Genomic DNA, 57,671 nt, shown 5'->3' with positions numbered 1-57,671 from the left:
GCTTAATAATAAATATATAACGTTGGTATGACGAAGGTATGTTTAAACCTGATGGGTTTTTAAAACCTATCAGGTTTGGCATAAAAAAAGCGCCCCGATACATCGGAGCGCTTATATATTTTAAGAAATTAATCTCTTACTTTTTCTTCTCGGCTGAACTACCCAAATCGATTACGATAGGAGTAGAGATACATAATGATGAATATGTACCGATGATACGGCCGATTAACAATGCGAAGATAAATCCGCGGATGCTATCGCCACCGAAAATAAAGATTACCAATAACACGAAGAATACGGTTAATGAGGTTAAGATGGTACGACTTAATGTACTGTTCAATGCGAAGTTGATTAAGTTGTTACGCTCTTCTCCATGTAAATCTTCTTTACCAGATTCTTTTAGTTTCTCACGGATACGGTCGAATACAACAACTGTCTCTGTCATGGTGTAACCCATTACCGTTAAAATTGCGGCAATGAAATCCTGACCAATTTCTAATGAGAATGGCATAATACCGTCTAAAATAGTGTAGAAAGATAATACCATTAACACATCATGGAACAATGCGATTACTGCACCTAAACCATACTGCCATTTTTTGAATCGTACTACAATATAGATAAACATGAATAAACATGAGATCAATACTGCATAGAAAGCACCATTTACGATATCACTTGCAATGATAGGCGTTACTTTTTGCGAACTTACGATTTCATATTTAGAACCGGCTAAACCTTTGTTTAAAGCATCTTCTACAACTTTATCAGTTTTAATGTCCTGATCTTCGATGTGGAAAGTAGTAGTGATTTTTACCTGACTATCTTCACCTGCAGTTTTAACCTCAGGCGTTTCGTTACCGAAAACCGGGTTTAACTTAGCTTTTAAATCTTCTGTGTTTACTGCTTTATCGAAGTGAACTAAATAAGTTCTACCACCTTTAAAATCTACACCTAGGTTTAAACCGCCATTTTTGAAATACATACCAATACCGGCAATAATAATGATGGTAGAGATTACGTAGTAAATTTTACGACGGCCAACGAAGTTAAAACTGATGTTTTTAAATGCATTACGGGTAATGCTATTATCGAAACTTACATCGATTTTGCGGTTTAATAACGATTCGAAAACTACTCTCGAAATGGCTACTGCTGCAAATAATGAAGAAAGGATACCGATACATAATGTAGTTGCGAAACCTTGAACCGGACCGCTACCGAAAACGTAAAGGATAGCACCTAAGATAAATAAGGTAACGTTTGAGTCGATAATTGAAGGCATTGCATGTTTAAAACCTTCTTTAATTGCAGCAGCTGTGTTTTTGCCATGGGCAAGCTCTTCACGTACACGCTCAAAAATAAGGATGTTTGCATCTACCGATAAACCAATGGTTAATACGATACCAGCAATACCAGGCAAGGTTAATACTGCACCAAGTGATACCAGGATACCAATAATGAAGAACAAGTTGATTAACAATGCGAAGTTAGCAACCCAACCTGCACGGTGATAATACAACGCCATGAAGATTAAGATTACGATAAAGGCAATTACGAATGAGATTAAACCATCGTGAATAGCTTGTGCACCTAAAGTTGGACCAACTACGTAGCTACCTGCAATACGAGCAGGAGCAGGTAATTTACCAGCTTTTAAGATATTAGATAAATCTTTAGTATCGGCTTGTGTAAAGTTACCAGTGATTGATGAAACACCACCAGCAATTTCGTTCTGTACGGTAGGAGCAGAATAAACCTGATTATCTAATACAATGGCAATAGATTTTTTGTTGTTTGGATCAGCAGCAGCTTCAGCAGTAATTTTTTTCCATTTGGCAGAACCTTCACTGGTCATGTACATGGTTACTTCTGGTTTACCTTTTTGATCAAAATCTGCACGCGAATCGCTGATTGCCTCACCACCTAAATCTGGTTTGCCATCAGCACTAACCACTTTAATTGCATATAATTCGAAAATTTTCGAACCTTCTCTAGGTTTAACACTCCACATAAATTTCATCGTAGATGGAATAGATGCAGCAACTTCAGGAAGTTTTAAATAAGCATTAACCTTTGCAGTATCTTTTTGTAACGACATACCAACAACTGCACCTGGCATTAATTGTTGTTGTCCGTTTTCGCCTTGGTAAATAGGAAGGTTAAGAACAGCATACAATGGATTAGATTTAATCAATTCAGCTTTAACTGCGCTCGAATCTTTTTTACCTAAACCAGCAAGTTTGCCACCTTTAGCCGTAGTGTCTTTAGCGGCAGCTTTTTCTAAACCGGCTAATTTACCACCAGCTGCTGGAGCAGCCGTTGTATCTTTAGTTGCAGGCGCGTCAGCTTTTAATGTTGCAGCTAAAATTTTATTAATGTTTTCTAATAACGGCGCAACTTCTTGTACCTGGTATACTTGCCAGAATTGTAATTCGGCAGAACCCTGTAAAAGTTTAGCAATACGCTCTTTATCTTGTACACCTGGCATTTCGATTAAGATACGGTTGCTACCTTCTTGTTTTTGCATGTTCGGACTAACAACGCCGAAACCATCAATACGTGAACGTAAAACTGTAAATGAACGATCGATCGCACTAGTGGCTTCTTTTTCCAAGAAAGATTCAACATCGCTATTGCTTGCGCTAGGTTTTAACTGAGATGCGTTATCCTGGTTAGAAAAATAATCTGCAAGTTTTACTCCTGGGCTTAATTTTTCGAATTCATCAACAAAAATTTTGATGTAATCTTTACCACCGGCATTTAACTGGATCTGTGCGTTCTGAACTGCTTTGTTAAAGTTAGCATCAGTAGGGTTGCCTGCCAATGATTTTACCAACTCTGCTAACGATATCTCCATCGTTACGTTCATTCCGCCTTTTAAGTCTAAACCCAAATTAATCTCTTTCGCTTTTACCTCTTGATAAGTAAATCCAACTACTGGATAAACTTTCACGGTACTCATCGAATCTAAGTAAGCCTTTTCTTTGGCCAAATCACCCTTCGCAGCGTTTTTTGCGTCTTTTTCCACCTTGGATGCTACCAAAGTAAAAGAAAGTGCGTACGCACAAACGATAGCCAATACTATCGCTATAAACTTAATAAAACCTTTTCCTTGCATTGTTTGTTTAAAATAATTTGTCTTTCGCTGTTTTTTAACAAGTCGGCAAATCTAATTAAATTTTTAAATTATAGAACCCCTTAATTGATAATTTATTAACATTAATTTTTATCGGGCAATAATCTCATTTTTTGTCTGCTAATCGTTTTACTAAATACCTGCATTTTGATACGATCATGATTGGGAAAGCAGGTGCAGCACTTTTGGCTCTGGTTCGCTCCCGCTAATGTTTCTGCCCCGATAGAAAAATCGGGGGCATCCACGTATATCGGGTTTAGCTGGCAAGTGAAGAAGTGCTTCTTTGAGATTACGTTATTGCGGGGAGGAACGACAGCCTGCCCCGAATTTTCGGGGAAGCAATCTTACAACGATCGTTGCTTGCCAAAGCATTAAGTGCTTGGTAGCTGAAAAGCTCCTTACAATGACGATATAACGGGTTTATATCCGCTCTAAAACCTCAAAAGTATAATCGTATTTGTTCTTTTCGTCGGCTTTATGGGCTTCACTGCTGATTAATTTCCATTCGTTCCGGTCAATTTCAGGAAAAAAAGTATCTGCATCGAAATGGTGGTGGATGGTGGTTAAATAAAGTGTGGTGGTTTTTGGCAAAGCCTGTCTGTAAATTTCAGCCCCCCCAACAATAAATACCGGTTTTTCTTCTGCTTTGGTAATTGCTAAAGCTTCATCTAAACTATTGACCACTTCAACACCATCGATTTTTAGACTGGGATCTCTGGTAATCACAATATTCCTGCGGTTTGGTAGCGGTCTACCTACAGAATCGAAAGTTTTGCGGCCCATCACTACTGTGTGTCCCGATGTGGTTTGTTTAAAGAATTTTAAATCGGCTGGCATGTGCCATAAAAGCTGATTGTTTTTGCCTATTGCGTAATTTTCGCCTACTGCTACGGCAATGGATAACCCCTGAAGGGGCTTTTCCGTTCCATCGTTCAACCCCTCCGCCCCTAAAGGGGAACTTGAATTTCCATCGTTCATGTGTAGTGCTTAATCTCTATATTATTGTTTTATTGCTATCTTTTCCCCCATGTCTTTAGCTCCCCCTTCAGGGGGCTGGGGGGTTATACCGCCACTATTCCTTTAATATGCGGATGCGCTTCATAATTCTCCAGCGTAAAATCTTCAAATTTGAAATCGAAGATACTTTTTACATCAGGATTGATTTTCATGGTTGGAAGCGCTTTAGGTGCGCGGCTTAATTGTAGGTTAGCCTGTTCGATATGGTTATTGTATAAATGTGCATCGCCAAGGGTGTGGATAAAATCTCCGGCTTCTAAACCGCAGACCTGAGCTACCATCATGGTTAATAAAGCGTAAGATGCAATATTAAAAGGTACGCCCAAGAAAATATCGGCACTACGCTGATATAACTGGCAGCTTAACTTCCCATCAGCCACGTAGAATTGAAAAAATGCATGACAGGGAGGCAAAGCCATATTTTCGATTTCAGCCACATTCCAGGCAGAAACAATAATCCTGCGCGAATCGGGATTGTTTTTAATCGTATTGATGATATTGGTGATCTGATCGATATGCTGCCCATCCGGGGTTGGCCAGCTCCTCCACTGCGAACCATAAACCGGTCCGAGGTTTCCATTTTCATCAGCCCATTCGTCCCAGATGCGAACACCATTATCTTTTAAGTATTTAATATTGGTATCGCCGGTTAAAAACCAGATCAGTTCATGAATAATCGATTTTAAGTGCAGTTTTTTTGTTGTTACCATCGGAAAACCTTCCTGAAGGTTAAAACGCATCTGATATCCAAAAACGCTTATGGTTCCAGTACCGGTACGGTCGTGCTTTTGAGCGCCATGATCAAGCACATGCTGCATTAAATCTAAATATTGTTTCATACTGTTCTGATAATTTACAAATATCTAAAATTTATCAGGTGTTGTGAATCATTTTTATACACACTGTTCACTTACTAACATTGTAATGATAATTGTTTTACGCAGATTGGAATTTTATGTTTTAGGCGTTTAAACATTAATAGGAGTAGCCACTGGCCCTTTAGCCCCGGGTGCAGTGTTACCCTGCAGCAAGGAGGGACGACGAAGCGAAGCGTAAAAGCGGAACACGGGGACAAAGTTAGCGATGAACCACTGCAATTGTGCTCCAAAAAAACCGGCTATAAAATGCAAAGAAACACGACGCCATAAAAAACACTTTTGTATGTTTGCAAATGAGACGTCTGCTGTTTTCGGCACCATGAACTCACAACTCAGGACTAACATGCTATCTTTTCCCAACGCAAAAATAAACCTAGGCTTAAATATCACCGAAAAACGTGCTGACGGTTACCACAACCTTGAAACTGTTTTTTATCCGATCAATATTAAGGATTCTGTCGAAATTACTGATGCAGAGGTAACTTCGTGCAAAATACATGGCATTGATATTCCCGGCGATGCGAATGATAACCTGTGTTTTAAGGCCTATCAATTGGTAAAAAAGGATTATGATATTCCGGCGCAGCAGATCAATTTATTGAAAAACATTCCAGTTGGTGCTGGTTTGGGTGGGGGATCGGCAGATTGTGCTTTTCTGATCAAATTATTAAACGAGAAATTCAATTTGGGGATGCCTGTTGATAAGATGGAAGGTTACGCACGTAAGCTAGGGGCAGACTGTGCTTTTTTTATCGAAAACAAACCAGTTTACGCATTTAATAAAGGTGATGAATTTGGAAAGTGCGAAATAGATTTGTCAGCCTGGTTTAAAGTTTTGGTAAAACCGCCTGTACACGTGAGTACAGCTGATGCTTATGCGCATGTAAAACCTCAAAAACCTTTGCAATCGTTAAAAGAAATTATACATTTGCATCCAACAACATGGAAAAATAAGGTTATCAACGATTTCGAACTATCGGTATTCGCAAAGTATCCCCAAATTCGTCAAATAAAAACCAGTTTATACGATGCAGGCGCAACATTCGCTTTAATGAGTGGTAGCGGTTCGTCGGTTTTTGCAATTTTCGACCATCCGGTTAAATTGCCCGAACTGGAAGAAAATAACTTAGTATTTTACGGTATTTAAGCTAAGCGCAAGGCGCGTGGCGTTTGAATAGCAAAAATGTTAGGGTATTAAATAATAAATTTAAATTAAGGTAGTGGGTTGGAAGGTAGAGGGCTTAAGGTCTTGATACCTGATACTCAATACCCGATACGATTAATATGAACATAAATCTGATCCGCAAGAGCGGTAAATTTAATTTTGAAGCAGAAAACGAGAGTGGTTTTACTGTAGAATTGGACGCAAAAGCCGCCGTTGGGGGCGAGGGAAAAGGTTTCAGGCCGATGGAGATGTTACTGGTTGGATTAGGCGGCTGCAGTGGCATCGATATGGTAAATGTATTAACCAAGCAGAAAGAGCCACTTGATGATATTAAAATCGCTATAAATGCCACAAGAAAAGAGGAAGAAATGCCACCGATTTTCGATGTAATCGATATTCATTTCGATTTATTCGGCGATTTAAGCGTACAGAAAGTGGAGCGTGCATTAGCCATGACTTTTGATAAATATTGTTCCGTATCGAATATTTTAGGCCGCTCTGCAACTATTAATTTTACTTACAAAATAAACAAATAGGAAGGTAGGGAGGATAAAGTAGAGAAGTATAAAGTAACAAGTAGCAAGTATCGAGAAGCAAATCTTAAAATTTATGATGACGACTTTATTCTTACACTACATCTTGATACTTGATACTCAAATCTTGATACCCATCCCTTGATACTCAAATCTTGATACTTAAAAATGAAATCCGAAAATTTTGAAACCATAGCTATACGCACTCAAACCGAACGCAGTTTACACAAAGAGCATTCATCACCAATTTACCTTACTTCGAGTTATAAGTTTGAAGATGCAGAAGAAATGCGTGCTTTGTTTGCTAACGAAAAGGAAGGGAATGTATATAGCCGCTATTCAAATCCAAATACCTCAGAGTTTATAGAGAAAATGTGCCTTTTAGAGGGGGCTGAGGATGGTTTCGCCACAGCTACAGGTATGGCCGCTATTTTCACCACATTTGGTGCGTTTTTAAAAAATGGCGACCACTTGGTTTCGAGCAGATCGGTTTTTGGTTCTACCCATCAATTATTAACCAATGTTTTTTCTAACTGGGGCGTAACTTTCGATTATGCCGACCTGGATAAACCACAGGATTGGGAAGCTTTGATTAAACCCAATACCAAAATGATTTTTGTTGAAACGCCATCTAATCCTGGCATCGATATTATCGACCTGGAATTTTTGGGCGATCTGGCTAAAAAACACAATGTATTACTGGTTGTTGATAATTGTTTTGCCACACCATATCTGCAACAGCCGATTAAGTACGGCGCACATATTTCGATCCACTCGGCAACCAAATATATCGATGGACAAGGAAGAGTATTGGGGGGCGTTATTTTAGGGACCAAAGATTTAATTGCAGATGTAATTGCTTTTGCCCGTCACAGCGGACCAGCTTTATCACCTTTTAATGCGTGGATTTTATCTAAAAGTTTAGAAACTTTGGCCATCCGTATGGACCGCCATTGCGAAAATGCTTTAAAAGTTGCAGAATATTTAGAAAAACACCCTAAAATTAAACTGGTTAAATACCCGTTTTTGCCATCTCACCCTCAGTACGATATTGCCAAAAAGCAGATGAAACAGGGCGGTGGCATTGTAACCATTGTGGTTGAAGGTGGAATTGATGCTGCACGTAAATTTATGGATGGTTTGCAAATGTTTTCGATCTCGGCAAACCTGGCCGATACCCGTTCTATTGCAACACATCCGGCTACCAGTACACACAGCAAACTTACCGAAGAGCAACGCAATGAAGTAGGTATTGAGCAGGGTTCTATCCGTTTATCAATTGGTTTAGAACATATCAACGATATTTTAGCTGATATTGAGCAGGCTTTGGCTTAATACATGCTTAAAAACAGATCAATAAAAAAGGGAGATCTTTTTAAGAAATCTCCCTTTTTTATTGATTAAGACTACTATTCGTATTTTGAAAAATCTACCGCAAATATACAACGGTTAACCTGACTGCCATTTTGAGCGCCCGCATTGGGTTCAAATTCAGTTAAGCTCCATAAATATCCGTATTGCGCTTCCAGATATAACGATTCAGCACCGTACGGCCATCTGTACCGAACGGTATTGGTGTCGCCATCGGTATATCTTGCTAAACGAGCGGTTGATCCGTACGATTCGCTAGGCGACCCAGTGCAGGAAAGCCAGGTTCTGTTTCCTTTTCTAAAAACGCCCTGTATGCCATGTGCGTGATCTGAAGTAAACAAGCTGTTTTTGGGAATGACAGTTTGTATTCCTGAATTCTGCAATTCTCCAGACGTGTTTATTGGGAATCCGAATATTTTAGGTACAATTGATGCATCTGCACTTCCGGCATAATATTGCCCCGTCCATAATTGATTGTTCTCGTAATTTACCTGTACTGTTGAAAAAGGATCTGCCTCGTTAATTTTATAATAACCTATTTGCGGTAGTATGTACCTGTAATTAAAAGCATAAAGATTGCCACTAGCATCTTTGCCGCACTTATTATCTGTACCGGTCCCTGTGCTTACTTCAATAATTTTATCTAAATCGAATACCCTTAATCCCAAACTTGTACTGCTTAAGTAAATTTTGCCGTTAAAATAAGCTACTCCGCCGGCATGTACGTTTAAAGGCGCGTAAGTGCCATATTGGGTATAATCCAGCGTGCCAGTTGGAAGGGTAGGCTGTACAAGTAAAATGTGCCTGTAAGTTAAATAAGTGCTTGAGCTTGGGCTGATATCGATCAGGGTTATTCTCGATCCTTTGCTCTCGGCTGCATCTTTGGCATACCAGCTTACCAATAAGTAACGTACACCGTTCCTCGAGAAACCGGCGATTCCCTGTGGGCGCCATATCGATGTGGTTTCATCATCTTCATTCCACCTTATCCCTCTAACCCTATTCTATTCGGGAACATTAAAGCCGTATACCTCAGTATAAGCACTGCCACCAATGGCCTGGCGGTTTTTATCAATTTGTGTTGGGTTTAAAAATGTAAAGCCTGTGTTAATGTAGGCCGATGTATTGGAGTAGGCATTTACGCTAGTGGCAACGCTGGCTGCAGCAGTGTTGGCCATTCGTATATTTTTGTTTTGGACAGTTGTGCTGGCCGATTCTTCTGGTAATATATTCTTTTTGCAGGAAAATGTGAATAAGCAGGACGCTAATAGCATCCAGATGATGTTTTTTTGCATGGGTTTATGTTATGGTTAAATCGGAACAAGTTTAAAAGATGGATATAAACTTAAAACTGAAACTGTGTTAAGGATTGATTATGTTTAGTATTAAGGCATAACATTCTCAGTTGTTTTGTCTGGGGGCGAGTCTTTGAAACTTCGAAAGTCTTTCAAAAAAACTAAATTCGTATTATGAACGACATCGATTTTATTCTTTCCGAACTAGAATCCATCAGTGAGCCTGATTATCTAAAAAAGATGGCTCATTTTGGGATCGATATTTCTAAGGCTTTTGGCGTCCGAGTGCCGAATATCAGAAAACTGGCCAAGCAAATTGGCAAGAATCAGGAGCTGTCTTTATTGCTCTGGGAAACCGGATTTCATGAAGCCCGCCTCTTAGCAACCATTATTGGCGATTATAAACAGGTGTCAGAAACGCAAATAAACGCCTGGACAAAAGATTTTAGCTCCTGGGATATATGTGATCAGGCCTGCGGAAATCTTATCGTTAAAACGCCTTATTTTAAGTCGAAGGTTTTTGAGTTTGCCCAGGCTGAAGCCGAATTTATAAAACGTACCGGTTTTGTGCTGATGGCCGAGGCAGCTGTGCATCTAAAGAAAGAACCTGACGAAACCTTTCTGGTTTTTCTTCCAATCATTGAAAGAGAAGCCTACGATAACCGGAATTTTGTTAAAAAAGCCATCAACTGGGCACTAAGGCAGATTGGCAAGCGAAATGCTTTCCTGCATCAGTATGCCATCGAAACAGCAAACAATATCCTTGCTCAAAACAATAAAAAAGCAAATTGGGTAGCTTTAGATGCATTGCGGGAGCTTAATAGCGATGCTGTGCTTGCCAGGCACGATAAACGCCCAATACTAAACACTTCGCGCTGAACTTTCTTACCCTACATCAACGCCTGGCAAAAATCGCTGCAGTAAATTTGTATCATAAATAAGAAAGGAAATTATGTCACAGTTTATTTTGCACAAAGAAAACACCCGCGGTCATGCTAATCATGGCTGGTTAGATGCACACCATTCATTCAGTTTTGCTAACTACTACAATCCAGAAAGGATGCACTTCGGAGTTTTAAGGGTTTTAAATGACGACAGTATTGATGGTGGAATGGGCTTTGGCTCGCACCCACACGATAACATGGAAATTATTACCATTCCATTAGCTGGTGCAATTGCGCACAAAGATAGTATGGGTAATTCGGCCGTAATTAAAAATGGAGAAATCCAGGTAATGAGTGCCGGAACAGGTGTTAGCCACAGCGAGTTTAACGCAAATGCAGATGAGCAGTTAAATTTATTGCAGATCTGGTTGTTCCCGAATAAGAAAAACGTTACACCACGTTACGATCAGCAAACATTGGATGTTGCAGCGAGGCACAATAACTTCCAGCAGATTTTATCGCCAAACGCTGATGACGCTGGCGTATGGATTCATCAGGATGCCTGGTTCTCGCTAGGTAAGTTTGATGAAGGTTTTGAAACAGTATATAAAATCAAAAAGGCAGGAAACGGTGTTTATGCTTTCGTAATCAGTGGCGAGGTAACCATAAACGGACAAGTGTTGAGCAAAAGAGATGGATTAGGCGTTTGGGATACCGACAGCATTAGTTTTAAAGCCAATACTGCAGATGCAGAGGTTTTATTGATGGATGTTCCGATGGAACTGAATTAATTTAGAAGATCGTCATTTCGACAGAAGTGTTCCAAAAGAACTCCTTTGGAGGAGAAATCTTGGAGTAGAGACCAGGTATTTCTCCATTTCGGTACCGATTCAATATCGGTACTCCAGTCGAAATGACGATTTTATTTAAGTACAACGATATTTCTTAAACTTAAAATTATGCAAACTACTATACTTTATATCGGCCGGGATACAGAAATTACTGCAGTAATGAACCGTTTGTTAAATGCCAGGCCCGAATGGAGGGGTTTGTGTGTGTGTAAAAATGAAGAAGCCATTTCCATTTGCAAAGAACAGCACATTGACTTGGTTTTACTTGGAAATGGAATCGATCAGGAATCAGAAGCTGAACTGAAAAATAAACTTCTCGCCTTAAGGCCAGACCTGAAGATTATCCAGCATTATGGAGGGGGCAGCGGGTTGTTATATGGTGAGATCATGACCGCCATAAGCCAGGATTTTTAAGATGATAGGATTTCAAGATCAGGCTCATAAAATTCACTTCTTATCGACACTTAAATCTTGCTACCCCTAGATCACATTAGCCCTGACATATATATTCATTATGCATTATTTGGATACTTAAGTCTTGTCATTCTCAGATCATACTAATCATGTCTCTTGTTATCCGGGTGCTTCGTATTATAAACTCTTTTAAAAGTTAAGCTCCTACTTCCAAAATTGATTAACAATCCTACAGGCAGTTTATATGCTTCGAGGTAGTTAATCGCTTGCGCAAGATGTGCATCATTTAATTCTGAAACAGCTTTCAATTCTAACATAATCGTATTTTCAACAAAAAAATCTACTCTTCTATATCCAATTTTTATATCACGATAAAAAATATTCATTGTCATTTCTTCCTTGTAGGATAATTTCTCTATCCTCATTTCGATACCCAAGGCTTTTTGATAAATCTTTTCTTGAAAACCTGAACCTAGAAAAGAGTGGACTTTCATTGCACACCCAATAATTCGGCCTGTTAAATCGCCATATTTCATATTAATAAATTAAAATTTACTGTAAGAAATAGGGATTTTCTTTTGAACTAAATTAAACTAAAAAATCCTGAAATCCAATAATCCTGAAACACCATGATACTGAAGCGCCATGATCCTGAAATCTAATAATACTGGAAACATCATGATCTGGAATCCTGAAGCGCTATGATCCTGAAATCTTATAATCCTATCCAATCCTGGCCCTAGCTAATATAATCCCTGTCCTCGTCGCTTAAGGTATTTTTCTTTTCTATCGAAGGTTGGTTTCTTTCGATCTCATCATCATAACTGCTAATTGTTTTTCTTGGTCGGCCAACAACAAAGCCAATGATAAAACCGATGATGATGCAAATACCGATAACCAAAAGTTTAGATACTGGAACGGTGGTAACCAGGAAATCGAAATCAACAGGTTCGGTATTCACCATTAAAAATATGGTAAGTAATGCAGTCAGGATAATGATGGAGATTGTTTTTGCGCTCATGGTTTTAAAAGCTATAATTAAATGAAAACTCTAATATCGGATTTTGATTGTAAATCTGATTAACAAAAACCAATCTCGCTCCTAAATCTACAACAGGTTGATAGCGCAAAAGGTTTACACTGGTGTTTAATTCTACCCCATAAGTTTTCGGGTCGTTAAAGGTTGTACCCTTACCAATGTTCTCATAATGGCAAAATAAACCTGCCCTAAAATTTCTGACATAAGCGAAAGGCCCCAATTCCCAATCGGGAAAGGCAAAGGGAAAACGGTAATTAAAAAGTAGACTGTTCTGCAGTTTGCTTTTTGCTAAGATGTTGTTATATCCATACACGGTCGCAATCTCAGTGGCGTATTGGTTTACGCCACTTGCTTTCTGGTAATTGAAGCTTGCCAAAAAGGAGTGGTTTTTAGCAAAGCCAGGAAAGTAAAGGAAACTTTCGAGTGCTAAGATTTCTCCTTTTAAATTTTTATCGAAGGGTTGGTGATTATAAGTTGCCCTAAAAACTTGTGCCCACTTGGGTGCAATATCTCTTTCGGTAGTGCGCACACTATGGTTGAAAGTAAAATTGTATTCCATTGGGAATTTAAGCTCGCGGATAAAACCCGTTGGCATGTTTTCTGGCATATATCTTTGCGTAAAACTGGTTGCTGCATTTAGGGTAAAAGCATAGTTCTCATTGCGCATGTTGAACGAAAGCGGAACGGATGCATTAAGCTTGATATAGTTCTCTCTCCAGTCGCCTTGTTGTATCGCGTTTTTAGCTTTGTAGAACGTTCTTTTCGGGCGGTTGCGGTACAACACACTGAATACGGGATAAAGTGCCTTATAGCTAATGTCTGCTGTGTATTCAAAACGTTTTAAATCGCGATGATATTTTGCACCGGTATAAAAGTCCATCGTGTTGAGCAGATTGTTTGATTGCAACTCCAGACCGAAAACATATTCGTTGTCGATAACAGGAATAATGCTATGGAAACTGAAAAGGTTTAAAGCCTGATGATAGCGCTTAGTTTGGTAGGTGCTGTCTGGAATCTTGTCGAAAACATTCCCTGCGTTTTCCTGCTTTTCTGCAGCTGCGGAGAAATCGATAAAGTTGTTTTCTCCAACAGGTTTTTCAGTTAATGCGGCTTCGGCTATTTCATAACCATTGATTTTATAATTGTTAAAAATGATTTTTCCATCAGCGGTTTCAGTAGGGTTAAAGGCTCCATATCTCGAAGCGCTGAGTGCATTTATTTTTTTCGAATCAGGATCGATACTATAGATATTATCGATCCCATTAAAGTGGGCGTTAAAAACAATTTTGTCTTTAATAAAGACCGGTCGGCTTAGCTGTTGTCGGCTGTTCGAAATCAATTGCATTTTTTTTTCTCCGTCAATCAACCATAAACTTTTTCCTTTCTCACTTACGCTGATATAAGCAATCTTATTTCCTGACTGATCAAACGAGGGTGTTTGCAGGATTTCGTTTGCAGGGTTAGGGTAAGTCTTTAAAATTTTTCCAGAGTTTGCATCTAACTCAATCAAATTGAACTGGTTGTTTAGTTCCACTTTGGATGCGATAATTTTCTTTCCGTCGTTAGAAAGGCTGGGAGAGAAGAGTCTGCTTTTGCTGCTTAATTTGTTGAATTTTTTGGTCTTTAAATTGTACGAACAGATTACGCTATAACTCCGTTGTTTATAGCGCGGATCGTAGCGTATTTCATCCCAAACCAAAAGGTCGTTTTTTAGGCTAAACCAAGGCAGTTCCTGATAGCCAATTCCGAATAATTTTTGTTCCGATTTATCTTCGTTGATAATTACAAAACATCGTGCATCTGTCTTGCTTTCTTTGAGCGCTAAAACCTGGGTTTTATTTAGCCTGAAAGGAAGGAAATAATCAGTTGCCAAATGGTTTTTTTTATTTAAACTTTCATAGCTTTCTGTAATAGATTGTTCTTCCTGTATTTTCCATTTTTCAGCAAGCTTGTTTTGGGTAGAAAGAAAGTAGGTCCTTGAGTTTTGCTTTGTGAATTTTTTTAAGCTTTGCGAAAATGGGTACAGTCTTACTGGTCTTTTTCTAATGTCGCTAAGTATGCTGTCGGAAATGAACTGCCCATATTTTTCTTTCATATCCGATACCATCAAATATCCGGTTTGGTAATAGCCGGGAGTAACGTCTTTGTTCGAACCGAAATAGGCTTTACTGTAAGAGATTTTTTTGCCCTCCAAAATTGAAGCCCGGTAAGGCATGATCCAATTAGGCTGCCGGCCTCTGCCCGAATGAGTCAAAGCAGTTTCATTAACCACCGCATCGCCCTCGAAAAACCAGGTTGGGATGCCAGCGCCAAAGTAAGCGAAGTAAACCAGTTCAGGAAAGGGGTGTGCTTGTGTTCCTGTCAATTTGTCAAACTGGGCGATGTGCCTAAGCTCGTGCACAGCCAGGTTGTTTAGCCAATCCTGGCTGTCGAAAAACTGAGGTGGGGTGGCATAGAATTCAGACTTCTTGGGCGCGAGCTGTACGAAGCCATTTGCTACAGTTCCGCGGTTCTGGAGTAGGAGTGGGATAGCAGTTTTTTGCTGCCTTAAACCCAGTCCTATTTTAGGGTAGATGAAGGGTAGGGTATTAGCCATTCTTTGAGCTTCTTTCTCCAGTTCTTGCGGATAGATGATTTTAAAGCCACCTGAATAAATATAGTTCCATTTTACACTAAGTGGGTTTTGTGCGGTGCTGAAAATCTGCCCAAAAACCGATAGTGATGTAAAGCTTAAAGTAATTACGCTTAAATACTTGATAATTAGTTTCTTGTTTGATATATTTAAATTCATCTAAATTCTTTGCTAAAATATTTAGTTTTTTGAAATTTTCAACTGCTGATTTTTGTAAATATTTAATTTATATAAAATTATTTAAGTTATTGATTTTTAAATATTAATGTGTTTTATATGAATTCTTGATTTGTCAGTTTTTACTTTGTTTTTTATTAAATTTTATTGCTGATATAGGCATCGGTCAATATTTTTAATCGCATTAACTTTGTTGATTTAATTTACACTTATTAATCGATTTTCTTCGAAAATTTTATTGCCTTTTTAAATTTTTGTATAGTTTTTCAGAATTCGGCCAGGATCATAAAACGGCTTAAAATGCAACAGGATTTTGTATTATTCACCGATACTTTTTGGCTATTAATGCAGGAAGAATTGCTAGGGTTTGGATCAGGGTTATCTGCTTTAAAATTGACTTTCAGTGTGCGAAAATTTCCTTGGGAATTGCGTTCTGTGTACACTGTTTTGAAGTAAAAATGTATGAGGTGGATTGGTTATTCAAAATCCCAATTAATATTTGAGATTAGATTTTGGTGACAAAATGTCTTTGTTTTTTAGCAATTAGCCAGGCTGTATATTTGGGATCCTTAAACTCATTTTTAACATTTACTACCTGGTTTTGATAAATAATGTGAAAGCGAAATGCCTGCTCGATCGTCAAAATTTATAGCTTTAGTTGGGCTTGAAACATGATTTTTACCCTCATTTTTTTACTTAAAATTTGATGATGAAGACGAAAATTGTATGTTTTTTGGCCATTTAGCCTCCTTAAATCGATAATAATTTGGCCTTATAATGCGATTTCCTGACGATATTCGTGAATAATGGTGTTTTCGGAATGTTTTAAAGTGATTTTTGTTTTTGCATTAAAAAGTATGTTTATTGGTGTCTAAATGATGTTTTTTACACTTTTGGTCTTTGTTTTTATGAAATTTAAAATTGATGGTTTTTCCTCCATTGCGTGATGAAAAGTACACCGAAAATTAGGTTTACATCTGTGATTTTTGCTTATATTTTTATGTTGACTAACTGTAAAATGCCTTACCTTTTTGTACTCCTTTGCCGGATTTTTATTCTGGTGAAAACTCTCCTAAACTGAAGGTTGGGATAGTTTAGGCAAGCCATCCTGTTTTACTTGTAGTTTGGTAACTCGGTATTGCATGAAATCTGAACATGAAATATCTTGCATCTGATGTCGATTTTGAATATAAATTTTAGTCTTTTTCTTTGATGTTTTAGTCTTGTTTTCGGCTGATTTAATGAGCTTTTTATTGGGGTTTTAAATCGCTTTAACTATCTGTTTTTTTCTGACTTTGTATAGTTGATTTTGTTTATATTTTGTGAACGGTTACCCCCTATTTTTGCTGTTTTAAATAAGTTTTTTTTTAGCTAAAGCGGGTTAATAATAATCTTATAATTAGAGTGCTTTTTTGGTTTCGAAATAGCTAATGTTTTGGTTGATTTTTATATTATAATTTTCGTTTTATCAACTCCAATTCTGGTCTTCATTTAAGGAGTTTAGTTGATAACTGCCTGAACATTTTTTAGCACGAAATTCTTTAAGGATTGAGTCTTGAACTTGAGTATTGCAATATCCGATTTCAAGCTGTTTATATAAGCTTTGTTCGTGTCTGCCCGGTCTTATTATGAGGTTATTTATCTTCTTCTTTCGCTGAAATGCGTAAGGGGTGGTAATGGAATTCCGCCTGTTAATCCGTAGATTTTGACTCAAAAATATTAGTTCAGTTCAGTGGCTTTGAACGGTGATTCATCTCGCTTTTGGTATGCTTTTTTATGGGTGTTTTCTGTCTCCGAAGTAATTCATGTGGTTGTGGATAATGTCCATTTTCGATCTTTCACTTCCCGATGGATTGTATTTTTTAAGCAGTAATTCTCCTCATTTAAAGCTGTCGTTTTTGTTCTGATGGTTTGGATGATGTTTAATCAATAGGTATACCTCAGTCATTAGATTCTTCGTGTTCTGAATGTTCGTTCGCTGCTTTTGACTATAAGATTTTGCATCTCTATATCAGGCGAGCCAAAAGCTTTAATGATACTAAAATAAAGGGTGGTGATGATTAGTTTTAATAAGCTTCTCCTCTGCATTTTTATCTAATCTTTATCAGGAAATTTACTAGAGACAATCTGAGTATTGAACTGCCCGGAAAAAAATGTGCACGGCTAATAGTTACGACTGAAATCATCCATAGGGCTGGTATGATTGCCAGAGGAAATTTAAATTCCTATCGTTTGTGTTTACAGTTGATTCTTTCTCTTTTTGTAGATGGGATAGAGAAAAATAGAGGCCAGGATAATGGTTGCGCCAATATAAAATCCACCTGTCATCTGCTCTTTGCTTTGAAAGAAAACGAAGGCTAAAACTATTCCGTATACAGGTTCCAGATTGGTAATTAATGCAACTCTAAAAGCCGATAAAGTTCTCATTACTGCAACACCTGCAACGTAAGCAACAGATGTACAAAGTGTGCCGAGGAGCGTGAGAAAGAACCAGTTTTTGGTACTTAAGTTGAATGCTGTATGCAGGAGTTTTCCGTCATATAAACGGTATAAAGTGATCCAGAAAAGCGCACCGACAAGCTCGTAAAAACTGATGATGGAAGGTTCACTTTTTTGTACCAAAGTAGAATTTATCGTTGAAAAAAGACTTGACGCGACTGCCGCGAGCAAACCAAAAATAATTCCTAAAGTATACTGGCCTTCGAATTTAAAGATCATATATATTCCTAGAATGATCAATAAACCGATCAGAATATCGCCCATTTGTATCGGCTGTTTTTTGATCAGTGGTTCTAAAATTGCGGTAAATAAAGTAAAGGAAGAGAGGCAAACCAAGGTTACAGAAACGGTAGAAACTTTAATGGCATGAAAGAAAAATATCCAGTGAATGGCTACAATTCCTCCTGTTAAAAAGAATTGGATGAACTGTTTTTTAGTGATCTTAATGTTCTTTTTGGTGATTAAAAACCACGCAAAAAGTGTAGCTGCAGCGATCAATACCCGATACCAAACCATGGGGACTGCATCGATAGAAATTAATTTGCCGAGCACGCCTGTAAAGCCCCAAACAAATACAGTAAGATGAAGGATGAGTAAATTCTTTTTGGTAACGTCCATCGCTATTTTGGTGCTTTTCTTAATAGGTAAAAACCTAATAAGCCAAAGAATAATGTAGGCATAATAACAGCTGCAAAAGGAGGTAATCCACCTTTGGTAGAAAACATCTGTGTGAACTGGTTAAATACGATATAAGCGAAGCTAATGAAGATTCCGATCCCTAATGATACACCAACGCCTCCGCGTACTTTACGCGACGATAGCGCCACGCCGATCAGTGTTAATACGAAAGCAGAAAGTGGGTGGAGGTAACGTTTGTATTTTTCAAACTGAAGATCGTTCATTACTCCGGTTCCGCGTATTTTTTCTTTTCTAATCTTATCAGAAAGTTCCTTTGTGGTTAAATTCTGCACCACATTATCATATGCTGAGAAATCATCAGGACGCATATCCAGGATGGTATCTTTTTGCTTTCCGTTACCGTAAATCATGGTTTCTTTCAGGCCATCGATCTTGCGGATGGAGTAGTTGTTCAATTGCCATTTGCGTTTCAGCGAATCCCATTTTATATTTTCTGCAACGATCTTTTTGGTAAGTACATCCCCACTGAAATTATCCAAAGAAAACCGGTATCCTGAATTCGTTTTGTTGTCGAAATTATCAATGTAGATATAGGTTTTATCATCCAGTTTCATGTGGATGTTTGATTTTGTGGAAGGATCGTTACGTTTTACATAGGTATTCTCGAAACTGTTTTTTAAAGTATTGGTATAAGGGAGGATGTATAGATTTGAAAGTAAATTGGCTGAGAAAATAATCGTAGCCGACACCAGGTAAGGAAATAAAAAGCGGTTAAAACTCACGCCACCACTTAAAATTGGTACAATTTCAGTCTGATCGGCCATTTTTGCGGTAAAGAAAATTACCGCAATAAAATTGATCAGCGGTGAAAGCATATTCACATAAAAAGGAATAGAGCCTGCGTAATATTTAGAGAGAATCCCCCAAAAACTCAGGCCGCTTTTCATAAAATCATCCATCTTTTCCGATAGATCGAATACTACAATAATAATCACAAAAATGGCCAGGGTATAAATAAATGTACCCAGGTATTTCCCGATAATATACTGATCGATGATTTTTATCCTTCCTTTTAACAGATTCATTTTATAGCTTATTGCCTAATACTTTAACCATTTTGTTTTTCCATTCGTAAAATTCACCAGCAATTATCTTTTCTCTGGCCTGTTTTACCAACCAAAGATAAAAATGTAGATTATGCAAGGTAGCAATTTGAGCGCCAAGCATCTCCTTACTATGTACTAAATGTCTTAAATATGCTTTACTGGTTACTAAATCTGCATGTAGATCGCTCTCCGCATCCAATGGAGAGAAATCGTTCTCCCATTTTTTGTTCCTGATGTTTATAATGCCATTTCTTGTAAAAAGCATGCCATTTCTGGCATTTCTGGTTGGCATTACACAATCGAACATATCGATACCCAGTGCAATATTCTCCAAAATATTGATCGGTGTGCCCACGCCCATTAAATAACGTGGTTTTTCTTCTGGTAATATATTGCATACAACTTCTGTCATGGCATACATTTCTTCAGCCGGCTCACCAACAGATAAACCGCCAATGGCATTGCCTTCACGGTTCATGCTGGCAATAAATTCTGCCGATTTTATACGCAAATCTTTATACACCGAACCCTGAACAATAGGGAAAAGGGTCTGATCGAAACCGTATTTAGGTTCGGTGCTATCAAAACGGGTACAACAGCGTTTTAACCAACGGTGTGTCATTTTAATGGATTGCGCTGCATAAGTATAATCGCATGGGTATGGCGTGCACTCGTCAAAAGCCATAATAATATCGGCACCTATGGTACGCTGAATATCCATTGCATATTCTGGTGTGAATAGGTGTTTTGATCCATCAATATGAGAGTGGAAAGTAACGCCTTCTTCTTTAATTTTACGAACTTTACTTAAAGAATACACCTGGTAGCCGCCACTATCTGTTAAAATCGGACGGTCCCAGCCGATAAACTGATGTAATCCACCAGCTTTTTCGAGGATATCTAGACCTGGTCTTAAATATAAGTGATAAGTATTGCCTAAAATGATTTTTGCATCAATATCGTCTTTCAGTTCGCGCTGATGTACGGCTTTTACCGTTCCAGCAGTGCCCACAGGCATAAAAATAGGGGTTTGTATTTCGCCATGAGCAGTTGTTACCGTTCCGGCTCTGGCTTTAGATAGTGGATCGTTAGCCTGTAAACTAAATTTCATCTGTTTCTATTTATTTTTCTCCAATTGTTAGGTGGAGCTTACCACCATCAAATTACGTTTTATTAAAACTAATTGTTATTTTGACAGTAGGCGGTTCATATGTGTTTTTTCTCGTCGAAAATCTGCCAAAAATAGCAAAAATTGAGGGCATATTTTTGTTTAATTTTTTATCCACATAAAAGTGATTTACAGATTAAAAATGAGAAATTTGCGCCTATTTATTTTACCATCGTGATATTAACCCTGCCTGAAATTATTCTGCTCTCGATATTGGCTTTTTGCCTTTTGGTTCAGCTTTACTATGTCCTTTTTGTTCATTTAAAATTGGCCAATGTAGGTATCGAGGAGATTCCACTATCTGCTCAAAAACCAGTAAGCATAATTGTATGTGCCCGAAACGAAATTGTAAATTTAGAACAGTATCTGCCCACATTATTAAGCCAGGATTATCCGGAGTTTGAAGTTGTGGTGGTTAACGATCGCTCTTGGGACGGTACTGAGGAGTTTTTAGAACAATTAGAGAAGAAACACCGTAACCTGAAAGTAGTTAAGATTTTAGATAACGATAAATTTATAGCAGGTAAGAAATTCGCGGTAACGATGGGCATAAAGGCTGCCAAGTACGATTGGTTGGTTTTTACTGATGCAGATTGTACACCGGCTTCTGAGCATTGGTTAAAGAATATGCAGCAGCCTGCTGATGAAAATACTGAAATTGTTTTGGGCTACTCGCCTTATATGAAGAAAAGAGGTCTGCTAAATGCGTTAATCCGTTTCGAAACCTTTTTTACTGCTGTAAATTACCTGGCTTTTGCGTTAAAAGGTATGCCGTATATGGGCGTTGGACGTAATATGGCCTATAAAAAATCGCTTTTTTTCAAAAATAAAGGCTTTGCAGCGCACATGCATATCCCATCAGGAGATGATGATTTATTTGTAAACGCACACGCCAATAAATACAATACAGAGATCCGTCTACATCGCGATAGCCATGTTTGGAGTGAACCTAATAATACCTGGGGAGGTTACCTGAGGCAGAAAAAACGTCATTTTGGAGCCGGAAAGTTCTATAAATCGAAGCATAAGTTTATTTTAAGTCTTCAGATTGTTTTTCAGTTTTTGTTTTATGCGTTCTTTGCCGCATGTATGTTTTTTAGCCGTGAGACGCAATATGTTGCCTTAGGAATCCTCGGATTAAGCATCATCATCAGGTGTTTTATCTATCCAAAATTGTTGAAACGCTTAAACTATAGCGATTTGCGTTGGTGGTTCCCGATTTTAGACATACTTTTGTTTCTGTTTTTGACCCTGAACGGATTTTTAGCCCTGTTTGGTAAGAAAAAAGTAAACTGGAAATAATTCAATAATCCTTTAGCAATTACAATATGCTTGATGTAAAGCCCGATATCGTTTTAAAATATTTTCCTAACCTAAGTGAAAAACAAATTGCTCAATTTTCGCAATTATTTGAGTTATATAGCTTTTGGAATGCACAGATTAATGTAATTTCGAGAAAGGATATCGAAGAGTTATATGAGCGCCATGTATTGCACTCGTTGGGGATAGCTAAAGTGTGTACTTTTAAAGCGGGTGAATCAGTTTTAGATGTAGGTACAGGTGGTGGTTTTCCTGGCATCCCATTGGCCATCTTGTTTCCCGAAACGGAATTTTATCTGGTCGATTCTATCGGGAAAAAGATTAAAGTGGTAAAAGAAGTGGCTTCGGCATTAGGTTTGGAGAATTTAAGGGCCGACCATTTAAGGGCCGAGCAGATTAAAGAGAAATTTAACTTCGTGGTATCGAGAGCGGTTACGCGTTTAGGCGAATTTTACCCTTGGATACAGGGCAAATTTAAAAAAGACTCCTTAAATGCCATTCCAAATGGAATTTTGTATCTAAAGGGCGGCGATTTGGCAGAAGAGATTAAGGAATCAAAACTGAAAGCAGAATTATATCCGCTTTCAGCTTATTTTGAGGAAGATTTTTTTGAAACTAAATATGTGGTTTACGTACCGCAGTAGTTATTTAATCTGTACAAAACCACTTTTTCCGCCTACTACCTTTCCGTTTTTTCTAAATACGAAGTTATATGGATATTTTCCATCTGGAAGTTCTCTAGCATACCAATCGTTTTTATAATTAGCACTTTGATAAAAGGCTTTGTCATAAGTAGCGTTATAAATCGTCAGTTCGGCTGTAGCACCTTCAGGAATATTGGCAATTAGCTTCTCATTTTTAGCCTTATCTAAATTATCCTGGTGTACTACCATCGCATATGTGATTTTGCCTTCTTCTTTGGTGGCACTATTATCCTGTACCTTGATTTCCTTTACTTCACTATCTGACTTCTCGCTCATTGCTTTTTCATAGGCTTTAATGGTTACCTCTTTTAGTTTTGTATCTGATTGAGGTGCAGGCTTAATTTCTATTGTTTGTTTTTTGGCACCGATTGGGTAGTCTTGTACTGTTTTAGCCTCCATTGCAGCTTTATGTGCTTTGATGGTTACTTCTTTTAGTTTTTTCTTTTTGGTTGTATCGTCTCCAATAGGAGGAGGTGGAGTTAAAATTATCATTTTTTCTGACGAGTTAGCCGGTAGTTTTACTTTCGGTGGAGTACCTATAATTTCAGGATTTGAACTGAAAATCTCTATAGCCCCAAAATCGCCTTTTTTACCGTATTTTGCTTTGGCAGTTGTTGCATCTAGTTTAATCATATGCTTTATATTTTTCACCCCTCCGCTGGTTCCAGCTTTTAATTCTTTACCATTTAGTAATATTAATTTTTTTGTATAAGTGGTTAATTTTTTTGTTTTAGGGTCGGTATGCAAGGCTAAATACAATGCGTTAGGGTTTGGTACATGTATACCATCATTTGTGTCGAATGGTTTTTTAACAGTGTCTTGTTGTATAGATGGCTTATTGGGGGAAGAGCCAAGTTCCACAAAACCATAATCTTTTGTAAAAGCCATGGTAGAAATGCATAATATTCCTGCAGTAATGGGCAATGCCGCTAGCAGTTTGAGCCTCGCCCAACGTGCTGATTTCTTTTGATTTAGCATGCTAATTCGATTTTTTAATATTGATGAACTGAATATTTGGTTAGTTAGTGTTAGGCTTGGTATACCTGTTGAATTTTGGATCAAAAACATAGCATAATGATATTTCTCTACATCGCATCTCGTTGTTTCTTCATCAGCCAAATATTCATGAATTAACTTAATGTCTTTTTTAACTAAATAAGTTATTGGGTTAAACCAGCTAGTGATCTGAATGATTTCGAATAAAAGTACATCCAGACTATGTTTTTGTTTAATATGTACCAGCTCGTGTTTGAGTATGGTGTTTTTTTCTGCCAACTGTGGATCCAAAAAGAGGAGGTTGAAGAATGAAAAAGCTTTTTTAGAATCTTTTAAATCAATTAATTTCACTCCATTATCTAATTTAACAGACGGTAGGTTGCGCATGCAGATAATTTTCGATAAGTTAAATAGCATTTTAAGCAGAAATGCAATGGTTACTAAAGTGTAAATTGCGATAACTACATTACCAATTATGAAAATACTCGGTTGATAATTTTCCTGTGGCAGGTTTTCCGGAACCATCACTTGGCTAACAACAGCTTCTGTTGTAGGTGTTATCGTAACCTGTTCGATTACAGTTACATTTAAGAAACCCAGTTGAAAAAATGGAAGTATAAAAGCCAGTATTGAGGTAATAATCAAGTAACTTCTATTTAAGCCATAAAAGGTTTCCTTATAGAGGAATAATCTATAAAATCCATAAAAAAGGATAAGGTATAGATTGGCTTCGAGTAAATAATATAACCAGCTCATCATTTATCTTTTTTAAGTTTCTCTGCCAATTGGATGATTTCATTGAGCTCTTCAGTACTCATACTTTTTTCTTTCACCAGGAAAGAAACCAGGCTCTCGTAGGAGTTTTCGAAGTAATTGTTCATTACCTTGTCGAATGCAAAACGCTTGTAATCAGTTTCTTTTATAATAGGGAAGTAGATGTGTGTATTGCCGATGGCTTTATGGTCAACAAAACCTTTACTTTCTAAAACCCTAATTACGGTCGAAACCGTGTTGTAAGCGGGTTTGGGTTCGTTCATCTTTTCGATAACATCTTTTACTAAGGCTTCACCCATTTCCCAAAGGATGAGCATAATCTGTTCTTCTGCTTTTGTGAGTTCTTTTATCATAGCAACTACTTTTATAGTTTGATTAATTGAAGTTACTACTATAAAAGTAGTTTGCAAACTGTTTTTATAGTTTATATTGTAATTAATTGATATACAGATATATAATTTTTTTATCTAAAATTTATAGCGCATAAAAAAACCTGCCTGGTAGGGCAGGTTTAGATTCTTTCGAATTGCTTGTTAAAACTTTTCCAACTTTCTTGGATTATCCATCATAATCATTTTATCCTTTAACAGCTGTTGTAAACCTGTTTGTTTGTCGATACTTTTTACAACATCTAATACCGCACTTGCTGCATTGCTGAAAAATGGTTTTGTGATGGTAACATATTCGTCGCTGGCTTTGTGGTAATCTTTATGATCTTCAACACCGAAATATAAAAAGGGGATATTTTTAGCATTAAATGCGCCTTGATCGCTCTGATTGGTCCAATCATCATGACCTAGTTTTGGATCGTCGTGACCGAATAGTAATTTGATATTGGTTTTAGTCGTATCTACATACTTCTTTAAGTCCGGATATTTGAAAGTTCCGCATACATAGAGTTCACCTTTATCACTATGGCTGATCATATCCATGTTCAGGTCGATTGCAATGGTATTAATCGATACCGGTGGATTGCCCACAAATGCCTTGGCACCTTGTAAACCCATTTCTTCCGCATCGAAAGCCGCGAAAATGATCGTATTATTCGGCTTATACTTAGCAAAATAGGCGGCAATTTTTAACAAACCTGCAGTTCCTGATGCATTATCATCAGCACCGTTAAAAACTTCGTCTTTTACTATGCCTAAATGGTCGTAATGGGCAGATATCACAATAACATTGGTTCCTTTGCCCGGAATATAGCCGATGATGTTGGTGCCATTTATTTTTGTATTGCCTCTTCCGTTAAAAGTGAACTCCTGCGCGTAGTTTACATGTTGAGGATAAGATTTTAATCCTAATTTTTGAAATCTTTCTATAATGTAAGCCCTGGCCATTTCAGCCCCCTTAGTTCCGGTTTTTCTACCTTGATAAGCATCGGAAGATAAGACCTCAACATCTTTTAACAATTGGGCATCTAACTTGCCAGAGCCAGTATTGTTTTGATTTTTTACTGATGAACAGCAGCTTAGCATCATGGCTAAGGGAAGGATATATAGGATTTTCATGGTTATTTTGTAATACGTTAGGTTCGTCATCCCGACTGGAGCATAGTCCCGACGCTAAGTGGAGAGAGATCTATTGATGTAGATTTCTCGACTACGTTGCACTCCGCTCGAAAGGACGATTAGTCGTTTAAATTTTCCTAAAGATATTAATTATTGGAATAATAGAGGCATCACCCTGAACCGAGCCTTAGCGAGCTCACCGAAGGTAATTCATTTCAGGGTCAATCATTTCAGGGTAGATGCTGACCACGAAGTAGCTATTAGACTTTTAAAAACAATAAAAAACACTAATAAAATAAATTCAGCATGACGATCGAAATAAAATGTGGAATTAAAAAGTAATCACATCTTTCATTTTCGAATTAGAAAAATTGCTAATCAGATTGTTCATTGTGAGACCTATCAGATTTCTAAAACCTGATAAGTCTGTAAGCTTATGCCGCTACTTCTCTTAAATCGACCGCTACAACTCTCGAAACACCTTGCTCCACCATGGTTACCCCATAAATGATATCAGTACTGGCAATGGTACGTTTATTATGTGAAACAATGATAAACTGCGATTGATCGGAGAATTTACGGATAATATTATTGAATTTATCAATGTTGGTATCATCCAAAGGGGCATCAACCTCATCGAAAATACAGAAAGGGGCAGGCTTTAACAGGTAAAGTGAAAACAATAGTGCTGTAGCCGTTAACGTTTTTTCTCCACCGGATAACTGATTAATGGATAAAGGTCTTTTCCCTTTCGGACGGGCAATAATATCGATATCAGCCTCTAAAGGATTATTGATATCTGATAAAATCAGGTCGCAGCTATCTTCTTCGTTAAATAAAGAGCGGAAAACCACGATAAAGTGTTCACGGGCCTGCGTAAAAGCCTGCATAAATTTATCTTTAGCGGTATCATCTATCTCTTTAATCGTTTGTAAAAGATCGGTTTTTGCTGCATTTAGGTCCTTTTTTTGATTCTGGATAAAAGTGTAACGCTCTTCCATTTCTTTAAAGGCCTCCATCGCCATGGAGTTGATGGCACCAAATTCGTCAAGTTGACGTTTCATCCGCTCTACCTTTTGGCGGAGATCGAACTCACTTTCTAAAGCTTCAATTTCTGTATCTGTTTCTAAAAGATCATTGATGTCGATGTTGAATTCGACAGCTAAACGTTCTTTTAATGCATTTAGATCGATTTTTAAAGCATTTTTTTTATCCTTTATCTCAGTTAATAAGAAGTCAGTTTCTTCGCGGTTTTTACGGATATTAGTCAGGTCGTTTTCAACCTCATTAATACTTCCTTTACTTGCAAAATATGCTTGCTCGGCCTCTGCAAGTGCTTTTTCCATTTCCTCTCGCTGTTGATACATCTCTAAAAGGGTATCGTCGTTCAGGTCAGTATGCTGTAACGTTGCCGTAATTTGGGTCAGCGCTTCCTGTAATTCTTTATCGTTTTGTGCTATGCGTTTATTTAAAGCTTCTTCCTGTACAAAACGATAATCCAGATCTTTTTCTAAGCCTGATAGCTTATTCTGTTGTTGGTGGAAACGGATGTTATCCTGATTGTATTTACCCGCGCTTTCGTTTACCTGATCGGCAATTTCCTGATAATTAAGTTGTTGTTCCTGCAAATTTATATGCGCTTCTTGCTGGTCTTTTTGCAATTGAACCAATGCTGGCAATTTTTCCGATAATGCTTTTTCTATAGATACGATCTTTTGGGCAATATCTGTTTTGCGGTTTTCGCTGGTGGTAATAAACTCCTGGTACTGGTCGCGGCGGGTTTGCACAGAAATATGTTCGTTGTTTAAACGGTTCATTTCTTGTTGCAATGCATTGATCTGATTGATTTTTGAAGCTTCTTTTAACTCAAATATATGATCAGTTTCGGCTTTTATTGCTGCATTATATTGATTAATCAACGATTCTGACGCCTTGATTTCCTTTGCCAGATTTTCTAAATTCTTGGCGCGACCAATTCTTTTACCCTCAAATAAACCTACCGAGCCACCTGCCAAAGTGAATTTGGTTTGCGCATACTTCCCGTTTTTGGCCAAAATGGTTAAACTTTCGGTTGGTGCTGCTTTGAAAAGGTTTTCTTGTTCGGCTATTGCAATGTATACATTTTGCAAGAGCAGATTGCAGAGGTGTTGGTATTTTTTATCAACTTCAATGACTGATAAAGCAGAAACAAGCCCTTCGTGAGCACCAATAACCGGGTTTTTATCGGGTACATTTTCTAAAATGAAAAAATTTGCCCGTCCACGGCTGGCATCGGTTAAAAGGTTAATGGCCTGTACTGCATCTGCATACTGATCGACCACATAGTGGTTCATTACCGGTTCGAGGTAATTTTCTATCGCTATGCGGTAATCTTCATTACAGAATAAAATATCAGAAAGGAGCAGGGCGCTTTTAGCAAAAGCGTTGTTTTTCTTCAAAAAACGGATCGATTCAGGAAAGCCCTCTAAACTATCAACCAGCGACTTGGTCAGGTTATATTCGTTCTGCTTGGCATCTTTTTTACGGTTTTCGGCCGTCAGTTTTTCCTTATTCGAACTCAGGTTGATTTCGGAAGCGGCTAGTTTTTCTTTTAAAAGTTCTTCAGCTTCTGTTAAGTTTTTAATATTGGCCTGCTTTTCCCTAACCTGGATATCAAGTTCGGCCAAAGCATGATCGAAAGCCTTTAGCTCTAAAGTTTTGGTTTCGGTATCATCTACATTTCGGTTGGTTTCCTGTACTAAGGCATCTTTCTGAATATTCAGGATATCAATTTCTTTTTGCGATTGATATACCTGATTTTGCAGGTCGTTAACAGATTTAATCAGGTTGTCGATCCTGTTTTTCTCGGTCTGCTGTTGCTCGCGTAAAGTGTCGAGCGTAGATTTTAAGCTTTTCAAATCAGATTCCAATCGGTTAAAAACCTCAGTTTCTGTTAAAACTTCCTCATTTAAACGTTTGATATTGTATTTAATGTGGTTAACCTGATTTTTATCTTTTTCGAGTTCGCCAGATAAACGTGTTTCTTTTTCCTGTAAAAAACGCATCTGTTCGTTCTTTACTTTTTTCTCACTCTCGTAAGCGCGAATTTTGGAAACAAACTCATTTGTGGCCTTTTGTTGAACAGAAAGGTTCTTTTCCTGACTGATACTGCCTAATTTAAGCTTTTGCAGTTCGGCTTCACCGGTATCTATTTTGGTACTGAGTTCGGTGCGGTTTACCTGCAGATTTTGCTCCTGTGTTTCTAAAGCATTTAAGTCGGTACGGAAGAAGGCAATACGGTGTGTAGCCAACTGAACACTCAGTTCGCGGTATTGCTCTTTTAACTTATAATAACGTTCAGCTTTACGTGCCTGATTTTCTAAGGTTTTAAGGTTTTTTTCGATCTCGAAAAGTAAATCCTCAACCCGCTCTAAATCGGCTTCTGTATCTTTTAACTTACTGAAAGTCTGTTTTTTGCGTAATTTGTATTTCGAAATTCCAGATGCTTCTTCAAATAAAGAACGACGGCTATGTTCTTTGTTGGTAATAATTTCATCAACCATTTTCAGCTCAATGATCGAATAACTATCAGAGCCGATTCCGGTATCCAGAAAAAGGTCGGTAATATCTTTTAACCTACATTGAACATCGTTTAAACGGTACTCACTATCGCCATTTCTATAGAGTTTGCGTGTAACAGTAACCTGCGAATAGGCTGTTGGCAGGATGTTCTTGGTATTATCAAAGCTTAATGAAACCTCGGCAAGCTGTGCCTGTTTACGGTTTTTTGTTCCGTTGAAAATGATGTTCTCCATCTTTTCTGAACGAAGTGCTTTGGTGCTCTGCTCGCCCAACACCCAGCGCATGGCATCGATTACGTTAGATTTTCCACAACCATTAGGACCAACAATAGCGGTAACACCCTCATTAAAATTGATGGTCACTTTATCGCCAAAGCTCTTAAAACCTTTAATTTCTAACCTAGTAAGTTGCATGGTTTGTAATCGGGAGAACCGAGTTCAATAATAAGGATAATTTTGTGGTTTTTCAAGTTTTAAACTTGGTGTTTTTACCGCAAAGGACGCAGAGAGAAAAGCGCAGAGTGCACAGAGCTGGATGGATAATTATATTCCCATCTTACGTATTAAACCACGAAGACACAAAGAACACAAAGATTAACATGATATTTCCTAGTGTACCTGGTGTCTTTGTGGCAAAAAACTATTTCACAATCATCAGTTTCGCAAACTTAAGCAATAGTTGTTTATTACCTAAGCCCTGGAAGAATACAGTAGCCTTAACATCAGGCAAAGTTCCCTCTAAGCTGATAATTTTTCCGAAACCGAATTTTTCGTGCTCAACTTCCATACCACCCTGAAATTCATGCGGTTGTGATGGGGTAAAGCCAGGCGTTGGCACGTGAGCTTTTGCCAGTAACGATGTTGTTTTCGGACGGGCTGGTGGGGCAGAAGTAGTTGCACCGGCCGCTGGTTTTGGCTTGCTAAAGAAATCGCGCGGCTGCGAAGTCCATGTTTTGCGGTCATCATCAAAATTACCTTCAAAACTGTTCGATTTGGCCGGTTTAACATCCAATTCTAAAAACTTCGGATTAATTTCGTTAATAAAACGGCTTGGTTCACAGTTGGTTAACGTTCCCCAGCGGTAACGGGAAGTGGCATAGGTAAGTGTTAATTTTACTTCGGCACGGGTAATGGCCACATAAAACAAACGGCGCTCTTCCTCTAAATCAGTTCGGTTGGTTAACGACATTTGCGATGGAAACAGATTTTCTTCCAATCCCACTATAAACACGTTTTTAAACTCCAAACCTTTGGCCGAGTGGATCGTCATTAAAGAAACCGTATCCTTATTTTTGTCTCCATCCTTATCATCGTTGGTTAAAAGCGCAACATCCTGCATAAAGATATCCAGACCTTTTTCTTCAATATCCTCGCGTTCTGCAAATTCCTTAATACCATTTAATAATTCCTGGATATTTTCGTATCTCGCACGTCCTTCAACGCTATCGTCAGTGTATAATTCTTTTAAAATACCTGCATGTTGGGCAATAAACAAAGCCGTATCATAAGCATCAAGCTTTTTTGCCTCTGCCTGAAAGCTTTGCACCATCATGGCAAAATCGTTCAATTGATTGGCTAAACGCCCGTCTACATATTCGTGTGCATTCGAAATTACATCCCACATGGTTTTTCCATGCTGATCTGCTGCAACAATAATTTTGTCAATAGAGGTATCGCCGATACCACGTTTAGGATAATTAATTACACGTTTTATAGCCTCTTCATCCTTCGGATTAAAGGTTAAACGGAAATATGCAATTAAATCTTTAATCTCTTTGCGCTGGTAAAAAGACTGACCGCCATATATCCGGTAAGGAATATTTAGTTTACGTAAACCCTCCTCCATGGCCCTGCTTTGCGCATTGGTACGATATAAAATGGCAAAATCGTTGTGCTGGTATCCCTTGGTGCTACGCTCCTGAATAATGGCTTCGGCAACCAGTTTACCTTCTTCGTTATCGGTAAAAGCCCGCGAAACTTTAATACGGTCACCAGGTTCATTATCAGAGAAAACATTCTTTTCTAGCTGGTTTTTGTTGTTGGCAATAATACTGCTCGCTGCATCAACAATATTTTGGGTAGAACGGTAATTCTGTTCTAATTTATAAACCTTTAAATCAGGGTAATCGCGTTCAAAATTTAAAATATTCTGGATGTTTGCACCACGGAACGCGTAAATACTCTGGGCATCATCACCTACCACGCAGATGTTCTGATAAGCCGCTGCCAGTTTTTTCACAATGGTATACTGCGAAAAGTTGGTATCCTGGTACTCATCCACCATCAGGTATCTGAATTTCTGCTGGTATTTATTTAAAACATCAGGATGTTCTTTCAATAAAATATTGGTTTTGAACAACAAATCGTCGAAATCCATTGCCCCAGCTCTAAAACAGCGCTTGGCATAGGTTTCGTAAATCTGACCAATTAATGGGCGTTTATTCTGGATATCTTCTGCCTGTATCTGGTCGTTAGCCTGATATTCACCCCAGGAAATTAAATTATTTTTGGCTGATGAAATTCTATTAAAAACAAAGTTAGCTGCATATAATTTATCATCCAGCTGCATTTCTTTCAAAATAGCACGGATTACACTTTTACTGTCATCGGTATCGTAAATGGTAAAATTGCTTGGATAACCGATTTTCTCGGCCTCTACACGTAAAATTTTGGCAAAAACAGAGTGAAAAGTACCCATCCAAATGTTTTTTGCCTCTGCACCAACCACTTTACTGATACGCTCACGCATATCTTTACTCGCCTTGTTGGTAAAGGTTAAAACCAGGATGTTAAATGGATCGGTACCGGTTTGAATAAGGTGGGCTACACGGAATGTAATTACCCTGGTTTTGCCCGAACCTGCACCTGCAACAATCATTACTGGTCCTTTAGTGTTCTCTACTGCTGCTCTTTGTTGTGGGTTTAATCCTGCTAAATAATCCAAATCGGCTCCTGTTTTTTTGAGGTTCAAAAATAACAATTCCTAGCGCTTTTTGCCAAAGTTGTTAGTAATTAGTTAAAAACCTGATCGATCGTTGTAGCGGCTCGTCATTCTGAACTTGTTTTATTAGCTGTTCTTATTGTTTTTTAGGTCTAATAGCTACTTCGTGGTCAGAATCTTTCTTGCAGTCTGAGCCGACATCCGCTTCACCCTGGTTTATTTAAATGCTGTCAGAATTGCACCCTATTTATTTGGGTATAGAATTTGATATGTTTTCGGAATGGACGAGAAAAAAATAAATAAGGATATCGAGTTTACTGATATCCCCGATGGAACAAATACAGATATTTATGCCAATTTAAAAGAGAAACTGGAAAGTGTTGAGCAGTTTCCGGGTGTTTACAATTTTAAATTTATTATTACTGGCGGATTAGACAAAATACAAGATTTACGCGCCGTTTTACCTGATGATGAGTTTATTGAGCATGCTTCAAAAACTGGGAAATATGTTTCAATTACGGTAAAAAAGATCATGCAAACTGCTGATGAGGTGATTGCAGTTTATAAGCAAGTAGGAAATATCAAGGGGATAATGATACTATAGGCGCTCCCGCCAATTTAAAATGATTTTCTTTTGGTTTTGGAAAAGTTAATCCGTATTTCATTTTTAGGGTTGCAGGGTGCACACACGCTGTTCGTAAACCTGATGGCGGCGACAGCTCCCGACTTCACGTCGGGACTACAGCGAACAGCAGGACTGCAACCTCCAATGAAAAACCATCCTTTCATTTCCAGTCAATAAAAAATATATATCGACTATTTATCAAGTAATTTTCTTTTCGGAGCGCAGTGCCTGTACAAGAAATCAAGTTGGTTCCCGTGTTCCGCTTGTACGCTTTGGCCTCGTTCCTCAGCCTGCAGGGTACCGCTTCACCCGGGGCTAAATGGCCAAAACAGCATTTCATTTTAGGGTTGCAGGGTGCACACACGCTGTTCGTAAACCTGATGGCAGCGGCAGCTCCCGACTTCACGTCGGGACTACAGCGAACAGCAGGACTGCAATCTTCAATGAAAAACCGCCCTTTTGTTTCCAACCAATAAAAAATTATATCGCCTATTTATCAACTAATTTTCTTTTCGGAGCGCAGTGCCTGTACAAGAAATCAAGTTGGTTCCCGTGTTCCGCTTGTACGCTTTGGCCTCGTTCTTCAGCCTGCAGGGGACCGCTTCACCCGGGGCTAAATGGCCAAAACAGCATTTCATTTTAGGGTTGCAGGGTGCACACACGCTGTTCGTAAACCTGATGGCAGCGGCAGCTCCCGACTTCACGTCGGGACTACAGCGAACAGCAGGACTGCAATCTCCGATGAAAAACATCCTTTCATTTCCAGTCAATAAAAAATATATATCGCCTAATTTCTTTTCTGATCGCAATGCCTGTGCGGGTGATCAAGCTGGTCCCTGCGTTACGTTTGTAAGCTTCGACTTCGTTCTTCAGCCTGCAGGGTGCCGCTCAATGTCATTAAGTTAAGCACCGCGATCGTCAGTCTGTCCAAAGGACTCCTGTGGAGAGCGTAGTCGAAGACTTCTTGAGATTGATAAAACGCAAATAAATGCCCTTCGACTTCGCTCTGGGTGACATCTTTTTGCGATTTATCCATTAACTTAATGATATTAGGTATCCGCTTCGCTAAGGTTTATATCATTTAGTCTGTGCTACTATTGAAGGTTTAAAACCTTCAATATATTTATTTATCATTCTGATTGCCCAGGTGAGTACCTATAGTAGTTAAACAGAACCATTTTTAACGGCCCAATCTACCATCGAATCTAATACCTGAAAAAGATCCTGTCCCGATTTTGTGAGGCTATAGGTAACTACCGGAGGAACAACTGCTTGTGCATCTCTATGAATAAGTTCATCATTTTGCAGTTGCTTTAAGTGTTGTATAAGCATTTTTTCAGTTATTTGTGGTATTGCACGTTTTAACTCGCTATAACGTTTTGATCCGCTCATTAAATGAAAAATAATAATGGGTTTCCAATAACCACCAATTTTTTCCATTACAAAGGTAACCGGGCAGCTGGTTAGTGCTACGCCTTTATTAAAATTACGGGTCGAACTTTCTTTAACAGCTGTCATGGTTACATACTTTGGGGTAAGTACTTGTGTAAAAGTAAGTACAAATATAGCTTTGTATTCAATATTTAAAAACAAAAAATCATGAAAATCACATTAACAGGATCAATTGGTAATATTACCAAACCTCTTGCCGAAATATTGGTAGCTAAAGGTCACGAAGTAAAAATTATTAGCAGCAACGCTGACAGAGCCGAAGGAATTAAATCGCTGGGTGCAATACCTTTAATTGGTAGTGTAAGCGATACCGGATTTTTAAAGGATGCTTTTACAGGGGCTGATGCCATTTACACCATGGTTCCGCCAAATTTTGCAGCACCAAAATTTAGGGAATATATTAAAAGTATTGGCGAAAATTATGCGGCTGCCATTAAAGAATCAGGTGTTAAAAAAGTGGTGAATTTAAGTAGTGTAGGTGCAGATCTGCCAGATGGAACAGGGCCAATCGCAGGATTGCACGATGTAGAAAATACGTTTGCTACATTAAATGGGGTAGATGTAAAACATTTGCGTGCTGGTTATTTCTACATTAACTTTTTAGCCAACATTGATATGGTTAAACATGCAAATATATTAGGGTCTAATTTTGGTGGCGATGCAAAACTAGTTTTGGTGCATCCACATAATATTGCTGAAGTAGCCGCTGAAGTATTGGAGAGCAATTTTACAGGTAAAACCATACGATATGTAGCCAGTGATGATGAAAGTACGCCAGCCGATGTTGCAAAGGCATTAGGTACGGCAATTGGTAAACCAGCATTACCATGGATAGAATTTAGCGATGAAGATGCATTTAACGGAATGGTAGGCGCAGGTTTACCTGAGGAAATAGCTAAAAACTACGTAGAAATGGGCGATGCAATCAGGAGCAATAAACTTTTTGTAGATTATTATAAAAACAGGCCCGTTTTAGGTAACATTAAGCTTAAAGATTTTGCTGCTGATTTTGCTGCGGCATATCAGAATTAATTGAATTATAGCAGCTGCCTGGATTTAAACCTGGCAGCTGTTATTTTTATATGGACACACAACTTCCGGCAATTACTTTCCACTCCTGACTAAACAACTTCCAAACTCTTAAATATCTGAAAATACCTTCGATGGATTGTGAAGTATATACTGCCTTTAGTTCAATTTTCACACTAACAACTGCAATATCGTTAATCAGATTAATTTGTTGTTCAGCTGGTAAAATAGAATTTACAACCAAATTTCCCGAGGTATAAGTTTCCATATCCATTGCCTTTGTTATGGTTACTCCATTGGGTAGGTTAAAAAGTAAATCTTCATGCAAAAGCAGATCCAGATCCTCAATATTACCATGCTGTATGGCTGTTAATAATCTATCTTCATTTAAAATGATCTGTTCCCTGGTATTCATATGAATCGTTTTTTTCTTTAAAATTACATCCAATTCTCATTTTTACGCTCTACCTGATATAACCAGTAATTTACCAGCTGTTTGATTTCGGTATAATTGCCATATTTAAAATGGATCTGGCCTGCAGCGGTATGTAACGTGAGATGGCCAACATCTACTCCTTTATGCCATGGGTATTGAAAAGTGGTAATGGCCTGAATCTTATTCGGTACCACAATTTCATTTGAGATATCCCAGATTCCACTGGTTTTGATGATGAAATCCTGACTTACTGAAACCCGATGCCGGCGATAACTGATGTAAATCATCAGGATGCCAATTATTAAATAAGCAATTGATACACCGATATAAGGCTTCAGCTCAGCAACATTAAATGCAATGATTAAAAATGTCACCACAGGCAAAATCAGTTTAAAGAAAATGGGTAAATTTAAAAAACGCCAATCGGGGATAAAGGTTTTTCCTTTTAATAGTGCTTCACCCAGTATCATTTTTAGCAGTTCATCACGCTCAGTAGGGTTACAGCCCGGAATCTCCAAAGTGTTTCCCTGCATTTCATGTCCTTTTTTACTTTGACCAAAATGAGCCTGCCTTAAACTCATATTCAGCATATTCATCTTTTTCTGAAAGTAGTTCTGGCTGTATTTGGTAATCTGCACTTTATTCGGACTAATCAAGGTGTTTTTCTTGGCAATAAGTCCTGACGAGAGCAAAAGTGTGTTTTTATGTTCGCTAATTTCAAGCTCGAAATACTTGTAAAAGGTTCTAACCAGGTTAATAATTAACAATACGATTAAAAGGCATGCAATTAAAATAAAAACGGTAACAATGGTTAACATACCCGTTACCGTGTTCTGAATCTCATCTTTATTAATTTTAAAAGCATCAAGCAGTTGCCTGCCTTCATAAATAACGGTGTAAAAAAAAGCGGCAAGTAAAGCTAAACTTTGTCCATAATTAGAGGTAAGTCCTACTTTGAACAAAGTCCAGGCACTTATTCTTAAAAATGGTGTTTCTGCTATTTTGTGGTTTTCATGTTCAATTTCCGATTGTGCTTCAGTTACGGATCTGCTATTTAATAAATGTTCTTTAAGGTTATAGGCCGAAGTTTCGTCAATTGCTTTTATGCTTACTTCTTCTCCATGAGCACCGGCAGTATCGATTTTTAACCCATAAACGCCGATAATTTTCTGCAGAATATTCTGATTAATGTTAACCTGCTGTATTTTGTCAAGCTGAATAATGACCTGATCGCGATTGAATATCCCCTTATTCACCACAAATTCCTGCTTTTCTTTATCTAAAAAGAAGGTGAATTTTAAATACCATAAATAAGCAAATATAAAACTGAATATGATTATTGCAGAAATGCCTAACATCAGGTAGGTAAAAGAAGTGCTCGACATCTTTACAAAGGCAATAATAAATAAGAAAAAACTCGCCTTGCCAATTTTTAGCATGGTATGGGCACCCATTACAATGATACCAAAGGCCGATTCGCGCTGCGGTTTACTAAAATCGTTATTCATTGGCATTCAATTCTGTTGTTGGATTTTCAAGTAGGTCTAGTTTTTTCAAAAGCAGATCCCTGATACGCTTGGCATCATCAATTGCAATCCCCGAAATATGGATATGCCCCGTTTGGCCGCCTGCGGTAAATAGCTGTAACGATCCCAGTTTGTATATTCTGGAAAAAATCCCTTCATTTAATTCGATATGCTGAATCCTGTTTAAAGGAACAATTGTTGTCGATTCGGCAATAATTCCGCTTTTGTATATGACATCATGTGTGCGGATAGCATAACCCCGTTTCTTAAAACTGGCGCGAAAGAGTAGAAAGAAGATGGCTAATAAAGCTAAATAAAGGGGGATAATCCATTTGGCATTTGGTTTTACTTCATCAACAAAGAATAGGAGTATACCAATAGTTATTCCCAGTAAGCCAAAAAAGATCAGCAGATTAATGCAGATAATTTTCCAATAATTGGGGTGTGGCCGGCTTAACTGAATGTCTTCGTATTTTGGAAGAAGATCGAGATCAATAACTTCATTGGTGAAAAATGTCTCAGTAGTCATGGTTAAAGGTATAAAACATATTAATCTATAAATAGACTAATGTTTAAATCTTTTGTTACCTCGCTACAATAAACTTTTTTGCAGAATTGTATTGACCAGAATCGGAAGAGATTTTGAAGAAATAAATACCGGGAACAAAAGTAGAGGTGTTAATTTCTAAGGTGTGTTTTCCCGTATTAAGGTATTCATTTACCACTGTTTTAACCAGGCGCCCCATTAAATCGTAAATCTGGATGTTAATTTTGTCTGTTTCAGGCAAAACAACATCAATAAAGGTTTGCATAGCTGCAGGGTTAGGGTAATTCTGAGAAACGGTGAATTTTAAGAATTTATCAAAAATTGCTTTATTAATGGCGTCGAAAATTACATAGCTCACCAACCTGTAACCACGTGCATTTGGGTGAAAAGGATCCTGATAAAGCGAAAAATCACGTCTCATGGCCGCGTTTACATCGGCTAAATATATTTTATATTCTGCAGCTAATTTTTTGTAGGCTGTATTAAGGTTCCTGATGTTAGTATTTACAGCAACATAACTTTTAATCGTCCTATCATCAACAAACTGGAGTGTACATAAAATCGGGACTAAGTTCTGTTTAAGGCTTGCCGTAATCAATACCCGCATATTAGCAACGGTTTCGGCTATACTTCCTTTACCTGTAGCAATCGCTAAAGCATCGTTAATACCCATATCAATAACAATAAAGCCTGTTCTATTGGCTATTGCGTTATCAATCCTGAGCAATCCCTGGAAGGTTGTTTGTCCGCCGATACCGTGGTTGGTAATATCTACTATCTTATTGGTATAACAGTTCAAAAAGTTGTTTTGCAGCATGGTTTGGAACCCCAGTCCTTTAACACCTTCTACGGTGCTGGCTCCAAAGGTTACAATATTTATACTGTCTTTCGAATAATATTGGGCTGCATCCGGGCAACTTACGCGAGTAGCAGGGGGGACCTGAGCTAACGAAGAAATGCGGACAACAAGAAGCAGCAGCAGAGATAAAAATACTTTGGCGCTAAACTTCATTGTTAAAATTCTTTCGTACAGGATTTAAGGATATCTGTTATTGGCGCAATTTACAAAAAACTAAATATAATTAATGCTGTACTATATTTTTTTACAAACATTAAATCATTTTTTGTATTTACTAAAAGACGCGTTTTAAGTTTAAAAAATAGAATCGTGATTTTGAACTAAAAAAAATAATTAAATCCATTAACCGTCTGGCTATAAGCAAAATTTTACCCTGTTATGGGGATAATTTATTAACCGCTTAAGTGCCTTTTTATTTGGTAAAGCCTATATTTGTCCAAATTCATTTTGTTATGCAAGAGATTAAAAATTATGTAGAAACGCACAAACAACGTTTTTTAGATGAGTTGTTTGAGTTATTGCGTTTTCCATCGGTAAGTGCTGATCCGAAATACAAAGGCGATGTTTTAAAAACAGCTGATTATGTGGCGCAGAAATTAAAAGATGCAGGAGCTGATCAGGTAGAAATTTGCCCAACCGCAGGATACCCTATTGTTTATGGGGAAAAAATTATAGATGCTTCTTTACCTACTGTTTTAATATATGGTCATTACGATGTTCAACCGGCAGATCCATTAGAACTTTGGCATACACCACCTTTTGAGCCAACAGTACGCGATGGTAAAATTTATGCCCGCGGTGCTTGCGATGATAAAGGACAGTTTTATATGCATGTAAAAGCATTCGAACTGATGATGCAGACCAATACTTTGGCCTGTAACGTTAAATTTATGATCGAAGGCGAAGAAGAGGTAGGTTCTGCAAATCTGGGTATTTTTGTAAACGCGAATGCCGAGCGTTTAAAGGCCGATGTAGTTTTAATTTCTGATACTTCGATGATCAGCATGGAACATCCATCAATCGAAACCGGTTTACGCGGTTTAGCTTATATGGAAGTTGAAGTAGTTGGTCCGAACCGCGATTTACACTCAGGAGTTTACGGTGGAGCAGTCGCGAATCCAGCTACTATTCTTTGTAAAATGATCGCTTCATTACACGATGAAAATAACCACATCACTATCCCTGGCTTTTATGATAAAGTGCTTGAGTTAACAGATGAGGAGAAAAAAGCATTAAATTCTGCACCCTATGACGAAGCAGAATATAAAAAGGATTTAGATATAGAAGAAGTTTGGGGGGAGAAAGGTTACTCAACGCTGGAGCGCACTGGTACCCGTCCAACTTTAGAAGTAAACGGAATTTGGAGCGGTTACATTGGCGAAGGTGCAAAAACCGTATTACCGAGTAAAGCCAATGCAAAAATTTCTATGCGTTTGGTTCCACACCAAAGCTCAGAAGAAATTGCCGAGATTTTTACCAAACATTTCGAAAGCATTGCGCCTAAAAATGTAAAGGTAAAAGTTACGCCTCACCATGGCGGCGAACCAGTGGTAACCCCAACTGATAGTATTGCTTACCAGGCGGCAGAAAAAGCAATTGAAGATAGTTTTGGTAAAAAGGCCATTCCAACCCGTGGTGGCGGTAGTATTCCTATCGTGGCCTTATTTGAAGATGTACTGGGCATTAAATCGGTGCTTTTTGGCTTCGGTTTAGATAGCGATGCTTTACACTCTCCGAATGAGAAATATGATATTTACAATTATTATAAAGGAATAGAGACTTTGCCGTTATTCCATAAATATTTCGCAGAGCTGAGTAAATAAGCTTGATTTAATTTATTCATTCTGACGCAACGGATCGTCATTTCGAGCGGAGTGCAACGCAGTCGAGAAATCTATTTTCAGCAGATATCTCTCCCGAAAGTTCGGGACTGTGCTTCAGTCGAGATGACGATTTCTTTTTTGTAAATGAACGGTTAGTTTTTCATAGCTACTGCAGTCCCGCCATCGCTTATAGTCCTCATTTCGTTGCACTTCATTCCGGGCTATTTAGCTTTGTCGGGTTTATTTAACTGCGGCTCGTTCTTCGAAGCAAAGGCTGTCCCTGCATCCGCTATAAAAACTTTAATAGTATCACAGCCCCTGCAACCTAAACCTGACCGCAGTGTAAAACCCGCAGGCCGAAGCATGAGGGCGAGGATTTGAAACGAAGGGCAGGGCAGGTTTAGCCGAAATGCTTGGGGTTTTGCTTTCCAAAGCAATTAAATAAATTAACTTTTATTGTCAGTCTGAGCGGAGTCGAAGACCATCCCTGTTTAATTTTATTAGACAGGTTTTTTTTGAAACGAATGGTTAGCGTTTCATTGGTACTGCAGTCCCGCCATCGCTTATAGTCCTCATTTCGCTGTGCTCCATTCCGGGCTATTTGGCTTTGTCGGGTTTATTTAACAGCGGGCTGTTCTTTGAAGCAAAGCCTGTTCCTTGCATTCGCCATAAAAACTTTAAATAGTATCATCGGCCCTGCCACCTAAACCCGATCCTAGTGGATGCTCCCGATTCTTTATCGGAGCAGGAACGGGAGCGGAGTTGGCGAAACCAAAAGGTACTGCGACTGCTTTCCAAAAAGCATTCTTCATCTGGAAACTCAGCGTACTTTGCGCCTTTTTCTTCGAGTGATTTGCGGTTAAAAAGAACCTCAAATTTTTAAACCACAGATTTTTTTCTAAATTGCTGCCATGAAATATCTATTCTCATTACTTTTATCCGGGCTGACTTCTTTAGCTCAAGATACTAAAACGATTAAGCAATCTGGAAATCCAATATTTCAAGGCTGGTATGCAGACCCTGATGCGGCTATTTTTAATAATAAGTACTGGGTTTATCCAACCTATTCTGCTAAATATAGAGAACAGGTTTTTTTAGATGCCTTTTCATCTGATGATTTGGTGAAATGGAAAAAACACCCACATATTTTAGATACTGCTGCTGTTAAATGGGCTAACAAAGCCATGTGGGCCCCTGCGATTGTTCAAAAAGATAAAAAATATTACCTGTTTTTTGGTGCTAATGATATTCAGAGTGATAAAGAAATTGGTGGAATTGGCGTAGCCGTTGCCGATAAACCGGAGGGGCCTTATAAAGACCATTTAGGGAAACCTTTGGTAGATAAGTTCCATAATGGCGCTCAACCTATTGATCAGTTTGTGTTTAAAGATAAAGACGGCCAGTATTATTTAATTTATGGTGGCTGGAAACACTGCAATATTGCAAAGTTGAATAAAGATTTTACTGGCTTTTTGCCTTTTGAAGATGGTACAACTTTTAAAGAAATCACACCTGATAATTATGTAGAAGGGCCATATATGTTCATCAGAAATGGTAAATATTATTTTATGTGGAGCGAAGGGGGCTGGACCGGCCCCGATTATTCAGTTGCTTACGCCGTTGGTGATTCGCCATTTGGTCCGTTTAAAAGAGTAGATAAAATATTAAAGCAGGATGCGGCTATTGCTACCGGCGCGGGTCATCATTCTGTAATTATCAACGAGAAAAAGGGGCAATACTATATTGTTTACCACCGTCGCCCTTTAACCGAAACTGATGGCAACCATCGCGTTACCTGTATTGATGAAATGAAATTTGATGCTGATGGTACTATTCTTCCCGTAAAAATTACAAACGAAGGGGTAAAAGCCCAGAAAGTTAAATAAATGCTGTTCGGCTGGAGGTTTTATTCAATTTCCAGCTGAACTTCACTTTTTTGTAAAACAGTTTTTGCCTGCTTTTTATTAAGTGTGTTAAACCCCCAGGTGCATAATAAAAGCATTGCCGCAAGCCCCAGCCAAAGCCAGTTATAACCTAAATTTTTGGCAATAAAGAAACCAAACAACGGACCAACAACCTGCGCGCACGACCAGCTCAAGGTATAGCCTGCTGCATATAAACCCCTGTTATGTTCGTTGCTTCTGCTAATTACGATGGTGTTTATAAAAGGTAAGGTGAGCATCTCTCCGCAGGTAAAAACTACAATGGTAAGTACTGCTGCAACAATATGGAAACTAACCGGGGCGCTTAAAATGATGTACGAAATTGAAAATAGAACCGCACCAACAATAATAAAAAACATTGGTGATCTTTTGGTTTCAATCTTGTTGATCATGATCATTTCAAACAAAGCAATTACAGCCCCATTAAGGCCTATAATAATTCCAATTTGAAACTCATCAATATGCCATTGTTCCTTAAAAAATACCGGAACAACCCTAAACATTAAAAAGGCGCAGGTAATAAAAATAGTAGTAAGCAGAATGAACTTTACATAAAAAACATCTTCCCATGGTTTCTTAATAACCATGTTGCTGGCATTTTCTTTAGCCTTTTTAATAAAATCTTTCACTTGTGGCAAAAACGACAGGATTAATAAACCAACAATAATGCTTACCCCGCCTTCAACAATAAACAAAAGCTTATAATTAATTGAAGCAATAATTCCTGCCAAACTAATACCTACTGACCAACCGATGTTTACTGCGAGTCTGTTTAAAGAATATGACCTTGTTATTGTCCCTTCAGCAGCATAGTGTGCAACAGCTGTGAAATTTGCAGGACGGAATGCCTCAGAAAAAAAGCTGATAACAACAGTTAAAATGCATAGACTGTAAAAATGGATAATGGTAGAAAAGAGGATGAAAAGTAAACCGCCAACTATCGACGAAAGGATCTGTACCGGGCGGAAACCAATCATATCGGTCAATTTCCCTCCTGTTGCCGAACCCAGAATTGAACCTATGCCAAATAAGGTGATAATCAAACCAGCGTCCATTTCCGAGCGATGTAAACTTTGGGTAACGTATAAGCCCATAAACGGAACAGCCATGCTTCCACATCTGTTAAACATCATTACAATGCTTAAAAGCCAGGTTTCTCTGCTTAATCCGCTGAATGATGTTTTATAAGTGTTGAAAATAAGTTTGAACATGCTGTATTTAGATGTGGTAAAAATAGCAAAAGCCAGATATTAATTAATCATCTGAATTCAATATCCGCTTGTTGAATTAAAAAGATGAGCAAAGAATATCCCATATTTTTTTACAAATTTGCATCCGGAAACCGATCAAATGCCGCCAGAGAAAAGAACCCCAATAAACAAAAGCCCTGTTGCCAGAAAACCTGCCGTTAGGAAACCTGCAGCCAGGAAACCCACAACAGGCAGAAAAAAGAAGGGTGGTATTTCGGTTCAGCTTAAACTGGTTATTGCAGGTTTATTGTTGATTTTGCTCTCCCCATTTTATTACGGTTATGTTTTAAGAAGTTTTGTGGCTACGTGGCGCTGGGTTAAAGATTGGGGACAAGACCCCAATTACAGAACCTACGAAAGTTTTAACATCAAAATCCCTAAAAAATATACCGTTCACGGTATCGACGTTTCCTACTATCAGGGCAAAATAAACTGGCAAAAAGTAAAGGAAATGAAAGAGGATGAAGTAAGTATCCGTTTTGCCTTTATCAAAGCCACGGAGGGATTAATGTTGGTTGACCCTTATTTTCAACGCAATTGGCGTGAAGCCCCAAAAGCAGGCATTATTTGCGGTGCCTATCACTTCTTCAGACCAAAAAAGGACGGCAAAACACAGGCTAAGTTTTTCCTGCAAGTGGTAAATATCGAGAAAGGTGATTTACCACCTGTTGTAGATATTGAATCTTTAGATGGGGTTTCACCGCTAAAAATGAGGGCAGAACTTTCTGATTTTCTCAATTATGTAGAAATGAAAACCAAAGTAAGACCAATTGTTTATACCGGTCTTAAATTCTATGAAGATTATTTAGCCGATTTTTTTGATGATTATCCTTTGTGGATCGCCCATTATTATCAACCAAAACTAAGGATGGATAAAAGCCGCTGGAAATTTTGGCAGCACTCTGATAAAGCCAAAATTAACGGTATCGGTCATGTAGTCGATTTTAATGCTTTTAATGGCGATAGTTTGGCGTTGGATAGGTTGTTGGTTCATTAGTCATTGGTTCACTGGTCATTAGTTCATTAGTCATTTGTTGATTGACCATTAGTACATTAGCCATACCCGCTTACCGTCATCCTGAACTTGTTTCAGGATCTGTTATCTGTGATTTTTACAATCTTGTAACTACTTAAATAGGTTGTTACAGAGCATTTGACATCATATAGCAAAACCAATGAACTATTTTAGTACACTTGCTAGAAAACCAATAAACTATTGACTAATGAACAACTGAACTAAACCGTCCAGCTTTCACATTTCTCTAAGAAAAATTCATCTGCTTCTGCACCGATGCCGATTTCTTCAGGAACATCAAGAAAATAGCCGTTATAAGTTAAGCCACCTACAACTGGGTCGACCAGGTGCCCCAGTAGCGCTGTATCCAGATCAAAAAACTCAATATTAGGACTGGCCAATGCAAAATGCAGGTTGGCGCTTAAAGCAATCCGGGTTTCGAGCATGCTCCCAATCATACATTTTACACCTCGTTGCAGGGCTTCTTCATGGATTTTTTGCGCTTCTAAAATACCTCCGGATTTAGAAAATTTAATGTTTAAATAGCTTGTAGACTGGCTATTGATCAGTTTGCGGGCATCATGATGGTTGTAACAGCTTTCATCGGCCATTAACTTAATAGGCGAGTTTACATTCAGTTCTGGTAATTTATCATCGTACCAGGTGCGCATGGGTTGTTCGCAAAATTCAATATTGTATTTTTCCAATTCGCCCAATGCAAATAAAGCGTCATCAAAACTCCAGCCCTGATTAGCATCTAAACGTAAAACCAAATCTTCGCCCACTGCTTCGCGGATATGTTTTACCCTTTCTATATCATCGTGCACTTTTTTGCCCAGCTTAATTTTTAGAATGCGGCAACCCTGGCTTTTATATTTCAAAGCTGTCGTAGCCATTCCCTCGGGCGTATCGATACCAATTGTCATATCGGTTTCTATGGTACGTTTGGTTCCGCCAAGAAATTTATACAATGGTAGTTTGGCGTTTTTGGCCGCAATATCAAATAATGCCATATCGAAAGCACTTTTAATGGTATTGTTATGGTCTGCATAGCCCAATAAATCGTTCATCCGCTCAGGAATTTCCAATGGATCTTTACCTTTTAAAATGGCGGCGAAGTCTTTAGCCATGGCAATACAGGTTTCCTGTGTTTCACCCACAATCATCGGGAAAGCAGAACATTCTCCAATGCCGTGAATGCCTGTATCGGTAAAAATCCTCACTAATACATTCTGGGCAAAATGCATGGTTCCGGTTGCAATAACAAAAGGTTCCATCGGTATGCTAAAGCGGTATATTTCGGTATGGGTGATTTTCATTTTTTTTAGGTCGAAGGTATAAGGTTGAAGGTGTAAGGTTTGCAAATTTGGATAAAAGCCGATAATCTGTCCAACTCAATTCGTAACGCACCGCGTCAGATTTCGATTAAATAACTCATTTTTGCTTAATTCCATTCATCATTTAGATTTCCAACTAAAGTATAAAAACAAAAACTAAATAGAAACAGGTTTGTAGATTATTAATAGATTTACGTCTCAAATTAAATTCCTTTTTCCCGCTTACATTTTACATTAGCAGCCATGTCAGATACCAATAACCTAATTCATGCTTCTTCACCCTATTTGTTGCAACATGCCCATAATCCTGTTCATTGGTACGAATGGGGTGCAGAAGCGTTAGAAAAGGCAAAAAGAGAAAATAAACTCATATTGGTGAGTATTGGCTATTCGGCCTGCCATTGGTGCCATGTAATGGAACGCGAAAGCTTCGAGAATCATGAAGTTGCCGAAGTGATGAACCGTCATTTTATCTGTATTAAAGTAGACCGCGAAGAGCGGCCGGATATTGATCAGATTTATATGTACGCCATTCAGCTCATGACAGGAAGCGGGGGCTGGCCTTTAAACTGTATCTGTTTGCCAGATCAACGCCCGATTTATGGTGGAACCTATTTCAGGAAAAGCGATTGGATCAATATTCTGGAAAATGTTGCCGCACTTTGGGCAAATGAACCCGATAAAGCTATCCAGTATGCCGAACGCCTAACTTCTGGCATTAAAGACAGTGAAAAGATAATCCCTGCAGTAACAGCAGAAGCGTATACCCATGAACATTTAACAGAAATTATCGATCCATGGAAACGTCATTTCGATATTGGTTACGGAGGTTATAACCGTGCACCAAAATTTCCTTTACCCAATAATTGGGTCTTTTTATTGCGTTATGGCTTTTTAAAAGACGATGAATCTGTTTTTACAGCAGTTTGCCATACGCTCGAAGAAATGAGTAGAGGCGGTATTTACGATCAGATTGGAGGCGGATTTGCCCGTTATTCGGTTGATGATAAATGGCATGTGCCGCACTTCGAAAAGATGCTTTACGATAATGCTCAACTCATTAGTTTATACACCGAAGCTTATCAGTGTACCAAATTCGATTCTTTTAAACAAACTGTTGTTGAAACGATAAATTGGGTTTTTCAGGAGATGACTTCAACAGATGGCTTATTTTACTCGGCACTGGATGCAGATAGCGAAGGGGTAGAGGGGAAGTTTTACATTTGGGATAAAGCAGAATTCGATCAGGTTTTGGCAGGAGATGCCGGGTTAATCGGCGCTTATTACAACATCACCGAAGAAGGTAATTGGGAAGAAGAACAAACTAATATCCTACGTAAAACGATCAGCGATGATGATTTACTTGCAAAATTTAATATCTCGGCAGAGGTGCTTTACGATAAGGTAAACTCAGCTAAAGAAAAATTATTGGCCGTTCGTGGTAAAAGAGTCCGACCAGGTTTGGATGATAAATGTTTGACTGCCTGGAATGGTATGATGATTAAAGCTTTGGCTGATGCGGCAGAGGTATTGAATCATCAACCATATTATGAAAAAGCTTCAACAGCGACCAATTTTATTTTAAGTCATTTAAAATCAGAAAACGGTGGCTTATACCGCAATTATAAAAACGGAAAGGCTTCTATTACGGGTTTCTTAGATGATTATGCCTTTTTTATTGAAGCGCTAATTGCCCTTTACGAAGCTGATTTTGATGAAAAATGGCTAGATGAGGCAAAATTATTGACCGATTATGTGATCGCTAATTTTACGGATAGAGATTCGCCAATGTTTTTCTATACTTCAGCTGAAAGCGAAGATTTAATTGCCCGTAAACATGAAGTAATGGATAATGTAATCCCCGCTTCAAACTCTACCATGGCGCAGAATTTGAAGAAATTGGGCCTGCTTTTCGATATTGAACAATATACCGAAAAAGCCTCAGAAATGCTTGCTGCGGTTCAGCCGAAGATTAAAAGTTACGGTTCTGCTTATTCGAACTGGGCGATTCAACTGTTAAACGAAATTTACGGCATAAATGAAATTGCCATTACCGGTTTAGAAAGCGATAATATTAAATTAGCATTAAGCGGACATTATATTCCGAACAAAATTACATTAGGCGGAACAAAAAGTAGCTTACCGCTGTTAAAAGGTAAGCAAAGCAACGAAACAAAAGTTTATATTTGCCGAAATAAAGTATGCCAATTGCCTGTTAAAACAGTTGAGGAAGCGTTAGAACATTTCCGATAATTTAAAATTATTGATAAAATCCGTTCCATCTTAGCCATTCTCTTTCAAGGTGATTTTTATAGAAATGGAATTCAATATAGTTAAAATAGTATAGGCTATTTTCTAGGATAAATTTTTCCATAAAATTATAATTGCTTTCATAAAACCTTGATAAGTCGATGAAATCCTTTTCCTCATCTTCTATTGTAAATTCCATAGATGAAATTCCTTTATATTGAATGAATTTTTTTCTGGTTTTCTCGTTAAAAAATGAAGTTTCAATAACTAAGGCATATTTGGCTTTGGTTTCCGAAATCTTATTTATTGAGGCATTAAGACTTACGGTCGGCTTTATTTTTGTTTGCGCATTGAAAAATGTGGAGATGTAAACTTCACTCTTGTGATTATTTAAAGGATGCCAAAAAGAATCATCTAATTTGTATTTCACAATGCTACGTGTTTCGTTTGAAATAATCATAAACTTTCAATTTAAAAGTTAATATGTTGAGTGGCGATTTATAGAGTTATCTATAAATTTGTTCACGCTCAATTAAAACACCAGCATCGTTAAATTTTTCTTTTATAGATTGTGGTTTATTACGTAGAGCGTATTTGCCAATCCAATCTGTAAGATTTTTACCGAATGAAAACTTTAATGCTATCCAAGCACCCATACTTGCTAAAATTGACATATTTAAATGGATTAAGGTCAGTAATTCTTAAAATGAAAAGAAAAAGCTAACTGTAATCCAGTCCCGTAGGATACAGCAAAGAGGAATGTGTTTTTAAAAGTAGCAATTTTCCAAATAAAAAAATGCAATTGTCGATAAAATCCTGGCATAATATTTATATTTATCTGATAATTAGTTATTTGTGTTTCTAGCACTTTATTAACCAAAACTTGGTCAAGTCTTGTTGACGTTGACTTATTCGATTATTGTTTTCAATTGATTTAAATAGATTACCCATTGTTTATCTCTTTTTCTTTTTGCCACCATTAGTAACTAATTTATAATTGGTTGCCACAACAATAACAGCGATTACGCTGATGATAATAACCAGAAAAGTTTCCATATATATCTATTTAATAACGTTTTATATTCATTTTTCAGCGCAAGATGTTACTTGCTTTTCTTAACTCAAATTTACCTATACTATTTGGTGATATTCGACAGGGGTTCAATTCCAAAGATGCTTAATAAGTTATCTCCAAATTAGACTAAGTATCACCGAAAGTTCGCCCTATACGCTAAAGATAAATTTCCTTGTTTTCAACTTAAAGTGCCAGCGCACTACAGCGCACGCAGTTTTGGCATATAATCTATATATTATGTTTTCCTCCAACATTTCCATTTATACATAAGATAAATTTTCCTGTTTTCATCATACGCATCAAAGTTCGCCCCATACCTTATAGATAAATTCTTTAATTCTCGACTTAATGTGCTAGCGCACTACAGCGCAGCGTGTTTATACCCTCTACTATTAATATTATGTTATTCTTTATTAATGGTGTCATATGTATAAGATTAATTTTCTTTTTCTTATCGTACAATTACGTTTCCTATACAAAAAACATTTGGTTTACACAAGTTTTAGTCCTTACTAGGATTTTCATTGACTTTACACCTAAACCATTGAACAAAGCTATCTAAAGTAACTATTCCTTCATAGTTGATTGATTTATTAGGGTTGCCAAATAAGAGCGTTTAAGATTATCTATAATCTAAATATTATGTACAGCCGACTATTTATAGCTATGCGGCACACAAAGGCAATAAAAAAAAGCAGAAAAATGGGATAAAGGCACTGCATCGAAATCCTTGCTAAGGATAAGTAACAAACAGAAGCTAGAGGATATAATAACGATTGATATATTCTTTTTTTAGTACTAATCTTTGTACTAGTACTAAAATTTATATTCTTTTCTGAACAATCAGCTCATCTTTTTTGTTAGGTAAATAATTAACTTATCTTTGCCCAGCAATATTTAAAAGCACTATAATAAGTTTAATAAATATTTGCCGAAATAAAGTATGCCAGTTGCCGGTTAACACTGTTGAGGACGCATTAGAGTATTTACAATAAATTAATTTAAATGAATATTTCACCAAACTCTGTAGTAGCGTTAACTTACGAATTGCATACTACTAACGAAGAAGGACAACAAGTTTTTGTAGAAAAAGCTGACGAACAAAATCCTTTAGTATTTTTATATGGCGTTGGCATGATGTTGCCTAAATTTGAAGAGCATTTAACCGGTTTAAAAACTGGTGATGAATATAGCTTCGAGCTATCTGCAGCAGATGGTTATGGTGATATCGATCCAGGTGCTTTTGCTGATCTTCCAAAAACGATGTTTACTGAAGCTGGTGGCGAATTGCCAAATGTAGGTGATGTGATTCCTTTACAAGATAACAATGGTAACCAGTTTAGAGCAGGTGTTACTGCTGTTCACGACGATACCATTTCAGTAGATTTAAACCACCCGATGGCTGGTAAAAACTTAGTGTTTAGCGGTGTGATTTTAAATGTGCGTGAAGCTACTCAAGATGAATTGGCTCATGGTCATGCTCACGGAGCTGACGGTCATTCAGGTCACTAATTATAGATAAGCGATTTCAAGGAAGTCAGGTTTTAAATAGCAAATTGCTGTTTAAACCTGACTTCTTTCGTTGATATCTATGTTTTAATCTTGAAAAACCTCGTCTAAAACAAGCTTAAAGCCCGGTATAATCGTTGTGGTTACCTCTTCGCCCTCAGTAAGTAGTTTAGTAGGCTGAAATTTGCCATTATCATCGAGAATATACCTGAAAAATGTTTTTTCCGAAGGACTTACAATCCAGTATTCTTTAACACCTGCTTCTTCATAAACCTCATATTTATTAATGAGTTCTTTTTTATTGTTGCCCGGTGATAAAATTTCGACAACGATATCTGGTGCACCTATGCATCCACGTTTATCTAGCTTAGTCTGATCGCAAACTACAACGATATCGGGTTGTACTACGGTAAAAACTTCTTTATCATCCTGAGTTTTCTTTGCTAAACGGACATCAAAAGGAGCGGAATATGCACGACACGGTTTCCCTTTGAGTATATTGTATATAGGGACAAAAATGTTGGCTGAAATTCCCTGGTGAATTCGAGAAGGGGCAGGACTCATTTTGAATAAGTGTCCTTTAATAATTTCTAAGCGTTCCTCAAATTCGAAGCGCATATAATCTGCATAACTGTATAAAGCAGAAAAATCGACCTCGTTGAGGGTTTTAATTGGAGGTTGCTCCTCTTCGGTAGGATATGGCTTGATATTTTTCATATGAGGTATTTAACCAAATATACTAAATATCTTAGTTTTTTTCTAAAAATCGATCTTCAAACGCAGTCCGCCATTGGTGAGGTTAAGATTTTCTTTGGAAAAAGTTTTCATTGGCAGCCTTAAAAAAGGCTCAATGGCAATATTGTTCTTTTTGGATATTTTTTGTTTATAACCTAAAGAAAAATTATAAAATCCAATATATTTATCGGGATCTATAGTGGCTTCGGGCTGTGGTTCGGTCGTTTTTTCTTTCACAATCAATGTCTTCGAATCTGCATAGCCATTTACTGTCGGAGAAGAAAAACTTTGTACCTGATTTACAATGTAGTTGTTCTGCTGCGAGTTGTTTAAAACGGCTAGTGCAGAAACCCCTATATTGGTGTAGAGCTTATCACTTATGTTGTATTTTAATTCTAAAGGAACATTAATTCCACGCACTTTAGCATCAACCGACTCGAGGTTTTTGCCAGATAAGGTTTGTGGCGCAGAAGCGTTTAAGGATTCCGTGGTGCTAATAGAGGCATAAGAAACGCCAGAACTTATTGATAATTTATTGGCAATGGCATACGACAAAGAAAAGCCATAGTTCATGGTTACTTTATTATCATTACCCATTGCTGGCGCAATATACACATCGGGCTGCCATTTAGAGTTCACGTTTGTTTTCGACGGCAATTTTTGTTGATTCGCATAACTATCCTGGGCAAGCAGTTTTTCAAAACTTGTTTGCGCAATGGGTTGGGGGTTCTTCTTTTCCGTTAAAATATCAAACTGTTTTGTTTGCAGGTTTGAAAGATTAGCACCAGCAAGCTTATTATCTAAAAGGTTATTGTTTACAGGAGCCAACTGTTCTAATGTATTAATAAACGAATAACTGGTCTGCTCTGCTGTTAATAATGGTTTTGTGCTTTCCGTAATTTTGGCTGGACGATTAGCTGCTAGGTTATTTACAGGGGCCTTATCGTTATTTAATGAAGTAGAATCGATTTTAGTTTCAATGTTGGTATTTGAATTCGCATCGGCCGTAGCATTTTGCTGAACTTTAGGTTTAGTTATTGCAATATCTTTTTTCTGATCGCTATTGTTTTGCGCAAAAAATACACCTCCAAAGATCAAAATTAAGGCAGCAGCAGCCCATAAAGGCCAAAAAGCGATACCTCGTCTCTTATTTTTTTTCTCTGAAAAGCGCTCCCAAGCACCATTAGGGTATGTTTCCTCATGGTTTTGGAGTTGCGCGGTGATATGCTCAATTAATTCCTTATCCATTTTTTTCGTATGAATTAACCATAGTATTTAGGTAAAGGGTACGTAACTTATTTTTAGAACGTGTAAGGTAAACACGACTGGAACTTTCAGGAATGTTTAACATCTTCGAAATTTCATCGTGGGCAAAGCCCTCAATTTCATATAAGTTAAATACCAGTCTCTGTGTATCTGGTAAGTGATTTAGTAAATTCAAAATATCGTTAACGTGTAGTTCCGAAGCAACCGAAATCTGGGTAACCGGATGTTCGCTTTCTGCTAAATCATCAACATAAAACTGAACTTTCGAACTCCGTATTTTGTCTATTGCCGTCCGCGAAGCAATCTGGGCAATCCAACCTTTAAACGATCGCTGTAATTCTTCTGGATTTTTTGGTGCCTTGAAGCCGCCAACATGTTTGAAAATCTTGATAAAACTATCATTTACAAGCTCTTCACTATCCGAAGGATTCTTGGTATACCTTAAAATTATGCCCATTAAATAGCCATAAAATGATTTATACATCATTTCTTTACAGCTATTGTCGTTTTTTACACAGCCTTTTAAAATTTCCTCAAAACTGAGTATTTTTTTTATCACCCCTGTAAAGGACTATTTATTAAAGGTTTATCATGATTAATTATTGCAAATTTAAGAAAATAACACCACCCAATTTTTTGAGTGGTGTCAATTTTCGTTTTCACAGGTAGAGTGAAAATATTCTTATTTATTTGTCATCACTGATAAGCCAACTCCAGTACTATCGGTTTTGCTAGATAAGCCTTTAGCCCAGATGGTATAAATTTTACCTTTTTCGATTTTAACGGCCGGTAAACTCACTTTAACTGTTCCGCTCTGCTTTAATTGGAAAGTATAGCTGTCATTCGGTGCAATATTGCTAAAAGTGGTGAACTCTTTAAACGCTTTTGCGGTAAATAAAGGTGCATCAGTGCCTGCAATTGCTAAATCAAATGGGGCAGAACCCGGACTTAAATTTACGAAACGAACTTTAGCCTTATCAGTTTCAGGTGCTTTTAAATCATCTTCAAGAACTAAAAGTTTTGTAGATTTTAAAGTATCTACTACGAAAACCGAATAAAATGATCCTTCTTTTAATGTAGCTGTAGCTTTTGTTAAATATACTAACGAGTCTTTTTTAGCAACACCCACCAACCTTGTTCCTGGATAAGCGGCATAGTATCCTAAGTCTTTAGTGTAGGTAAAGCTGTTTATTTTTTGGTTATCCAAGATAAAATCCAAGGCGCCTGTTCCAGGTGATGCATGAACAAAGCCAATACCCGCCGCTTCTATCGGATCGTTGTTGAAATCCTTTTTGCAGGCTGTAATGGTTAAAGCTATCGCTAAGAGAGAGAGAATAATTTTTGTAGTGCTAAAATTTTTCAAATTCGTTTTCATTTTAATGTTTTAAATCAATTTTTTGAACAAAATTGGTTAATGGCCATTAACGCTTTTTTCTTGTAAAACGATTAACGAAATGAAAACGCTACAGCAGATGCGATTTTTTATAAAGAAAAAGCCACATGTGTGCATGTGGCTTTTGAATCAATATTTTAAATGAAGAATTAAGAATACATTTCTGCTCTTAGTTTCGCAACATCACTGCTGTTAATATATTCATCGTAAGTCATCAGCTTATCAATAGTACCTTTCGGTGTGATTTCTATAATACGGTTGGCCACAGTTTCGGTTAACTGGTGATCTCGTGAGGTAAACAATATTGTACCTTTAAAATCTTTCATACCGTTGTTCAGTGCCTCGATAGATTCCAGATCCAGGTGATTGGTTGGCTCATCAAACATTAATAAGTTGGCTTGTTGTAACATCATTCTAGAGAACATACAACGCATTTTTTCGCCCCCTGAAAGCACTTTTACATTTTTAAGTACCTCTTCGCCCGAGAATAACATACGGCCTAAAAAGCTACGTACAAATTGCTCATCGGCATCAGTACCAGAGTACTCACGTAACCAATCTACCAGGTTTTCATCTTTACCGGCAAAATATTCAGAGTTATCGTTCGGAATATCTGCGGTGCTGATGGTAACACCCCATTTAAATTCACCTTTATGGTCTGTATCTCTGCCCGTTAAAACATCGTAAAATGCTGCGGTAGCCAAACTGTTCTGAGATAATACGGCAATTTTATCACCTTTGTTTACCATGAAGGTAATTTTGTCAAACAAAACACCATCGTTTCCATTTTTGCCCAGGTTTTCTACCTGTAAAATCTGGTCACCAGCCTCGCGACCGGTATTGTTGAAGATAATGGCTGGATATTTTCTGCTTGATGCTTTAATTTCGGTGATATCAATTTTATCTAAAGCTTTCTTACGTGAAGTTGCCTGCTTTGATTTAGATGCATTGGCACTGAACCTGCGGATAAATTCCTGTAGCTCCTTCACCTTATCTTCCATTTTTTTGTTCTGGTCGCTACGCTGTTTTAATGCCAGCTGACTAGATTCGTACCAGAATGTATAGTTACCGGTATAAATGCTCATTTTAGCGAAATCGATATCTACGATATGCGTACAAACAGCATCTAAAAAGTGCCTGTCGTGCGATACAACCAATACAATATTCTGATAGTCGGCTAAAAAGTTTTCTAACCAGGCAATGGTTTCGATATCCAAATCGTTGGTAGGCTCATCCAGTAATAAAATATCCGGATTACCAAATAACGCCTGTGCCAATAACACCCGTACTTTCTGGGTATTATCCAGCTCTTTTAGTAATTTATAGTGGTTATCTTCGGTAATACCTAAATTGCTTAACATGGTTGCAGCATTGCTTTCCATGTTCCAACCATCCATTTCGGCAAAAAGATTTTCAAGCTCCCCGGCACGTTCGCCATCTTTCTCCGAAAAATCTTCTTTCATATAAATAGCGTCTTTCTCTTTCATGATGGCATAAAGTTCTTTATGGCCAATCATTACGGTTTCTAATACCGAAAACTCATCAAATTCGTAGTGGTTTTGTTTTAAAACCGCCATTCTTTCTCCTGGAGTAAAAGCAACACTACCAGAAGTTTGGTTTACCTCTCCCGATAAAATTTTTAGAAAAGTAGATTTACCTGCGCCGTTAGCCCCAATTACGCCATAGCAGTTGCCCTGGGTGAATTTTAGGTTAACATCTTCAAATAATGTGCGTTTGCCGTATCGTAACGATAAATTAGAAACTGAAATCATGCTATAATTGAAATAAGCCGCAAAGATAGGGAAAAAGGTTGAGGGTAGGAAAGTGTTTGATGGTTTGGTTGTTTTATTGTTGAAAGGTTTGAGGTTGGAAGGTTGAAAAGTTCGATTGCTATATTGTTGAAAGCTGAATGATCAGTTAACCGATTTAAACAGTTAACCGGTTAACCAATTTTTTCGAAAACGGAGGGTTTCGTTCTTTTTTGGGTAAACAGTCCCGTTATCCGCTTTACTAACCATAGGTAAACAGAAGAAAGACTTTTTTGGCAATACCGTCATTGTAGATAAAGATGGTAAAACCATAGCCAGGCAAAAGCAGGATTTTTTCGGTAATACGATTTTAGAAAATGAAGCCGGAAAAGCTGTAGGTACACAAAAAAAAGATTTTTTTGGCAATACGGTGTTAGAAAGTGAACGCGAACAAAACCTCGTGCCAAAGCCATTAGGAGGTTTGGTTCCCGGTGATGGGAAAACAGAAGTGGCCATCAAACAAAAAACGGATATCTTCGGTAATATCGTTTTTGAAAATGACCGTGGTCAGCTCTTAAATGTTTATAAAACAGATATTTCGGGCAATATCATCATAGAGGATGGCAATGGTAAGGTAATAGGCAAACAGAAAAATAATATTTTTGGCGATACCGTTGTTGAAGATGAACATGGAATGTATTGGCTAAATATAAAAAAGATGTATTTGGTAATACAGTTATAGAAGACGTTAATGGTAAGAAGATGGGGATTTTCAAAACAGATATTTTTGGAAATAAATCTTTTGTTCCGGAACATTAAATAAATATACCTCGTAGGTTTAATTCGTACTTAAATTGCTTTGTGGTCACATTAAGGGCAGCGCCGTTTAAAAACCTGCGAGGTTTATTTATTAGGCAGTGGGTTTTGCGTTAGAGATTGTAAGGGTTCAGTGCCGATCCTTCATCGGTACCGCAGCGAAGCGGAGCCCTGAAAAAGCCCGACCCTTGCGCAGCTTGGGTAACGCCCAAATTAGTTTGCTTACCTCTCAGGTTTCAAAAAATGTGAGATTTTGTTTAATAAAAAATATATTTTCGTTTTATGCAAAAAGATCTCTTGCTAGATACCATAAAAACAACCCTTCAGAAAAGCAAAGTAGAAAAATTAGCCGCAATTGCTTCAGAAGAAACCTTTTCAGTAAAAGAGCTGATCGATTTAAGTTTCTATCATGATGAACAGATTGGTT

General features: G+C 37.8%; 49 protein-coding genes (1 of these 49 only partly in view). 17 read left to right on the top strand and 32 right to left on the bottom strand.

The window, feature by feature from the left end:
- Nucleotides 1-136 precede the first annotated feature (136 nt).
- From secDF to ACN9MR_RS15410, 3 genes are all read right to left on the bottom strand, one after another.
- The gene (gene secDF, locus ACN9MR_RS15420) at nucleotides 137-3,121 is read right to left on the bottom strand and encodes a protein translocase subunit SecDF (RefSeq protein WP_426324916.1); all 2,985 of its coding nucleotides are present in this window, start codon (nucleotides 3,119-3,121) and stop codon (nucleotides 137-139) included.
- A 438-nt stretch (nucleotides 3,122-3,559) separates the two neighbouring features.
- A complete protein-coding gene (locus tag ACN9MR_RS15415; protein WP_426324914.1) occupies nucleotides 3,560-4,117 on the bottom strand; it encodes a dihydrofolate reductase in 558 nt (185 codons plus the stop codon).
- Nucleotides 4,118-4,200: 83 nt separating this feature from the next.
- On the bottom strand, nucleotides 4,201-4,995 hold the full coding sequence (locus ACN9MR_RS15410; RefSeq protein ID WP_426324912.1) for a thymidylate synthase: 795 nt from the start codon (nucleotides 4,993-4,995) through the stop codon (nucleotides 4,201-4,203).
- A gap of 382 nt (nucleotides 4,996-5,377) precedes the next feature.
- Between ACN9MR_RS15410 and ispE the strand changes: the two genes are divergently transcribed.
- From ispE to ACN9MR_RS15395, 3 genes are all read left to right on the top strand, one after another.
- Nucleotides 5,378-6,181: a 4-(cytidine 5'-diphospho)-2-C-methyl-D-erythritol kinase gene (ispE, locus tag ACN9MR_RS15405; RefSeq protein WP_426330231.1), complete on the top strand. Its 804-nt coding sequence runs from the start codon at nucleotides 5,378-5,380 to the stop codon at nucleotides 6,179-6,181.
- 137 nt (nucleotides 6,182-6,318) lie between these two features.
- The gene (locus tag ACN9MR_RS15400) at nucleotides 6,319-6,735 is read left to right on the top strand and encodes an OsmC family protein (protein WP_426324910.1); all 417 of its coding nucleotides are present in this window, start codon (nucleotides 6,319-6,321) and stop codon (nucleotides 6,733-6,735) included.
- Between the two features lie 165 nt (nucleotides 6,736-6,900).
- Nucleotides 6,901-8,067, top strand: coding sequence for a trans-sulfuration enzyme family protein (locus ACN9MR_RS15395; protein WP_426324908.1), 1,167 nt, complete (start codon nucleotides 6,901-6,903; stop codon nucleotides 8,065-8,067).
- A gap of 74 nt (nucleotides 8,068-8,141) precedes the next feature.
- Here the strand turns inward: ACN9MR_RS15395 and ACN9MR_RS15390 are convergent, their stop codons facing one another.
- Both ACN9MR_RS15390 and ACN9MR_RS15385 read right to left on the bottom strand, forming a co-directional pair.
- On the bottom strand, nucleotides 8,142-9,005 hold the full coding sequence (locus ACN9MR_RS15390) for a hypothetical protein (RefSeq protein ID WP_426324906.1): 864 nt from the start codon (nucleotides 9,003-9,005) through the stop codon (nucleotides 8,142-8,144).
- Nucleotides 9,006-9,107: 102 nt separating this feature from the next.
- Entirely contained in the window at nucleotides 9,108-9,398 is a 291-nt protein-coding gene (locus tag ACN9MR_RS15385; RefSeq protein WP_426324904.1) for a hypothetical protein, read from the bottom strand.
- 174 nt (nucleotides 9,399-9,572) lie between these two features.
- Between ACN9MR_RS15385 and ACN9MR_RS15380 the strand changes: the two genes are divergently transcribed.
- The 3 genes from ACN9MR_RS15380 (at nucleotide 9,573) to ACN9MR_RS15370 (ending at nucleotide 11,547) form a co-directional block, all read left to right on the top strand.
- Nucleotides 9,573-10,277: a DNA alkylation repair protein gene (locus ACN9MR_RS15380; RefSeq protein ID WP_426324902.1), complete on the top strand. Its 705-nt coding sequence runs from the start codon at nucleotides 9,573-9,575 to the stop codon at nucleotides 10,275-10,277.
- 73 nt (nucleotides 10,278-10,350) lie between these two features.
- Complete coding sequence (locus tag ACN9MR_RS15375) at nucleotides 10,351-11,073, top strand: pirin family protein (protein WP_426324900.1); 723 nt, start codon at nucleotides 10,351-10,353, stop codon at nucleotides 11,071-11,073.
- A gap of 168 nt (nucleotides 11,074-11,241) precedes the next feature.
- On the top strand, nucleotides 11,242-11,547 hold the full coding sequence (locus tag ACN9MR_RS15370; protein WP_426324898.1) for a hypothetical protein: 306 nt from the start codon (nucleotides 11,242-11,244) through the stop codon (nucleotides 11,545-11,547).
- 143 nt (nucleotides 11,548-11,690) lie between these two features.
- Here the strand turns inward: ACN9MR_RS15370 and ACN9MR_RS15365 are convergent, their stop codons facing one another.
- From ACN9MR_RS15365 to tgt, 6 genes are all read right to left on the bottom strand, one after another.
- Nucleotides 11,691-12,083 (bottom strand): GxxExxY protein, encoded by a 393-nt coding sequence (locus ACN9MR_RS15365; RefSeq protein WP_426324896.1) that lies wholly within the window; start codon nucleotides 12,081-12,083, stop codon nucleotides 11,691-11,693.
- A gap of 203 nt (nucleotides 12,084-12,286) precedes the next feature.
- Nucleotides 12,287-12,568 carry a lipopolysaccharide assembly protein LapA domain-containing protein gene (locus ACN9MR_RS15360; RefSeq protein ID WP_426324894.1) on the bottom strand — a complete coding sequence of 94 codons (282 nt, stop codon included), beginning with the start codon at nucleotides 12,566-12,568 and terminating at the stop codon, nucleotides 12,287-12,289.
- Nucleotides 12,569-12,572: 4 nt separating this feature from the next.
- The gene (locus ACN9MR_RS15355) at nucleotides 12,573-15,377 is read right to left on the bottom strand and encodes a TolB family protein (RefSeq protein WP_426324892.1); all 2,805 of its coding nucleotides are present in this window, start codon (nucleotides 15,375-15,377) and stop codon (nucleotides 12,573-12,575) included.
- Nucleotides 15,378-17,633: 2,256 nt separating this feature from the next.
- Nucleotides 17,634-18,512 (bottom strand): DMT family transporter, encoded by an 879-nt coding sequence (locus tag ACN9MR_RS15350; RefSeq protein WP_426324889.1) that lies wholly within the window; start codon nucleotides 18,510-18,512, stop codon nucleotides 17,634-17,636.
- Nucleotides 18,513-18,514: 2 nt separating this feature from the next.
- The gene (locus ACN9MR_RS15345; RefSeq protein WP_426324887.1) at nucleotides 18,515-19,618 is read right to left on the bottom strand and encodes an LptF/LptG family permease; all 1,104 of its coding nucleotides are present in this window, start codon (nucleotides 19,616-19,618) and stop codon (nucleotides 18,515-18,517) included.
- Nucleotide 19,619: 1 nt separating this feature from the next.
- Nucleotides 19,620-20,750 (bottom strand): tRNA guanosine(34) transglycosylase Tgt, encoded by a 1,131-nt coding sequence (gene tgt, locus ACN9MR_RS15340; protein WP_426324885.1) that lies wholly within the window; start codon nucleotides 20,748-20,750, stop codon nucleotides 19,620-19,622.
- 141 nt (nucleotides 20,751-20,891) lie between these two features.
- Here tgt and ACN9MR_RS15335 point away from each other — a divergent pair, with 141 nt between their 5' ends.
- Together ACN9MR_RS15335 and rsmG are read left to right on the top strand one after the other, a co-directional pair.
- Nucleotides 20,892-22,109, top strand: a complete 1,218-nt coding sequence (locus ACN9MR_RS15335; RefSeq protein ID WP_426324883.1) for a glycosyltransferase — start codon at nucleotides 20,892-20,894, stop codon at nucleotides 22,107-22,109.
- Nucleotides 22,110-22,135: 26 nt separating this feature from the next.
- The gene (gene rsmG / locus ACN9MR_RS15330) at nucleotides 22,136-22,771 is read left to right on the top strand and encodes a 16S rRNA (guanine(527)-N(7))-methyltransferase RsmG (protein WP_426324881.1); all 636 of its coding nucleotides are present in this window, start codon (nucleotides 22,136-22,138) and stop codon (nucleotides 22,769-22,771) included.
- On the opposite strand, the gene ACN9MR_RS15325 is transcribed toward rsmG, so the two are convergent.
- The 5 genes from ACN9MR_RS15325 to ACN9MR_RS15305 all read right to left on the bottom strand — a co-directional run bounded on the left by ACN9MR_RS15325 (nucleotide 22,772) and on the right by ACN9MR_RS15305 (nucleotide 32,613).
- Nucleotides 22,772-24,178 (bottom strand): M56 family metallopeptidase, encoded by a 1,407-nt coding sequence (locus tag ACN9MR_RS15325; RefSeq protein WP_426324879.1) that lies wholly within the window; start codon nucleotides 24,176-24,178, stop codon nucleotides 22,772-22,774.
- 404 nt (nucleotides 24,179-24,582) lie between these two features.
- Nucleotides 24,583-24,954 (bottom strand): BlaI/MecI/CopY family transcriptional regulator, encoded by a 372-nt coding sequence (locus ACN9MR_RS15320; RefSeq protein WP_426324877.1) that lies wholly within the window; start codon nucleotides 24,952-24,954, stop codon nucleotides 24,583-24,585.
- A 180-nt stretch (nucleotides 24,955-25,134) separates the two neighbouring features.
- Nucleotides 25,135-26,109 carry a M28 family peptidase gene (locus ACN9MR_RS15315; RefSeq protein WP_426324875.1) on the bottom strand — a complete coding sequence of 325 codons (975 nt, stop codon included), beginning with the start codon at nucleotides 26,107-26,109 and terminating at the stop codon, nucleotides 25,135-25,137.
- A gap of 434 nt (nucleotides 26,110-26,543) precedes the next feature.
- A complete protein-coding gene (gene smc, locus ACN9MR_RS15310) occupies nucleotides 26,544-30,083 on the bottom strand; it encodes a chromosome segregation protein SMC (protein ID WP_426324873.1) in 3,540 nt (1,179 codons plus the stop codon).
- Between the two features lie 226 nt (nucleotides 30,084-30,309).
- The gene (locus ACN9MR_RS15305; RefSeq protein ID WP_426330230.1) at nucleotides 30,310-32,613 is read right to left on the bottom strand and encodes an ATP-dependent helicase; all 2,304 of its coding nucleotides are present in this window, start codon (nucleotides 32,611-32,613) and stop codon (nucleotides 30,310-30,312) included.
- Nucleotides 32,614-32,890: 277 nt separating this feature from the next.
- Between ACN9MR_RS15305 and ACN9MR_RS15300 the strand changes: the two genes are divergently transcribed.
- Nucleotides 32,891-33,214: a DUF493 family protein gene (locus ACN9MR_RS15300; protein ID WP_426324871.1), complete on the top strand. Its 324-nt coding sequence runs from the start codon at nucleotides 32,891-32,893 to the stop codon at nucleotides 33,212-33,214.
- Between the two features lie 862 nt (nucleotides 33,215-34,076).
- Here ACN9MR_RS15300 and ACN9MR_RS15295 read toward each other — a convergent pair.
- Together ACN9MR_RS15295 and ACN9MR_RS15290 are read right to left on the bottom strand one after the other, a co-directional pair.
- Nucleotides 34,077-34,271 carry a hypothetical protein gene (locus tag ACN9MR_RS15295; RefSeq protein WP_426324869.1) on the bottom strand — a complete coding sequence of 65 codons (195 nt, stop codon included), beginning with the start codon at nucleotides 34,269-34,271 and terminating at the stop codon, nucleotides 34,077-34,079.
- Between the two features lie 128 nt (nucleotides 34,272-34,399).
- On the bottom strand, nucleotides 34,400-34,828 hold the full coding sequence (locus tag ACN9MR_RS15290; RefSeq protein ID WP_426324867.1) for a winged helix-turn-helix transcriptional regulator: 429 nt from the start codon (nucleotides 34,826-34,828) through the stop codon (nucleotides 34,400-34,402).
- A gap of 6 nt (nucleotides 34,829-34,834) precedes the next feature.
- Between ACN9MR_RS15290 and ACN9MR_RS15285 the strand changes: the two genes are divergently transcribed.
- A complete protein-coding gene (locus ACN9MR_RS15285) occupies nucleotides 34,835-35,719 on the top strand; it encodes an NmrA family NAD(P)-binding protein (protein WP_426324865.1) in 885 nt (294 codons plus the stop codon).
- Nucleotides 35,720-35,765: 46 nt separating this feature from the next.
- Here ACN9MR_RS15285 and ACN9MR_RS15280 read toward each other — a convergent pair whose 3' ends face one another.
- Genes ACN9MR_RS15280 through ACN9MR_RS15265 form a run of 4 tightly spaced genes read right to left on the bottom strand, consistent with a single transcriptional unit; the run spans nucleotide 35,766 to nucleotide 39,237 of the window.
- On the bottom strand, nucleotides 35,766-36,131 hold the full coding sequence (locus ACN9MR_RS15280; protein ID WP_426324863.1) for a nuclear transport factor 2 family protein: 366 nt from the start codon (nucleotides 36,129-36,131) through the stop codon (nucleotides 35,766-35,768).
- Nucleotides 36,132-36,154: 23 nt separating this feature from the next.
- A complete protein-coding gene (locus ACN9MR_RS15275; protein ID WP_426324861.1) occupies nucleotides 36,155-37,660 on the bottom strand; it encodes a PH domain-containing protein in 1,506 nt (501 codons plus the stop codon).
- On the bottom strand, nucleotides 37,653-38,207 hold the full coding sequence (locus ACN9MR_RS15270; protein WP_426324859.1) for a PH domain-containing protein: 555 nt from the start codon (nucleotides 38,205-38,207) through the stop codon (nucleotides 37,653-37,655). Before ACN9MR_RS15270 ends, ACN9MR_RS15275 begins: the two co-directional genes overlap by 8 nt.
- 55 nt (nucleotides 38,208-38,262) lie before the next feature.
- Nucleotides 38,263-39,237 carry a GDSL-type esterase/lipase family protein gene (locus ACN9MR_RS15265; RefSeq protein ID WP_426324857.1) on the bottom strand — a complete coding sequence of 325 codons (975 nt, stop codon included), beginning with the start codon at nucleotides 39,235-39,237 and terminating at the stop codon, nucleotides 38,263-38,265.
- Nucleotides 39,238-39,536: 299 nt separating this feature from the next.
- Between ACN9MR_RS15265 and ACN9MR_RS15260 the strand changes: the two genes are divergently transcribed.
- On the top strand, nucleotides 39,537-40,907 hold the full coding sequence (locus tag ACN9MR_RS15260; RefSeq protein ID WP_426324855.1) for a dipeptidase: 1,371 nt from the start codon (nucleotides 39,537-39,539) through the stop codon (nucleotides 40,905-40,907).
- 677 nt (nucleotides 40,908-41,584) lie between these two features.
- Here the strand turns inward: ACN9MR_RS15260 and ACN9MR_RS15255 are convergent.
- Nucleotides 41,585-41,782: a hypothetical protein gene (locus tag ACN9MR_RS15255; RefSeq protein ID WP_426324850.1), complete on the bottom strand. Its 198-nt coding sequence runs from the start codon at nucleotides 41,780-41,782 to the stop codon at nucleotides 41,585-41,587.
- Between the two features lie 36 nt (nucleotides 41,783-41,818).
- Here ACN9MR_RS15255 and ACN9MR_RS15250 point away from each other — a divergent pair, with 36 nt between their 5' ends.
- Nucleotides 41,819-42,793, top strand: coding sequence for a glycoside hydrolase family 43 protein (locus ACN9MR_RS15250; RefSeq protein ID WP_426324848.1), 975 nt, complete (start codon nucleotides 41,819-41,821; stop codon nucleotides 42,791-42,793).
- A 20-nt stretch (nucleotides 42,794-42,813) separates the two neighbouring features.
- Here the strand turns inward: ACN9MR_RS15250 and ACN9MR_RS15245 are convergent, their stop codons facing one another.
- On the bottom strand, nucleotides 42,814-44,061 hold the full coding sequence (locus tag ACN9MR_RS15245) for an MFS transporter (RefSeq protein ID WP_426324846.1): 1,248 nt from the start codon (nucleotides 44,059-44,061) through the stop codon (nucleotides 42,814-42,816).
- 139 nt (nucleotides 44,062-44,200) lie between these two features.
- On the opposite strand from ACN9MR_RS15245, the gene ACN9MR_RS15240 reads away from it, so the two are divergent.
- Nucleotides 44,201-45,097, top strand: coding sequence for a glycoside hydrolase family 25 protein (locus ACN9MR_RS15240; RefSeq protein WP_426324844.1), 897 nt, complete (start codon nucleotides 44,201-44,203; stop codon nucleotides 45,095-45,097).
- Between the two features lie 239 nt (nucleotides 45,098-45,336).
- On the opposite strand, the gene ACN9MR_RS15235 is transcribed toward ACN9MR_RS15240, so the two are convergent.
- Nucleotides 45,337-46,434, bottom strand: coding sequence for a mandelate racemase/muconate lactonizing enzyme family protein (locus ACN9MR_RS15235; protein ID WP_426324842.1), 1,098 nt, complete (start codon nucleotides 46,432-46,434; stop codon nucleotides 45,337-45,339).
- Between the two features lie 261 nt (nucleotides 46,435-46,695).
- Here ACN9MR_RS15235 and ACN9MR_RS15230 point away from each other — a divergent pair, with 261 nt between their 5' ends.
- Nucleotides 46,696-48,705 (top strand): thioredoxin domain-containing protein, encoded by a 2,010-nt coding sequence (locus tag ACN9MR_RS15230; RefSeq protein ID WP_426324840.1) that lies wholly within the window; start codon nucleotides 46,696-46,698, stop codon nucleotides 48,703-48,705.
- A gap of 7 nt (nucleotides 48,706-48,712) precedes the next feature.
- Here the strand turns inward: ACN9MR_RS15230 and ACN9MR_RS15225 are convergent, their stop codons facing one another.
- Together ACN9MR_RS15225 and ACN9MR_RS15220 are read right to left on the bottom strand one after the other, a co-directional pair.
- On the bottom strand, nucleotides 48,713-49,162 hold the full coding sequence (locus tag ACN9MR_RS15225) for a hypothetical protein (RefSeq protein ID WP_426324838.1): 450 nt from the start codon (nucleotides 49,160-49,162) through the stop codon (nucleotides 48,713-48,715).
- Nucleotides 49,163-49,208: 46 nt separating this feature from the next.
- Nucleotides 49,209-49,376: a hypothetical protein gene (locus ACN9MR_RS15220; RefSeq protein WP_426324836.1), complete on the bottom strand. Its 168-nt coding sequence runs from the start codon at nucleotides 49,374-49,376 to the stop codon at nucleotides 49,209-49,211.
- 1,406 nt (nucleotides 49,377-50,782) lie between these two features.
- On the opposite strand from ACN9MR_RS15220, the gene ACN9MR_RS15215 reads away from it, so the two are divergent.
- Nucleotides 50,783-51,289, top strand: coding sequence for an FKBP-type peptidyl-prolyl cis-trans isomerase (locus tag ACN9MR_RS15215; RefSeq protein ID WP_426324834.1), 507 nt, complete (start codon nucleotides 50,783-50,785; stop codon nucleotides 51,287-51,289).
- 84 nt (nucleotides 51,290-51,373) lie between these two features.
- Here the strand turns inward: ACN9MR_RS15215 and ACN9MR_RS15210 are convergent, their stop codons facing one another.
- The 5 genes from ACN9MR_RS15210 to ACN9MR_RS15190 form a co-directional block, all read right to left on the bottom strand.
- Nucleotides 51,374-52,003: a Uma2 family endonuclease gene (locus tag ACN9MR_RS15210; RefSeq protein WP_426324832.1), complete on the bottom strand. Its 630-nt coding sequence runs from the start codon at nucleotides 52,001-52,003 to the stop codon at nucleotides 51,374-51,376.
- 42 nt (nucleotides 52,004-52,045) lie between these two features.
- A complete protein-coding gene (locus tag ACN9MR_RS15205) occupies nucleotides 52,046-53,269 on the bottom strand; it encodes a hypothetical protein (RefSeq protein WP_426324830.1) in 1,224 nt (407 codons plus the stop codon).
- On the bottom strand, nucleotides 53,262-53,846 hold the full coding sequence (locus ACN9MR_RS15200) for an RNA polymerase sigma factor (RefSeq protein ID WP_426324828.1): 585 nt from the start codon (nucleotides 53,844-53,846) through the stop codon (nucleotides 53,262-53,264). Before ACN9MR_RS15200 ends, ACN9MR_RS15205 begins: the two co-directional genes overlap by 8 nt.
- 123 nt (nucleotides 53,847-53,969) lie before the next feature.
- Nucleotides 53,970-54,662 carry a DUF4397 domain-containing protein gene (locus ACN9MR_RS15195; RefSeq protein ID WP_426324826.1) on the bottom strand — a complete coding sequence of 231 codons (693 nt, stop codon included), beginning with the start codon at nucleotides 54,660-54,662 and terminating at the stop codon, nucleotides 53,970-53,972.
- Between the two features lie 167 nt (nucleotides 54,663-54,829).
- A complete protein-coding gene (locus ACN9MR_RS15190) occupies nucleotides 54,830-56,452 on the bottom strand; it encodes an ABC-F family ATP-binding cassette domain-containing protein (protein WP_426324824.1) in 1,623 nt (540 codons plus the stop codon).
- A gap of 436 nt (nucleotides 56,453-56,888) precedes the next feature.
- Between ACN9MR_RS15190 and ACN9MR_RS15185 the strand changes: the two genes are divergently transcribed.
- Complete coding sequence (locus ACN9MR_RS15185; protein WP_426324822.1) at nucleotides 56,889-57,170, top strand: hypothetical protein; 282 nt, start codon at nucleotides 56,889-56,891, stop codon at nucleotides 57,168-57,170.
- Between the two features lie 356 nt (nucleotides 57,171-57,526).
- Nucleotides 57,527-57,671: the start of a hypothetical protein gene (locus ACN9MR_RS15180; protein ID WP_426324820.1), read on the top strand. It continues 416 nt past the right edge of the window; 145 of the gene's 561 nt are visible here — the first part of the coding sequence; it begins with the start codon at nucleotides 57,527-57,529; the stop codon falls past the right edge of the window.

The sequence above is a fragment of the Pedobacter sp. R-06 genome (assembly GCF_049913135.1).
Lineage (GTDB): Bacteria > Bacteroidota > Bacteroidia > Sphingobacteriales > Sphingobacteriaceae > Pedobacter.
The sequence above is the reverse complement of the archived record's forward strand: the minus strand, read 5'-3'. Positions and strand labels throughout refer to the sequence as shown.

Bases quoted from the DNA above. Each gene is read 5' to 3' on its own strand.
- secDF (WP_426324916.1), bottom strand. From the start codon at position 3,121: ATGCAAGGAAAAGGTTTTATTAAGTTTATAGCGATAGTATTGGCTATC.
- ACN9MR_RS15415 (WP_426324914.1), bottom strand. From the start codon at position 4,117: ATGAACGATGGAAATTCAAGTTCCCCTTTAGGGGCGGAGGGGTTGAAC.
- ACN9MR_RS15410 (WP_426324912.1), bottom strand. From the start codon at position 4,995: ATGAAACAATATTTAGATTTAATGCAGCATGTGCTTGATCATGGCGCT.
- ispE (WP_426330231.1), top strand. From the start codon at position 5,378: ATGCTATCTTTTCCCAACGCAAAAATAAACCTAGGCTTAAATATCACC.
- ACN9MR_RS15400 (WP_426324910.1), top strand. From the start codon at position 6,319: ATGAACATAAATCTGATCCGCAAGAGCGGTAAATTTAATTTTGAAGCA.
- ACN9MR_RS15395 (WP_426324908.1), top strand. From the start codon at position 6,901: ATGAAATCCGAAAATTTTGAAACCATAGCTATACGCACTCAAACCGAA.
- ACN9MR_RS15385 (WP_426324904.1), bottom strand. From the start codon at position 9,398: ATGCAAAAAAACATCATCTGGATGCTATTAGCGTCCTGCTTATTCACA.
- ACN9MR_RS15380 (WP_426324902.1), top strand. From the start codon at position 9,573: ATGAACGACATCGATTTTATTCTTTCCGAACTAGAATCCATCAGTGAG.
- ACN9MR_RS15375 (WP_426324900.1), top strand. From the start codon at position 10,351: ATGTCACAGTTTATTTTGCACAAAGAAAACACCCGCGGTCATGCTAAT.
- ACN9MR_RS15370 (WP_426324898.1), top strand. From the start codon at position 11,242: ATGCAAACTACTATACTTTATATCGGCCGGGATACAGAAATTACTGCA.
- ACN9MR_RS15365 (WP_426324896.1), bottom strand. From the start codon at position 12,083: ATGAAATATGGCGATTTAACAGGCCGAATTATTGGGTGTGCAATGAAA.
- ACN9MR_RS15360 (WP_426324894.1), bottom strand. From the start codon at position 12,568: ATGAGCGCAAAAACAATCTCCATCATTATCCTGACTGCATTACTTACC.
- ACN9MR_RS15355 (WP_426324892.1), bottom strand. From the start codon at position 15,377: ATGAATTTAAATATATCAAACAAGAAACTAATTATCAAGTATTTAAGC.
- ACN9MR_RS15350 (WP_426324889.1), bottom strand. From the start codon at position 18,512: ATGGACGTTACCAAAAAGAATTTACTCATCCTTCATCTTACTGTATTT.
- ACN9MR_RS15345 (WP_426324887.1), bottom strand. From the start codon at position 19,618: ATGAATCTGTTAAAAGGAAGGATAAAAATCATCGATCAGTATATTATC.
- tgt (WP_426324885.1), bottom strand. From the start codon at position 20,750: ATGAAATTTAGTTTACAGGCTAACGATCCACTATCTAAAGCCAGAGCC.
- rsmG (WP_426324881.1), top strand. From the start codon at position 22,136: ATGCTTGATGTAAAGCCCGATATCGTTTTAAAATATTTTCCTAACCTA.
- ACN9MR_RS15320 (WP_426324877.1), bottom strand. From the start codon at position 24,954: ATGATAAAAGAACTCACAAAAGCAGAAGAACAGATTATGCTCATCCTT.
- ACN9MR_RS15315 (WP_426324875.1), bottom strand. From the start codon at position 26,109: ATGAAAATCCTATATATCCTTCCCTTAGCCATGATGCTAAGCTGCTGT.
- smc (WP_426324873.1), bottom strand. From the start codon at position 30,083: ATGCAACTTACTAGGTTAGAAATTAAAGGTTTTAAGAGCTTTGGCGAT.
- ACN9MR_RS15300 (WP_426324871.1), top strand. From the start codon at position 32,891: ATGGACGAGAAAAAAATAAATAAGGATATCGAGTTTACTGATATCCCC.
- ACN9MR_RS15295 (WP_426324869.1), bottom strand. From the start codon at position 34,271: ATGGATAAATCGCAAAAAGATGTCACCCAGAGCGAAGTCGAAGGGCAT.
- ACN9MR_RS15285 (WP_426324865.1), top strand. From the start codon at position 34,835: ATGAAAATCACATTAACAGGATCAATTGGTAATATTACCAAACCTCTT.
- ACN9MR_RS15280 (WP_426324863.1), bottom strand. From the start codon at position 36,131: ATGAATACCAGGGAACAGATCATTTTAAATGAAGATAGATTATTAACA.
- ACN9MR_RS15275 (WP_426324861.1), bottom strand. From the start codon at position 37,660: ATGAATAACGATTTTAGTAAACCGCAGCGCGAATCGGCCTTTGGTATC.
- ACN9MR_RS15270 (WP_426324859.1), bottom strand. From the start codon at position 38,207: ATGACTACTGAGACATTTTTCACCAATGAAGTTATTGATCTCGATCTT.
- ACN9MR_RS15265 (WP_426324857.1), bottom strand. From the start codon at position 39,237: ATGAAGTTTAGCGCCAAAGTATTTTTATCTCTGCTGCTGCTTCTTGTT.
- ACN9MR_RS15260 (WP_426324855.1), top strand. From the start codon at position 39,537: ATGCAAGAGATTAAAAATTATGTAGAAACGCACAAACAACGTTTTTTA.
- ACN9MR_RS15250 (WP_426324848.1), top strand. From the start codon at position 41,819: ATGAAATATCTATTCTCATTACTTTTATCCGGGCTGACTTCTTTAGCT.
- ACN9MR_RS15245 (WP_426324846.1), bottom strand. From the start codon at position 44,061: ATGTTCAAACTTATTTTCAACACTTATAAAACATCATTCAGCGGATTA.
- ACN9MR_RS15240 (WP_426324844.1), top strand. From the start codon at position 44,201: ATGCCGCCAGAGAAAAGAACCCCAATAAACAAAAGCCCTGTTGCCAGA.
- ACN9MR_RS15235 (WP_426324842.1), bottom strand. From the start codon at position 46,434: ATGAAAATCACCCATACCGAAATATACCGCTTTAGCATACCGATGGAA.
- ACN9MR_RS15230 (WP_426324840.1), top strand. From the start codon at position 46,696: ATGTCAGATACCAATAACCTAATTCATGCTTCTTCACCCTATTTGTTG.
- ACN9MR_RS15225 (WP_426324838.1), bottom strand. From the start codon at position 49,162: ATGATTATTTCAAACGAAACACGTAGCATTGTGAAATACAAATTAGAT.
- ACN9MR_RS15220 (WP_426324836.1), bottom strand. From the start codon at position 49,376: ATGTCAATTTTAGCAAGTATGGGTGCTTGGATAGCATTAAAGTTTTCA.
- ACN9MR_RS15215 (WP_426324834.1), top strand. From the start codon at position 50,783: ATGAATATTTCACCAAACTCTGTAGTAGCGTTAACTTACGAATTGCAT.
- ACN9MR_RS15210 (WP_426324832.1), bottom strand. From the start codon at position 52,003: ATGAAAAATATCAAGCCATATCCTACCGAAGAGGAGCAACCTCCAATT.
- ACN9MR_RS15205 (WP_426324830.1), bottom strand. From the start codon at position 53,269: ATGGATAAGGAATTAATTGAGCATATCACCGCGCAACTCCAAAACCAT.
- ACN9MR_RS15195 (WP_426324826.1), bottom strand. From the start codon at position 54,662: ATGAAAACGAATTTGAAAAATTTTAGCACTACAAAAATTATTCTCTCT.
- ACN9MR_RS15190 (WP_426324824.1), bottom strand. From the start codon at position 56,452: ATGATTTCAGTTTCTAATTTATCGTTACGATACGGCAAACGCACATTA.